General features: G+C 61.3%; 53 protein-coding genes, 2 pseudogenes and 1 other annotated feature (1 of these 56 cut by a window edge). Of the genes and pseudogenes, 30 read left to right on the forward strand and 25 right to left on the reverse strand.

The window, feature by feature from the left end; translation table 11 throughout:
• Nucleotides 1–67 precede the first annotated feature (67 nt).
• Both Q9295_RS16245 and acnA read right to left on the reverse strand, forming a co-directional pair.
• The gene (locus Q9295_RS16245; protein ID WP_306681641.1) at nt 68–1,429 is read right to left on the reverse strand and encodes a dihydroorotase; all 1,362 of its coding nucleotides are present in this window, start codon (nt 1,427–1,429) and stop codon (nt 68–70) included.
• Nucleotides 1,426–4,080: an aconitate hydratase AcnA gene (acnA, locus tag Q9295_RS16250; protein ID WP_306681642.1), complete on the reverse strand. Its 2,655-nt coding sequence runs from the start codon at nt 4,078–4,080 to the stop codon at nt 1,426–1,428. The genes Q9295_RS16245 and acnA overlap by 4 nt, the downstream gene beginning before the upstream one ends.
• 231 nt (nt 4,081–4,311) lie before the next feature.
• Between acnA and Q9295_RS16255 the strand changes: the two genes are divergently transcribed.
• The 8 genes and pseudogenes from Q9295_RS16255 to Q9295_RS18010 all read left to right on the forward strand — a co-directional run.
• Nucleotides 4,312–5,235, forward strand: a complete 924-nt coding sequence (locus tag Q9295_RS16255; RefSeq protein WP_306681643.1) for an isocitrate lyase/PEP mutase family protein — start codon at nt 4,312–4,314, stop codon at nt 5,233–5,235.
• The gene (locus Q9295_RS16260) at nt 5,225–6,625 is read left to right on the forward strand and encodes a diaminopimelate decarboxylase family protein (RefSeq protein ID WP_306681644.1); all 1,401 of its coding nucleotides are present in this window, start codon (nt 5,225–5,227) and stop codon (nt 6,623–6,625) included. Before Q9295_RS16255 ends, Q9295_RS16260 begins: the two co-directional genes overlap by 11 nt.
• A complete protein-coding gene (locus Q9295_RS16265) occupies nt 6,622–8,019 on the forward strand; it encodes a diaminopimelate decarboxylase family protein (RefSeq protein WP_306681645.1) in 1,398 nt (465 codons plus the stop codon). The genes Q9295_RS16260 and Q9295_RS16265 overlap by 4 nt, the downstream gene beginning before the upstream one ends.
• 10 nt (nt 8,020–8,029) lie before the next feature.
• Nucleotides 8,030–8,236 (forward strand): hypothetical protein, encoded by a 207-nt coding sequence (locus Q9295_RS16270; protein ID WP_306681646.1) that lies wholly within the window; start codon nt 8,030–8,032, stop codon nt 8,234–8,236.
• Between the two features lie 25 nt (nt 8,237–8,261).
• Entirely contained in the window at nt 8,262–9,338 is a 1,077-nt protein-coding gene (locus Q9295_RS16275; RefSeq protein ID WP_306681647.1) for a class I SAM-dependent methyltransferase, read from the forward strand.
• Complete coding sequence (locus tag Q9295_RS16280) at nt 9,338–10,174, forward strand: alpha/beta hydrolase (protein WP_306681648.1); 837 nt, start codon at nt 9,338–9,340, stop codon at nt 10,172–10,174. Before Q9295_RS16275 ends, Q9295_RS16280 begins: the two co-directional genes overlap by 1 nt.
• 85 nt (nt 10,175–10,259) lie before the next feature.
• A complete protein-coding gene (locus Q9295_RS16285) occupies nt 10,260–10,928 on the forward strand; it encodes a GntR family transcriptional regulator (RefSeq protein ID WP_306681649.1) in 669 nt (222 codons plus the stop codon).
• A 111-nt stretch (nt 10,929–11,039) separates the two neighbouring features.
• Nucleotides 11,040–11,183 (forward strand): annotated as a pseudogene (locus Q9295_RS18010) (IS6 family transposase); the annotation flags it as partial.
• A 173-nt stretch (nt 11,184–11,356) separates the two neighbouring features.
• Here the strand turns inward: Q9295_RS18010 and Q9295_RS16295 are convergent.
• The 3 genes and pseudogenes from Q9295_RS16295 to Q9295_RS16305 all read right to left on the reverse strand — a co-directional run bounded on the left by Q9295_RS16295 (nt 11,357) and on the right by Q9295_RS16305 (nt 14,448).
• Nucleotides 11,357–11,686, reverse strand: a complete 330-nt coding sequence (locus Q9295_RS16295; RefSeq protein ID WP_306681650.1) for a hypothetical protein — start codon at nt 11,684–11,686, stop codon at nt 11,357–11,359.
• Between the two features lie 48 nt (nt 11,687–11,734).
• Nucleotides 11,735–13,077: pseudogene (locus Q9295_RS16300) on the reverse strand (IS3 family transposase).
• Nucleotides 12,603–12,758: a sequence feature (AL1L pseudoknot), on the reverse strand. Its footprint overlaps the pseudogene before it by 156 nt.
• Nucleotides 13,078–13,527: 450 nt before the next feature.
• Complete coding sequence (locus Q9295_RS16305; RefSeq protein ID WP_306681651.1) at nt 13,528–14,448, reverse strand: LysR family transcriptional regulator; 921 nt, start codon at nt 14,446–14,448, stop codon at nt 13,528–13,530.
• Nucleotides 14,449–14,529: 81 nt separating this feature from the next.
• Between Q9295_RS16305 and Q9295_RS16310 the strand changes: the two genes are divergently transcribed.
• The 6 genes from Q9295_RS16310 to Q9295_RS16335 all read left to right on the forward strand — a co-directional run bounded on the left by Q9295_RS16310 (nt 14,530) and on the right by Q9295_RS16335 (nt 20,820).
• On the forward strand, nt 14,530–15,318 hold the full coding sequence (locus tag Q9295_RS16310) for an alpha/beta hydrolase (protein WP_306681652.1): 789 nt from the start codon (nt 14,530–14,532) through the stop codon (nt 15,316–15,318).
• Nucleotides 15,318–16,922, forward strand: coding sequence for an ABC transporter substrate-binding protein (locus Q9295_RS16315; protein ID WP_306681653.1), 1,605 nt, complete (start codon nt 15,318–15,320; stop codon nt 16,920–16,922). The genes Q9295_RS16310 and Q9295_RS16315 overlap by 1 nt, the downstream gene beginning before the upstream one ends.
• A 64-nt stretch (nt 16,923–16,986) precedes the next feature.
• Entirely contained in the window at nt 16,987–17,961 is a 975-nt protein-coding gene (locus tag Q9295_RS16320; protein ID WP_306681654.1) for an ABC transporter permease, read from the forward strand.
• Nucleotides 17,958–18,869 carry an ABC transporter permease gene (locus tag Q9295_RS16325; protein ID WP_306681655.1) on the forward strand — a complete coding sequence of 304 codons (912 nt, stop codon included), beginning with the start codon at nt 17,958–17,960 and terminating at the stop codon, nt 18,867–18,869. The genes Q9295_RS16320 and Q9295_RS16325 overlap by 4 nt, the downstream gene beginning before the upstream one ends.
• Complete coding sequence (locus Q9295_RS16330; protein WP_306681657.1) at nt 18,869–19,840, forward strand: ABC transporter ATP-binding protein; 972 nt, start codon at nt 18,869–18,871, stop codon at nt 19,838–19,840. The genes Q9295_RS16325 and Q9295_RS16330 overlap by 1 nt, the downstream gene beginning before the upstream one ends.
• Nucleotides 19,837–20,820, forward strand: a complete 984-nt coding sequence (locus Q9295_RS16335; RefSeq protein ID WP_306681658.1) for an ABC transporter ATP-binding protein — start codon at nt 19,837–19,839, stop codon at nt 20,818–20,820. The genes Q9295_RS16330 and Q9295_RS16335 overlap by 4 nt, the downstream gene beginning before the upstream one ends.
• 283 nt (nt 20,821–21,103) lie before the next feature.
• Here Q9295_RS16335 and Q9295_RS16340 read toward each other — a convergent pair whose 3' ends face one another.
• On the reverse strand, nt 21,104–21,403 hold the full coding sequence (locus tag Q9295_RS16340) for an EF-hand domain-containing protein (protein WP_306681659.1): 300 nt from the start codon (nt 21,401–21,403) through the stop codon (nt 21,104–21,106).
• Nucleotides 21,404–22,073: 670 nt separating this feature from the next.
• On the opposite strand from Q9295_RS16340, the gene Q9295_RS16345 reads away from it, so the two are divergent.
• From Q9295_RS16345 to Q9295_RS16360, 4 genes are all read left to right on the forward strand, one after another.
• Entirely contained in the window at nt 22,074–22,910 is an 837-nt protein-coding gene (locus Q9295_RS16345; protein WP_306681660.1) for a shikimate dehydrogenase family protein, read from the forward strand.
• 6 nt (nt 22,911–22,916) lie between these two features.
• The gene (locus Q9295_RS16350) at nt 22,917–23,732 is read left to right on the forward strand and encodes a shikimate dehydrogenase family protein (protein WP_306681661.1); all 816 of its coding nucleotides are present in this window, start codon (nt 22,917–22,919) and stop codon (nt 23,730–23,732) included.
• A gap of 161 nt (nt 23,733–23,893) precedes the next feature.
• Nucleotides 23,894–24,706 (forward strand): ThuA domain-containing protein, encoded by an 813-nt coding sequence (locus Q9295_RS16355; protein ID WP_306681662.1) that lies wholly within the window; start codon nt 23,894–23,896, stop codon nt 24,704–24,706.
• A complete protein-coding gene (locus Q9295_RS16360; protein WP_306681663.1) occupies nt 24,699–25,340 on the forward strand; it encodes a glutathione S-transferase family protein in 642 nt (213 codons plus the stop codon). Before Q9295_RS16355 ends, Q9295_RS16360 begins: the two co-directional genes overlap by 8 nt.
• A 189-nt stretch (nt 25,341–25,529) precedes the next feature.
• Here the strand turns inward: Q9295_RS16360 and Q9295_RS16365 are convergent, their stop codons facing one another.
• Together Q9295_RS16365 and Q9295_RS16370 are read right to left on the reverse strand one after the other, a co-directional pair.
• On the reverse strand, nt 25,530–25,901 hold the full coding sequence (locus Q9295_RS16365; protein ID WP_306681664.1) for a EutQ-related cupin domain-containing protein: 372 nt from the start codon (nt 25,899–25,901) through the stop codon (nt 25,530–25,532).
• Between the two features lie 52 nt (nt 25,902–25,953).
• Entirely contained in the window at nt 25,954–28,044 is a 2,091-nt protein-coding gene (locus Q9295_RS16370; RefSeq protein WP_306681665.1) for an oxidoreductase, read from the reverse strand.
• A 283-nt stretch (nt 28,045–28,327) separates the two neighbouring features.
• Between Q9295_RS16370 and Q9295_RS16375 the strand changes: the two genes are divergently transcribed.
• Nucleotides 28,328–29,305, forward strand: a complete 978-nt coding sequence (locus tag Q9295_RS16375; RefSeq protein ID WP_306681666.1) for a GlxA family transcriptional regulator — start codon at nt 28,328–28,330, stop codon at nt 29,303–29,305.
• 16 nt (nt 29,306–29,321) lie between these two features.
• Here Q9295_RS16375 and Q9295_RS16380 read toward each other — a convergent pair whose 3' ends face one another.
• Nucleotides 29,322–29,930, reverse strand: a complete 609-nt coding sequence (locus tag Q9295_RS16380; protein ID WP_306681667.1) for a DsbA family protein — start codon at nt 29,928–29,930, stop codon at nt 29,322–29,324.
• A 260-nt stretch (nt 29,931–30,190) separates the two neighbouring features.
• Between Q9295_RS16380 and Q9295_RS16385 the strand changes: the two genes are divergently transcribed.
• Genes Q9295_RS16385 through Q9295_RS16400 form a run of 4 tightly spaced genes read left to right on the forward strand, consistent with a single transcriptional unit; the run spans nt 30,191 to nt 32,271 of the window.
• Nucleotides 30,191–31,072, forward strand: a complete 882-nt coding sequence (locus Q9295_RS16385) for an MBL fold metallo-hydrolase (RefSeq protein ID WP_306681668.1) — start codon at nt 30,191–30,193, stop codon at nt 31,070–31,072.
• Nucleotides 31,073–31,076: 4 nt separating this feature from the next.
• Entirely contained in the window at nt 31,077–31,430 is a 354-nt protein-coding gene (locus tag Q9295_RS16390; RefSeq protein WP_306681669.1) for an ArsR/SmtB family transcription factor, read from the forward strand.
• Nucleotides 31,423–31,851 (forward strand): YeeE/YedE family protein, encoded by a 429-nt coding sequence (locus Q9295_RS16395; protein ID WP_306681670.1) that lies wholly within the window; start codon nt 31,423–31,425, stop codon nt 31,849–31,851. The genes Q9295_RS16390 and Q9295_RS16395 overlap by 8 nt, the downstream gene beginning before the upstream one ends.
• A gap of 3 nt (nt 31,852–31,854) precedes the next feature.
• Nucleotides 31,855–32,271: a DUF6691 family protein gene (locus tag Q9295_RS16400; RefSeq protein WP_306681671.1), complete on the forward strand. Its 417-nt coding sequence runs from the start codon at nt 31,855–31,857 to the stop codon at nt 32,269–32,271.
• A gap of 114 nt (nt 32,272–32,385) precedes the next feature.
• Here the strand turns inward: Q9295_RS16400 and Q9295_RS16405 are convergent, their stop codons facing one another.
• The 6 genes from Q9295_RS16405 to Q9295_RS16430 all read right to left on the reverse strand — a co-directional run bounded on the left by Q9295_RS16405 (nt 32,386) and on the right by Q9295_RS16430 (nt 38,698).
• On the reverse strand, nt 32,386–33,705 hold the full coding sequence (locus tag Q9295_RS16405) for an McrC family protein (protein WP_306681672.1): 1,320 nt from the start codon (nt 33,703–33,705) through the stop codon (nt 32,386–32,388).
• Nucleotides 33,702–35,891, reverse strand: a complete 2,190-nt coding sequence (locus Q9295_RS16410) for a DUF8426 domain-containing protein (RefSeq protein WP_306681673.1) — start codon at nt 35,889–35,891, stop codon at nt 33,702–33,704. Before Q9295_RS16410 ends, Q9295_RS16405 begins: the two co-directional genes overlap by 4 nt.
• Nucleotides 35,892–36,245: 354 nt before the next feature.
• Nucleotides 36,246–36,803, reverse strand: coding sequence for a fasciclin domain-containing protein (locus tag Q9295_RS16415; protein WP_306681674.1), 558 nt, complete (start codon nt 36,801–36,803; stop codon nt 36,246–36,248).
• Between the two features lie 136 nt (nt 36,804–36,939).
• Complete coding sequence (locus Q9295_RS16420) at nt 36,940–37,647, reverse strand: anti-sigma factor (protein WP_306681675.1); 708 nt, start codon at nt 37,645–37,647, stop codon at nt 36,940–36,942.
• Nucleotides 37,644–38,198: a sigma-70 family RNA polymerase sigma factor gene (locus Q9295_RS16425; protein WP_306681676.1), complete on the reverse strand. Its 555-nt coding sequence runs from the start codon at nt 38,196–38,198 to the stop codon at nt 37,644–37,646. The genes Q9295_RS16420 and Q9295_RS16425 overlap by 4 nt, the downstream gene beginning before the upstream one ends.
• A 71-nt stretch (nt 38,199–38,269) precedes the next feature.
• On the reverse strand, nt 38,270–38,698 hold the full coding sequence (locus Q9295_RS16430) for a MerR family transcriptional regulator (protein ID WP_306681677.1): 429 nt from the start codon (nt 38,696–38,698) through the stop codon (nt 38,270–38,272).
• 93 nt (nt 38,699–38,791) lie between these two features.
• On the opposite strand from Q9295_RS16430, the gene Q9295_RS16435 reads away from it, so the two are divergent.
• Nucleotides 38,792–41,044, forward strand: a complete 2,253-nt coding sequence (locus tag Q9295_RS16435) for a heavy metal translocating P-type ATPase (RefSeq protein ID WP_306681678.1) — start codon at nt 38,792–38,794, stop codon at nt 41,042–41,044.
• A gap of 75 nt (nt 41,045–41,119) precedes the next feature.
• On the opposite strand, the gene Q9295_RS16440 is transcribed toward Q9295_RS16435, so the two are convergent.
• The 5 genes from Q9295_RS16440 to Q9295_RS16460 form a co-directional block, all read right to left on the reverse strand.
• Entirely contained in the window at nt 41,120–41,851 is a 732-nt protein-coding gene (locus Q9295_RS16440) for a sulfate/molybdate ABC transporter ATP-binding protein (RefSeq protein ID WP_306681679.1), read from the reverse strand.
• A 10-nt stretch (nt 41,852–41,861) separates the two neighbouring features.
• Entirely contained in the window at nt 41,862–42,731 is an 870-nt protein-coding gene (gene cysW / locus Q9295_RS16445; RefSeq protein ID WP_373457476.1) for a sulfate ABC transporter permease subunit CysW, read from the reverse strand.
• Complete coding sequence (cysT, locus tag Q9295_RS16450; RefSeq protein WP_306681680.1) at nt 42,724–43,575, reverse strand: sulfate ABC transporter permease subunit CysT; 852 nt, start codon at nt 43,573–43,575, stop codon at nt 42,724–42,726. The genes cysW and cysT overlap by 8 nt, the downstream gene beginning before the upstream one ends.
• A gap of 76 nt (nt 43,576–43,651) precedes the next feature.
• Nucleotides 43,652–44,866 carry a sulfate ABC transporter substrate-binding protein gene (locus Q9295_RS16455; RefSeq protein WP_306681681.1) on the reverse strand — a complete coding sequence of 405 codons (1,215 nt, stop codon included), beginning with the start codon at nt 44,864–44,866 and terminating at the stop codon, nt 43,652–43,654.
• 188 nt (nt 44,867–45,054) lie between these two features.
• On the reverse strand, nt 45,055–45,519 hold the full coding sequence (locus Q9295_RS16460) for an RrF2 family transcriptional regulator (RefSeq protein ID WP_306681682.1): 465 nt from the start codon (nt 45,517–45,519) through the stop codon (nt 45,055–45,057).
• Between the two features lie 152 nt (nt 45,520–45,671).
• On the opposite strand from Q9295_RS16460, the gene Q9295_RS16465 reads away from it, so the two are divergent.
• On the forward strand, nt 45,672–46,145 hold the full coding sequence (locus Q9295_RS16465) for an Lrp/AsnC family transcriptional regulator (RefSeq protein WP_306681683.1): 474 nt from the start codon (nt 45,672–45,674) through the stop codon (nt 46,143–46,145).
• Nucleotides 46,146–46,320: 175 nt separating this feature from the next.
• Nucleotides 46,321–46,476 (forward strand): hypothetical protein, encoded by a 156-nt coding sequence (locus Q9295_RS16470; RefSeq protein ID WP_306681684.1) that lies wholly within the window; start codon nt 46,321–46,323, stop codon nt 46,474–46,476.
• 81 nt (nt 46,477–46,557) lie between these two features.
• Here Q9295_RS16470 and Q9295_RS16475 read toward each other — a convergent pair whose 3' ends face one another.
• The 3 genes from Q9295_RS16475 to Q9295_RS16485 are packed head-to-tail and all read right to left on the reverse strand — an operon-like array spanning nt 46,558 to nt 48,753.
• On the reverse strand, nt 46,558–47,397 hold the full coding sequence (locus tag Q9295_RS16475) for an energy transducer TonB (RefSeq protein WP_306681685.1): 840 nt from the start codon (nt 47,395–47,397) through the stop codon (nt 46,558–46,560).
• Entirely contained in the window at nt 47,394–47,804 is a 411-nt protein-coding gene (exbD, locus tag Q9295_RS16480) for a TonB system transport protein ExbD (RefSeq protein WP_306681686.1), read from the reverse strand. Before exbD ends, Q9295_RS16475 begins: the two co-directional genes overlap by 4 nt.
• A gap of 1 nt (nt 47,805) precedes the next feature.
• Complete coding sequence (locus Q9295_RS16485; RefSeq protein WP_306681687.1) at nt 47,806–48,753, reverse strand: MotA/TolQ/ExbB proton channel family protein; 948 nt, start codon at nt 48,751–48,753, stop codon at nt 47,806–47,808.
• A 372-nt stretch (nt 48,754–49,125) separates the two neighbouring features.
• On the opposite strand from Q9295_RS16485, the gene Q9295_RS16490 reads away from it, so the two are divergent.
• From Q9295_RS16490 to Q9295_RS16505, 4 genes are read left to right on the forward strand one after another with little or no spacing between them, the layout of a single operon-like run.
• Nucleotides 49,126–50,163, forward strand: a complete 1,038-nt coding sequence (locus Q9295_RS16490; RefSeq protein WP_306681688.1) for a hemin-degrading factor — start codon at nt 49,126–49,128, stop codon at nt 50,161–50,163.
• A complete protein-coding gene (locus Q9295_RS16495) occupies nt 50,160–51,014 on the forward strand; it encodes a heme/hemin ABC transporter substrate-binding protein (protein WP_306681689.1) in 855 nt (284 codons plus the stop codon). The genes Q9295_RS16490 and Q9295_RS16495 overlap by 4 nt, the downstream gene beginning before the upstream one ends.
• Before the next feature lie 4 nt (nt 51,015–51,018).
• Nucleotides 51,019–52,083, forward strand: coding sequence for a FecCD family ABC transporter permease (locus Q9295_RS16500; RefSeq protein WP_306681690.1), 1,065 nt, complete (start codon nt 51,019–51,021; stop codon nt 52,081–52,083).
• Nucleotides 52,084–52,863 (forward strand): heme ABC transporter ATP-binding protein, encoded by a 780-nt coding sequence (locus Q9295_RS16505; protein ID WP_306681691.1) that lies wholly within the window; start codon nt 52,084–52,086, stop codon nt 52,861–52,863. It begins immediately after the preceding gene.
• Nucleotides 52,864–52,893: 30 nt separating this feature from the next.
• Here Q9295_RS16505 and Q9295_RS16510 read toward each other — a convergent pair whose 3' ends face one another.
• Together Q9295_RS16510 and metG are read right to left on the reverse strand one after the other, a co-directional pair.
• Entirely contained in the window at nt 52,894–53,043 is a 150-nt protein-coding gene (locus Q9295_RS16510; RefSeq protein WP_306681692.1) for a hypothetical protein, read from the reverse strand.
• 286 nt (nt 53,044–53,329) lie between these two features.
• On the reverse strand, nt 53,330–55,006 hold the 3' portion of the coding sequence (gene metG, locus Q9295_RS16515) for a methionine--tRNA ligase (protein ID WP_306681693.1). The gene runs 42 nt beyond the window's last position; the window shows 1,677 of its 1,719 coding nt (coding positions 43–1,719); the start codon falls outside the window, past its right edge; it ends in the stop codon at nt 53,330–53,332.

The raw sequence follows: 55,006 nt of genomic DNA on the forward strand, positions 1-55,006 counted from the left end.
TCTGTCAGTCTCCTCGCGGAGCCTGAATCACGCCGCGAGTGGATAATCAATGGGTCCTGACCCTAGATCAGCTGCGGTGCAGATATTGGCCCGAGGGGCTGGTGTAGGCGTCATCCAGAAGCTGGCCGTCTACGGCGATAGTGCGGCCGCGCAAGATGGTGCGGCAGGGCGCGCTTTGCATCGTAAGACCTTGATAAGGCGTGTAATCCGAATGCGAAAGCTGGGTTTCATGGTCGATGGTGATCTGGCGGTCAGGGTCGACCACGACCAGATCGGCATCCATGCCAACGGCGATATCGCCCTTGTTGGGGATCGAATAAAGCCGGGCCACATTTGCGCTGGTTGCAGCAGCAATCAGCTCAATCGGCAGGCTGCGCTTATGGACGCCTTCGTGCAACAGCACCGGCAAAAGCGTGCCAATGCCGGGGAAGCCAGCGGTCGCGGTCCAGATGCTGTCGCCTTTGGTTGCCACTTTGCGCGGCACATGGTCCGAGCCGATCGTGGTGATCAGCCCCTCGGCTACGCCTTCCCAAAGCGCCTCGACATCGGCTTGCTGGCGCAAGGGCGGGTTCACCTTGCCCAAGATGCCGCAACCGGCATCGCGGGTCAGCGAGAGGTAATGGCTGCAAGTCTCGATATGGACCGCCGGGCCGCCGCGCTTGCGCATCCGGCGCACGATCTCAAGGCTTTCGGCGCTGGACATATGGACGATGTTCACCGGGCAGCCGGTCTTTTCGCCGAAATACATCACACGGAAGACGTTCTCAGCCTCAAGGAAGCCGGGGCTTTGCTCGTCCCAAACCGCCAGATCATCGCGGCCCGCCTCTTTCAAGCGGGTGCGGAAATGCGGGATCACCTCGACATTCTCGCAATGCACGCCCACCACGCCGCCTCGGATCTTGGCCGTGGTCTCCATCGCGGCGTAAAGCAGCCCGTCATCAACCTCGGTGAAGCCCTTGGCCTGACCGGCTTTGCCCTTATACATCAGGTAAACCTTGACCGACGTTACGCCATGGGTCTGGGCGCAGACGGCAAGGCTTTGCAGTTGTTGGTGGCTGGTGATGCCGAAATGGAAGCCAAAGTCGATCAGGGACTGCGCCTGTCCGCGCTCTTTCCAAGGGCCGGTCGATTTCGTCAGATCATCCGAGCGGTGAAACGTCATCATCCCCGTCACGCCACCCAAAGCGGCCGAGCGGGATTCGGTCTGGAAATCGGTTTCGTTTGAGCCAAAACCGATGTGGGTATGGGGATCAATTAGCCCCGGCAGCACCCATTTGTCGCGGCAATCCACCACCTCACGCGCGGCAGGCTCTGCGCTTTGGCTGTAAATGCCGACGATCTTGCCCTTGCTGACCCCGATCGAGCCCTTGCGAAGGCCGCGGCCGGGAAAGACGATCTCGCCATCTTTCAACAGAAGATCCAAGGTCATGCTTGTGCATCCTTTTGCGCGGCAGGCGCTGCATCGCCCACGAAGTCATTCAAAACAGCGCGCAAAAGCCCGCCATTGCTGAGCAGCTGCCGCTCACTTTCGGTGGAGGCATCCAGCGTCACGGTGAAAGCGACCTCACCAGCCTGCACTTGCAAGGGCGCGCCGCGCGCGATGGCATTGCGGATGCCGGTGATGGTGATCGGCTCTTGCCCCGTAAGGCCAAGCTGGCGCCAGCCCTCGCCGGGCTGGAAGCGCAGGGGCAAAATGCCCAAAGAGACAAGGTTCGAGCGGTGGATACGCTCAAAACTTTCGGCGATGACCGCCTGCACGCCCAAAAGGACAGAGCCTTTGGCCGCCCAATCGCGGCTGGAGCCGGTGCCGTATTCCTTGCCGCCAAGGACGACCAGGGGCAGGCCGCGGTGACGGTAGACCTCGGCCGCAGCGTGGACCGTCATCATCTCCATCTCCGGCAGAAGCCGGGTCACGCCGCCTTCAACCTCGGGGACGAGGAGGTTCTTGATCCGCAGATTGGCGAAGGTCGCGCGGGCCATCACCTCATGGTTGCAGCGCCGCGCCACATAGGTGTTGAAGGCCTGCCGCTCGATCCCCAGTGATTGCAGGTAAAGCCCTGCCGCGCTGTCCATCGGGATCTCGCCACCGGGCGAGATATGGTCGGTGGTGAGAGAGTCACCATAGGCGCCCAAAACCCGCGCGCCCGCGATCTCATCCGAACGATCGCCCGCGCCTGCGGCCTTATCGAAGAAGGGCGAGGGCAAGAGATAGCTCGAACTTGCATCCCAGGCAAAGCGCGGCCCGACCGGCGCTTGCAAGGATTGCCAAAGCTGGCTGCCCACGGTTTGCACCGGATTCGGGCTGGGCTGGGGTTTGGCCGCCGCCGCAACCAGCGCAGCCACAGTGTCATCGGCGGGCCAGAGATCGGCCAGCATCACCGGTTGCCCCTTGGCGTTCAGGCCAAGCGGTTCGGTTTCAAGGTCAATGTCGATCCGTCCTGCCAAGGCGAAAGCGATCACCAGAGGCGGCGACATGATGTAATTGGCGCGGATCTGGCGGTGGATCCGACCTTCGAAGTTGCGATTGCCTGAGAGCGCGGCCGCCGCCACAAGCTCGCCCTGGTCAATCGTCTCGGCCATCGCGGGCACCAGCGGGCCAGATTTGCCGCCGCAGGTGGTGCAGCCATAACCGATGACGTGAAAGCCGATCTCGGCCAGCGCAGAAAGCAGGCCAAGTTCGTCCAGATAGCGCGCGACATTGCGCGAACCGGGCGCCAGCGACGTTTTCACATGGGCCGGAACCTGAAGGCCCAGTTCGGTGGCGCGTTTGGCAATAAGGCCGGCGGCGATCATCACCGACGGGTTCGAGGTATTGGTGCAGGCCGTGATGGCGGCAATGGCCAAGGCGCCATGGGTAAGCCCTGATTGCGCTGCGGGTTTGGCCGCGAAACCGCCCTCGGTTTTGGAAAGCTCCAAGCGGCGACGGAAATCCTGCGCCACTTGCGGCAAAGCCAGCCGGTCCTGCGGGCGGGCCGGGCCAGCGACGCTGCGTTTGACCTCACTCAGGTCAATCTCAATGACCCGCGAATAGCTGGGCTCGGGGGTGCTTGTTTCGCGCAAAAGGCCATTGGCGCGGCAATAGTCTTCGACAAAGCGCGCATGTTCGGGCGAACGGGTCGCGTTGAGGTAGGTCAGCGTCTGCGCATCGACCGGGAAGAAGCCAGCGGTCGCCCCATATTCGGGCGCCATATTGGCCAGTGTCGCACGCTCCGGGACGGAAAGACTGCTGACGCCTTCGCCGATATATTCCACGATCGCCGCAATCACGCCTTCGGCGCGCAGCCTTTGGGTCGCCGTAAGTGCGAGATCGGTGGTGGTGACGCCCGGTCCAAGCCGGCCATTCAGCCGCAGGCCAACGACCTCCGGCATCGGATAGACATGCGGATAGCCCAGCATGGCGGCCTCGGCATCCAAGCCGCCAACGCCCCAGCCCAAAACGCCCAAGGCATTGACCATCGGGGTATGCGAGTCGCCACCCAAGACGAACTCGGGATGTGCCGTTTTCGTATGCTCTGGACCTGAAACCGCAATCACCGTGGCAATCTTCTCAAGATTGAGCTGGTGAATGATGCCTGAGCCCGGCGGATGCACGGTGATATTGTCAAAGGCCTGCTCGGCCCATTTCAAAAAGCGATACCGCTCATCATTGCGGTGAAATTCGACGGCAAGGTTCAAAGCTTCCGCATCTTTGGAACCGAAATGGTCGACCTGAAGCGAATGGTCGACGATCACGTCGACCGGGACGCGGGGCTCAACCGTGAGCGGATCGCCACCAGCCGTGTCGACGGCGTCGCGCAAAGTGGCAATCCCCTGCAAGACTGGGATGCCGCTGGAATCGGGCAAGATCACCCGGGTGACATGCAGCGGAATGCCGCGCCCTTTGTTTTGCCGCCAGTTCAGCGCGCTTTGCAGGTCATCCTCTGTCGCGCCGCCCGAGGCCTGATGGCGCAGCAGGTTTTCCACCATGGTGCGGATGGCATAGGGCAGCGAGGCTAGGTCGACGCCCCGCGCTGCCGCCTCTTGGTGAAGGCGGTGCAGGGCGACACTTGTGCCGGACAGGTGCAAATCTTGATGCGCCACGGTGAACTCCATTCTGCGGCTGACTATATGGATGGCGAGATTGTGGTCAACAGTTTTTGGCGTATTATCTGCAATTATCGTGACAATTCCCGTAAATCTGTCTGCAAGTTGAAAAGTTTTAGGGCTTTTGTTTGAAAGTGTTGACACTAATGGGCGTGCAAATTAAGGGAGGGCATCAAGTGGGTGCCTATGGGGGTGCCTGAGGCCGACCATGCAAAGACTGGAACGGGTATGACCAAGATGACCGCCGCCCTGCGGCAGCTGATTAAGACATCGGATTTCCTTGTCTCGCCCGGCGTGTATGATGGCTATAGCGCGCGGCTGGCTGAGGCAGCGGGTTTTGCCTCTGCCTGCACGTCTGGCGCTGCGATCGCCAACTCTCTGCTGGGCGTTGAGGATCTTGGCTTCATGGGGCTGAGCGAGAATGTTGCGCATTGCCGCAATCTGGCGCGGGCGATCTCGATCCCGCTTACGGCCGATGCGGACAATGGCTATGGCAACCCGGTCAATGTGCATTTCACCGTGCAACGCTTTGAAGAGGCGGGTGTTGCGGGGGTGAACTTGGAAGACCAAGTCAGTCCCAAGCGCTGCGGTCATATGCCCGGCAAGAACGTCGTGTCCTGTGATGAGATGGTTAAGAAAGTCGAGGCAGCCTGCCTTGCGCGCCGCGACGATGATTTTGTGATCATTGCGCGCACCGATTCTTTGGCTTTGGAGGGGATCGAGGGTGCGGTTGCGCGGGTGAAAGCTTATGTCGCCGCCGGCGCCGATATGATCTTCCCCGATGCGGTGAAGTCGCGCGAGCAGATCGCCCGTATCGTTGAAGCCGCTGGCGATGTGCCTGTTACGGTGAATATGGGCTTTGGCATTCGGTCCCGCCCGACCACGCCGCTTTTCAGCATTCCCGAGCTGAAATCTCTGGGGGTGAAACGTGTCAGTCTGCCGCGTATGTTGCCTGCGGCCTCGATCAAGGCGATGACCTTGGTGTTGAAAGAGATGAAGACCGTGATCGAAACCGGTGTGCCGGTTGATCGGCCCGATCTCTTGGCCAGCATCGAGGATATTTGGAGCCTGATGGGCTTTGATGAGGCGCAAGAGTTGGAGCGCAAGCTCTTAACCACGGCCGAACGGTCAGAACGCTATGGTGAGCAGTAAGATGGATCAGATCGGCCAGACACAGCTTTCGGAAATTCGGATTCCGAGTGATGTCTTGGAGGTCGATCCCGAGGGCCATCTGCGGATCGACGGGCATCGCGCCAGCGATCTTGTCGCGCAATTCGGCTCGCCGCTATATGTGACGGTCGAAAGCACGCTGCGGCAAAATTGCCATAGCATCCTTGCGGCCTTCAACGCCCATTGGCCTGCCGGGGTTGAGGTCTTCTACGCGATCAAGACCAATAACACCTTGGCGATTAGGCATATTCTTAGCCAGGAGCAGATCGGCGGCGAATGCTTTGGGCTGAATGAATACCGCGCCACGCTGGAGAACGGCGTGCCGGGGGACCGGATCATTCTGAACGGCTCGGACAAATCGCGCGATGAGATCGCGCTGGCTTTGTCCCATGGCTCGGTGATCAACATCGACCATGAAGACGAAATTGCCGTCATTGCAGGGCTCAGCTCGGCGGCGCATCCCGCGCGGGTGAACCTGCGCATCAAGCTGCATTCCGAGGCCTTCGACCAGTTCGACAGCGCGTTTTTCAAATCCGCCGATAAGATCAGTGACGCTCTTGCAGCCTCAAAATGGGGCGCCTCCTTGCCCGAGGCGCTGCGCTTGGTGCAGCTGATCTTGGCCGAGCCGAGGCTGAAGCTGATCGGGCTTTCAAGCCATGTTGGCCGCTTCTCGAACCTGCCCGAGGCGGCGGCTGTGGGAGCGGCGGAGCTGGCGAAAGTGGCCATTGCGCTGCAAGCCGAGACCGGATTCTGGCCCGAGGTTTTGGATCTTGGCGGCGGCTGGCCGCGTCAGCGCGAACCGGAATCGCGCCAATCGGCGATGAACCCGCATGCGATCGGGGATTACGCCGCCGCCGTCGCGCAGGCGCTGACGCAGGCCCTTGGGGGGCGCCCGCTGCCAAAGCTTTGGCTGGAGCCGGGGCGCTATCTTGTTGGCAATGCGGTGCTTTTGCTGGGGCGCGTGGGGGCCGTACGCAAGGATCTTGGCCGGGTGTGGACCCATATGGATGCCAGCACCAACCATCTGATGCGCATTGAGACCAGCCGCAGTTGGTATCACGTTTTGCCCGCTGATCGGATGCACGCGCCTTATGAGGCGACCACCGATATCGTCGGCCCGACCTGCATCCCTTCGCTTCTGGCGGGCGGCCGCCCGATGCCCGACCTCAAGCGCGGCGATGTGGTCGCCTTTCTGGATGCGGGCATGTATGCCGAGGTTATCTCTAACCAATTCAACGGGATGCCGCGCCCGGCCAATGTCTTGGTCGCAGCGGGGCGGGCCGATCTTATCCGTCGCCGCGAGACCTATGCCGATATTTTCGGCACCCATCTTGTGCCCGACCATATTGATGTGACCGCGACGAAACCATGACACGCGCAGCCGAAACTGGTGCTGATCTTCTCAATCGGCTGAGCATCTTCAGCGACCGCTTGACGGTGGATGCAGCGGGGCAATTGGCCATCGCGGGCTACAGCGCCAGCGACCTTGTCGCGCAATATGGCTCTCCGCTGGTCGTCTCGGTCGAAGAGACGTTTGAAGCGAATTACGCCCGCATCCTGACCGCCTTTTCGCAATGGTGGCGGGGAGAGGTGCGTGTGCTTTACTCTTTGAAGTGCAACAACAATCTGGCCATCCGCGCGCTGCTGTCGCTCTTGGGTGCAGGGGGGGATTGCTTTGGCGATGCCGAGCTGCGTGCAACGCTTGAGACTGGGACCGATAGGGCTCAGGTTGCGCTGAATGGCAGCGACAAGACCGCGCAGCAAATCGCCGTTGCAATGGCCGCCGGGGTCACGATCAACATCGACGGCAGTGATGAGCTTGGTTTCATCGAAGAGATTCACCGCCAAACCGGGCTGGTGGCCAAGACCAACCTGCGCCTGAAGGTTCTGCCCGAAGAGCTGAACCACGTTATGCGGGGCTCGGGCCTGAAACACGGGGCGGGAGTTGAATCGGTGCGCAGGGCGAAATGGGGCTTTACCGAGCCTGCCGCCCTGCCGATCCTGCGCGATCTTCTTGCTTCGCCCGCCACGGATGTCACCGGGTTTTCCTGCCACATCGGCCATCTCTCCACCGATCCTTTGGCCTTTGCCGCGATCGCCGGGGCGTTTGGCGTCTTGGTGACCCGGCTGAGCCTTGCCACAGAGTTCCTGCCCAAGGTCTTGGACATTGGCGGCGGCTGGTCGCGCGAACGTGAGCCTGAGCAACGCGGCGATGATGTCGTCCTGACCCCGATCGAGGGCCAGGTCGAGGCCGCCGTCTCGGCACTGGAAGCGGCGATTGCGCCCTTGAACGTGACGCCCGCGCTTTGGGTCGAGCCGGGGCGCTATATCGTTGGCAATGCGCAGGTGCTGCTGGCCTCGGTCGGCGCGGTCAAAGAGGATGCGGGCCTGCGCTGGGTGCATCTCGACGCCAGCACCAACAATCTGCAACGGATCGAGACCGGCGGCTTCCGGCATGATCTTTTGCCCGCCAACCGGATGCTCGATCCGATGGATCAGCTCAGCCAGATCGTTGGCGGCACCTGCTTCCGCTCGGTCATCGGGGCGGATCGCGCCCTGCCATCTCTTTCACGCGGCGATCTGGTCGCTGTGCTGGACGCTGGCATGTATGCCGAGGTTTTCGCCAATCAATTCAACGGTGTGCCGCGCCCCGCTGGCGTGCTTTTGTGCAAGGACGGCAGCGTTGAACTGATCCGCAAGGCCGAGACCTATCAGGATATTTTCGGGCAGCACATCTTGCCGGCCCGCTTTGCCCCATCCCTCTAGGAGAAGACGCATGTCCAACATCCCGCAAACCTTCTTTGCAGACCCCGTGACCGAGCGGCTGTTCCAATCCGTCGTTGCCTTGGCGGCCGAGGTGAATGTGTTGCGCGACCGCGTGGCGCGGCTAGAGGCGGGTGCAGAGGCTGCGCCGCAAGCCAATGCCGCCGCGGATGCCGATGCCTTTGTGCAGCATGTTTTTGGCGGCCTTGTCCAAGCCTAAGCCCTGATCAAGAGCGGAGCCTCTTATGACTAATCCGAATTTCGCCCGTCTGCGTCTTGATGCCGAGACGCAATCCTACCAAGCCTTCATCGGTGCCTTCCGCAAGCTTTGGGCGGGTCCGCTCTATCGCTCTATGCGCGATGAGGCGGCTGCACTGCCGAACCAAGAGCCAGAGAATTTTGCGGCTTTTGAGGCGGAGTTGCACCAGCAGCCCAAGCACCAGTTCTTCGGCTGGCTTGAGCACAATCTTCAAAAGATGAAATACGAGGGTCGTTGGGGCGTGGTCCCGGCGGCGAATGCGCAGCGCGATGAGATCGAGGCGCTGATGGCTGCCCCCGTCGGTGGCAATCGCCTGACTGAAGATCCGGCCCTGCAATTGCCTGACTATTATGAAGAAAACGACTTCCATAACCACCCCGGTGGGTTGCGTGAAGACCCGCTGGCGGCGGTGATCTACCGCGAAAGCGCAAGCGCTGCGGGCGGCGTTGTCGGCAAAGCCGATCTGCATGCGCGCTATGTGCAGGCCCTTTTGGGCGACGCGAAAGTGAAGCGGGTGATCGACATTGGGTGCGGCTTTGGGCGCAGCACCTTCTGCTTCACCAACGCGCTCCCCGAAGCCACGGCGGTGGGTGTGGACCTTTCGGGATCTTGCGTGCGTCTTTCTGCGCATCTGGCCGAAGGCCGCCCGGATGAGAACCGGGTGCATTTCGTGCAGGCCGATGGCGTGAAAGTGCCCTTTGCCGATGCAAGCTTTGACCTCTTCACCTCGACCATGCTTTTGCATGAGATGCCGGCCGATGCGATCCGTGAGCTGATCGCAGAAGCCTTCCGCGTGCTCGAGCCGGGTGGCATCAGCTCGCACCTTGATTTCTTGCCGCCGCCGATCAACTTCCTGCGCGCGCTTTATCTTGGCCATTCGGATCGCAACGCTGAACCCTTCATGCGCGAACTGGCCGAGATGGATATGGTGGCCGAGCATGAGAAGGTCGGCTTCACCGATGTCGAGATCATCCCCTTTGCCGAAGATGATCAAGGTCTTGGCGAGAAGTGGCGCCTGCCTTGGACCATCATCCGCGCCCGCAAACCCGCGGAGGCAAAGTGATGGCAACCCCGACCATCCGTCGCGGCTTTGTCGATGTTCCCGGCGGTCAGGTGCATTACCGCACCGCCGGCGAACAGACCGGCATCCCACTGATCTTGATGCATCCCTCGCCCGGTTCGGGGCTGATGCTAAAGCCGCTTTTGCAGGCAATGGGCGCTAAACGCTGGACGATTGCGCTGGACACGCGCGGCAATGGCGATTCCTCGCCGCTGTCGGGCACGCCTGAAATCGCCGATTTCGCCAATGCCACATGGCAGGCGATTGACGCGCTTGGCATCGAAGAATGCTGCCTGCTGGGCACCCATACCGGTGCCTCGATCGCGACCGAGGCCTCGATCCAGCAGCCCGCCCGCGTGCGGCGGCTGATCATCGACAATATGGGTCTGTGGGACAGCACGCAGCGCCAGAACCATATCGATCATAACTCTCCCACCATCAAACCCGACATGATGGGCAGTCAGTTCAATTGGGCTTGGCACTATTGCCGCGACCAATATCTCTTCGCGCCTTGGTATCAGCGCAAAGAGGCCAACCGCCGCCATATCGACATGCCCGAGCCCGAGGTTCTGCATGAATTTGTGGTCGAGGTGCTGAAAGCGCTTGAGACCTATAACATGTCTTACTCGGCCGCGGCGCGGTTCGCGAAGCGCGACCGCTTGCCTCTTGTCAGCGTTAACACCATGGTGTCTTCCAGCGAACGCGATCCATTGAAGCGGTATCTCGATGAGTTGCACAGTTTGGTGCCCGGTTCGGTCAAGGCGATTGTGGGCGATCTGGAAACGGTCGATGGCGCCCTTGCTGCGGCTGAAATTTACGAAGCGTTTATTTCGCGTTAATCGATAGCGGTTGCGGCGGCCAAAGTTGTAAAAGCAGGGCCGCCGTAGCACCACAGTCGGCAGTCTATAGAAACAGGCGAATGCATTGAGCAGCACAGAGATCGCGCAGGCGGACGAAAATTCATCGGTGCCGCGCAGTGATACGCGGGGCGATGAGGTCTTTGATAAGATCCTTAACATGATCTTGACCTGCGAGTTGCCGCCCGGCGCCTTCGTCAATGAGTCCACCCTTGCCACCGCTTTCGGCGTCAGCCGTGGCCCCGTGCGTGAGGCGATCCGGCGGCTGCAAGGTATTCAGCTGGTCACACGCGAACCTTACGTTCGCGCGCGCGTCGTCACCTTGACCCGCCGCGGCGTGGTCGAGCTGTTCGAAACCCGCGAGGCCTTGGAGGGCTTTTCATGCCGTTTGGCCGCCCAGAACATGACCGATGTGAAAATCCTTGCGCTGGAGCAGGATGTCGAACGGGCCCGCCAGCCCGACGCAGCGCCGTTCGATTTCCATGAGCGGATCGTGCGCGAAGGCGGCAATCAGCGGATCATCAGTATCCTTTGCGGCGACCTTTACCATTTGCTGCGGATCTATCGTCGCATGTCGGGTGCCGTGCCCGAACGTAAGGAAGTGGCCTCGCACGAGCATTGGCAAATCATCCGAGCGCTGAAGATCCGCGAGGCTGAGCTGGCGGAATCCCTTATGCGGTCTCACATCCGCCGCGCCAGCGAGCAAATTCTCAGCAGCGGCAGCTTTGAAGACTAATCGAGACGCCGGGTATTGTCAGAGGAACCGCTTGAACGGGGCGGCGCGGGGTATAAGCCATCGCCGAATGACCAGACCTCTTCCTTTCGCTCTTTCAACACCAGTCGTGAGATCATTTGCCTAGCGGCGATGGTCTGGATTCGGTTTCCGCTTTTGGTGCGAAACGTCGACGATGTGCTGCATGATCGTGGGATCGAGGTCAGCCACGAAATGGTGCGGTTCTGGTGGAACAGGTTTGGCGCGAAGTTTGCCGCTTAACCGCCGGCATTGGTAGGGCAATCGGAGACTGGTTTCTATTCATCTAACAACGCCATCTAGTATCGAAACCATGCAAGACTGACGTGTGCGCGGCAAATTCCAGACAGTGCATAGGGTCGGCGTCTGAAAGGGTGCTTCGTTTGTTTGTGTTGTTATAGCGCGCTGAGCTCTCAGGCTCCGAATCTAGTGGCGCGATGGATCAGCACAATGGCCGTTCGGTGAAGGCCCAATCCTGCCCCCGCAACCAAAGAATCCGACCTCCACCCAATCGAACCCCCGAGCTTTGCCGGGGGTCTTTTGTTATCCGCATTCATCAGATGCAAAATCCCTGCCAAATCACCAATAAGTTCAATGTCATGCTTCGCAGGCGTGGTCGGATCAGGGATCATGCGGATCTCATCGATCAGGCTGCGCAGGATGTTCGAGGCTTCAAACCGCAGGCCCTCGTCATAAAGGGCGGTCGACAGCAGTTCGACCTCTTCGCTGTAGCGTGCCGCCATGCTGGGATGTGAACCGCGCCGGGTTTGCCGGAGGCTGATTGACGTTAGTTACGCGGCCATGGCTTCAGTTTCCAGAGGTGCATAGAAGTTGGCCTCGGCTTCTGCGGGCGGGATGTTCCCTATGGGCTCGAGAAGACGGCGGTTGTTGAACCAGTCCACCCATTCGAGCGTCGCGTATTCCACGGCTTCCAAGCTGCGCCATGGGCCACGGCGGTGGATGACCTCAGCCTTGAACAGGCCATTGATCGTCTCGGCCAAGGCGTTGTCGTAACTGTCGCCGACGCTGCCAACCGAGGGTTCGATACCAGCCTCCGCCAAGCGCTCAGTGTAGCGAATAGACAGGTATTGCGAGCCCCTGTCGCTGTGGTGGTGAGCCATTGTGGCGCCATTGGTTCAAGCCCAATGGCGAACGCCCCATGCCCTTTCCCGGGCGGCGATCATGCACCGCCTGTTCCAGGGCATCCAGAACGAACCCCGCATGCGCCGAACTGCTGACGCGCCAGCCAACGATCTTGCGAGCATAGGCATCGATGACAAAGGCGACATAGACGAAACCCTTCCAGGTGGCGACATAGGTGAAATCCGACACCCACAGCATGTTCGGGGCCGGAACGCGGAACTGGCGGTTCACCTTGTCCAGTGGACGGGGGGCTTTCTTGTCCGGGACCGTCGTCCTGTGCGGCTTGCCGCGGATAATGCCCTGAATACCCATGCTCTTCATCAGCCGTGCCATCGTGCATCGCGCGACATCGAAGCCCTCACGGCCAAGCTGTCGCCAGACCTTCCGGACGCCGTAGACCCGCCAGTTCTCTTCGAAGACCCGAAGGATCTCGGGGCGCAGAGCCTCGTCCCGGCGCGCCCGATCCGACAGCCGCGCCGGATCGGCCCGCTTGGCCAGATGTTCATAATAGGTGGACAGGGCAATCGGCAGCACGCTGCAAATCGGCTCGACCCCGTGCGCATCCCGATGCGCGTCGATAAAACCCACCATCACTTCGACCGGCGGTCGAGCCGCTACAGGCAGTGCTCGAAGCAGTGCCGCTCTGCCTTTCGCACCATCGCAAAATATGCGTTCGCCAGTGGGCTTGAACCAGTGGCGCCTGCACTGGCTCACCCTTGCGAAGGATCTCATTCGCCTGGCGCAGCTCGCGGTTCTCGCGTTCCAGCGCCTTCATCTTCTCGGCCATCTCGCTGGAGACGCCCGGACGCTTGCCGCTATCAACCTCGGCCTTCTTGACCCAATCGTTCAAGGTCTGCGGCGCGCACCCGATCTTCGCCGAAATCGACATGACCGCCTGCCACCGCGATCCATGCTGACCCTCATTGTCCAGGACCAACCGCACCGCGCGTTCACGCACTTCCGGAGAAAACTTGTTCGTTGCCTTGCTCATGATGCTCCACCTTACTCAGGAGTTGGAGCCTCCGACAAACCCGGCGCGGTTTAGGTCACTCTTAACTTCGACAGCCCAGTTTTCCAAAATAGCCACCTGCGGCAGGCGGATACCGAGATTGAAGCCGAGTTGCGCCGAGTTAAGAAAGAGCTAGCGCGCGCAATTTAGGAGCGCGACATCCTAAAAAAGTCTGTTCTTCGGTGAACCAGTTTCGCTTCATCTCTGGTTCTCTCATGTAGGCCAGAGTCTAAATCAAACTGGATTAGCTCCGAGGGGGCAGCGTCACGGGCAAGAACTCATTATTTCTGCTCGGACATCCCGCGGTGGTCGTGGCGCTCCTATGACGAATTTGCCCTGAAGGCCATCCTTCTAAGTCAACGAAAAAGGACGCAGCATTAAGGCGTGGAATCAAACATATAAGCGACCCTCAGCTCTTGCGACGGCAAGGCTTCAACGTATCGGTGTCACGGCCTGCGAAAACGCATTTTGCGCCTCGGCGGTGTCGCGGACGGCTTTCATGAACAATCGCAATGTGGCCGTGGGGGCGATCTTGCGGGGCATCAAGAATTGCGCGTCATAGCGGAACTCAGGCTCAAAAGGCACCGGCACCAAAGGCACCGGTAGATAGCCGATGATGGGAAAGGTGCTCATGAGCGCGACGCCTTTGAAGTGATGCGCCAGCCAAAGCGCCGCTTCGCCCGAAGACGCCTCCAGCATCTCGCGGGGGGTGGCGCCTTCGCTTAAGAGCTGACGCTCGATAAAGGCGCGTGAGCCGTGGCGCCGCGTCAGCAAGACCAGTTTTTCATCAATCAGATCGGCAGGATACGCCACTGCCTTTTGCGCAAGCTTGGTGCTGGGCGAGGCAAAGCAGTACAGCCGCGCGCGGCGAAAATTTATGCTGACGAGGTTCGGACTGCGCTGCTGGGTGTCGGTGATACCGATATCCAGATCTTCTTCATTCAGCGCGTCCAAGATCACCGGGGTCGAGCGGATCTCAAGCCGGATTTGGCACTCCGGCATCAGGCTGGCAAAGCGGCCAAGCGCCTCGGGGATAAACCCATGGGCGAAAAATGGCGGCGCGCCGACCCGGAGCACGGATGGCCCAAGGTTGGGGGGCACTGCCGGTCCGTTTGCCGCCGACAACACGGCATTTGCTTGTTGTAAAACGCCCTGAGCGGCAGCGGTCGGCAACAGATTGCGGCCCACCCGGTCAAAGAGCAACTTGCCGGTTTTGCGCTCAAACGACGCCAGCATCCGCGAAGCGGCAGGCTGGCTTAACCCAAGCCGATCCGCGGCGGCGGTCACGGTGCCCAGCTCCATCACCTGTTGGAACAGCCACAGCTCTCGCAGGGTCCAGTCAGGATATTCCATGCGAGCGCCTCCGTTATTCATGCACTTTATGCATGATTATAAGATTTGATGATGTAACAAAAGCATGAAAAACGCAGGGCCATGTCTGATGTCCACACTCCTCCCCCCCTGATCGCGCTCTGGCCCGGAGCAGAGGTCGTTTTTGACCGCGCCTGGCTGTCGCTGCCCGATGGGCGCGCGGGCGAGTTGTCGGATCTTGCGCTGGATCCTGCGGCGCTTGCTGATCTGCCATTGGTGATTTTCCAGACCGGATCGACCGACCGCGGGCAGGATAAGGCGGTGGCGCAGTGGTTTAATGGGCTGGGGCTGGCCTTTCTGGCGCCGCGCAGCCATCTGGTGCCAAACCGGATCAGCTATCAGTCGCCCGCGCCGATGGAGGTCTATCAGCGGGTGCATGACCTGCGCCGCAAAGAGATCGATTATTGCCTTTATCGGCTTCAAAAGGCGGGATTGTTCGACCTTGATCGCCTTGCGGTGATTGGGCTGTCTGAAGGGGCGGTGGCTGCGGCAACTTGGCGCCCCCAGCGTAATTGCCCCCGCGTTATCCTCGCCTGGTCGATGGAAGATAGTTACTTCGGCCGCGACATGACATTCCCGCACGACATCAACTGTCCGATCCTGAACGTGATCGGCGCCAAGGACCCATTCTTTGGCGCGCAGGGATCCTTGGCCAGTACCGACCAGGTGATCGGACATGGGGCCGAGGTCTTGGCTGATTACCCCAATACCAAGGTCATCCTTTACCCCAATTGCGGACACCGCGTGGCCGATGATCCGCAATGCGAAGCTGATGTCGTGAATTTTGTTGTTCAGCACTTGGCTCCAGCAGGGCTGTGCCGCCCCAAGAACCCCCAACAAAGGACTGCGTGATGAAGAAACTTTCGACTGCTGCCTTGCTCGCCGTCGCGTTGAGCGCCTCGCCGCTTGCGGCCGACACCCTTCGCGTCGGCCTCGCCGCCGGGCCAAGCTCGCTGGACCCGCATTTCCACAACATCGCGACCAACAACGCGATGATGCGCAACGTCTTTGACCGTCTGGTCCATATGGACGCGAATATGCGTCTGGTCCCGGCGCTGGCGGAAAGCTGGACCCCGATCGACGAGACCACCTGGGAAATCAAACTGCGCGCCGGCGTGACGTTCCACGATGGCACCGATTTTGAGGCCAGCGACGTGATCTACTCGGTCGAGCGCATCCCGAGCGTGCCGAATTCGCCCTCGGCCTTCACCAAATTCGTCAAGTCCATCGAAGCCATCGAAGTCGTCGATGATCTGACTTTGCGCATCAAAACCTCCGGCCCGGTGCCGCTGCTGGCCAGCGATCTGGCGCAATTCTCGATCGTGTCGAAACAATCGGCGGAAGCCTATCTGGCAGCCAACCCCTCGGCTGCCGCCTCGATCACCGAGATCGACAGCGCCGCCTTCAACTCGGGCGCGCTGGCGATTGGCACCGGCCCGTTTAGCGTGACCAAATGGGCCCCGGAAGAGACCCTGCATCTGGCGCGCAACGACGCTTATTGGGGCGACAAGCCGCATTTTGAGGCCGCTGAACTGCGTCCGATCCAGAACGATGCTGCCCGCCTTGCGGCGCTGCAATCGGGGGATGTCGATCTGATCGACGCGCTGCCAACCTCGGACGCGGGCAAGATCCGCGAAGACGCCAAATTCACCGTCTTCGAGAAGCCCTCGAACCTCGCGATCTATCTCCACATGGATACCGAGCGCGACGACACCCCCTTCGTCACTGCCAATGACGGTTCCAAGATCCAGAACCCGCTGAAGGATGTTCGCGTCCGTGAAGCGCTTTCGCTCGCGATCAACCGCGAAGGCATTGCCCGCGCGATCATGGATGGCGCGGCCAAACCCGCAGGCCAGCTCTTGGATGTCGGTTTTGCCGGTGCCTCTGAGAACCTGCCCGCGCCCGCCTATGACGCGAACCGCGCCAAGGAACTGCTGACCGAAGCTGGCTTCCCCGAGGGCTTCAAGATTACGCTGCAAACCTCGAACGACCGCTATGTCAACGACGAGAAGGTCGCCCTTGCCATCGCGCAGAATCTGACCCGCATCGGCATCACCACTGCAGTGCAGGCCGAGACCAAAGCCACCTATTTCGGCAATGCCTCGAAACAGGCCTATTCCTTCATGCTCTTGGGCTGGGGGTCCTCGACCGGCGAGCAGGGCTCGTCGCTGGAAGCGCTGCTCCACAGCTATGACGAGGAAAATGCTTCGGGTTCAGCCAATCGCGGTCGCTTCTCGGACGCCAAGTTCGACGGCATGATCACCGAGGCGATGCAGACGCTGGATGAAGCCGAGCGCAACGCCAAGGCGGCTGCAGCGGCGGAATACGGCATCGGCGAGCAGCACGGCCTGATCCCGATCCATTTCCAAAACAACCTCTGGGCTGCGCGCAAAGGCATCACCTTCGAACCGCGTGCTGACGCCTACACCATCATCGACACCGCCGCGGCTGAATAAGCTCGCCTTATCCCGACCAACAGGGGGGCCAAAAGGCCCCCCTGAACACAGAGAGCCCCTAGCCATGCTGCAGTTTTTGGTAAGACGCCTGTTGCAAGCCGTCGGCGTGCTTGCGGTGATGTCACTGCTCGTCTTCGTCGGCGTTTTTGCCATCGGCAACCCCGTAGATGTTATGATCGACCCCGCCGCCAGCGAGGCAGAACGCCAAGCGGCCATCGTGGCGCTCGGCCTCGATCAGCCGATGTGGCGCCAATATCTGACCTTCGTGGGCAATGCGCTTCAGGGCGATATGGGCAAGAGCTTTGTCTATAACCAATCCGCGTCTGAGTTGATCTTGTCGCGTCTGCCCGCGACCTTTGAACTTGCCGTCATGGCCATGCTGATCGCGGTGGCGATTGGTCTGCCGATGGGGCTTTGGGCCGGGCTGAAACCCGGATCCTGGGCCGACCGTCTTTTGATGACGATCTCGATCTTCATGTTCTCGCTGCCGACCTTTTGGGTGGGGCTGCTGCTTATCATGGGCTTTGCGGTGACGCTTGGCTGGCTGCCCTCAGGCGGGCGCGGCGAGACGCGCGAGCTTTTCGGCGTGCCCTTCGCCTTCCTGACCTGGGATGGTTTCCAGCATCTGCTGCTGCCCGCCTTCAACCTCGCGCTCTTCAAGCTGGCGCTGGTGCTGCGCATGGTGCGCGGCGGCGTGCGCGAACAGATGACCTCGGATTATGTGGCCTTTGCCCGCGCCAAGGGCGTGTCCGAGACCCGGATCGTGTTCAAACATGTGCTGCGCAACATCATGCTGCCAGTGATCACCGTGATGGGGCTTGAGTTCGGCAATATCCTCGCCTTCGCGGTGGTGACCGAGTCAATCTACGCTTGGCCGGGCATGGGCAAGCTGTTGATCAACGCGATCACCGTGCTCGATCGTCCTGTGATCGTGGCTTACCTGATGATCACCGTCTTCATCTTCATCGTGATCAACCTGATCGTCGATCTGACCTACACGCTGCTTGATCCGCGCGTGCGGACCGGAGGCGCGAAATGAGCGGAAATATTCCCGTGACGAAGCCCCCCTTCAGCCAGACCCCGATGGGAGAGCTGGTGAGCGACTTCACCGCCAACCCCTTTGCGGTTCTGGGCTTCTTTGGCCTTTTGGCGGTGATCATCTGCGCGATCTTCGCCCCCTATATCGCGCCGCAAAACCCCTATGATCTGATGACCCTCGACTTCATGGACGGCAACCTGCCGCCCGGATCAACGGGGGGCATGGGGCAGGTCTTCATGCTCGGCACCGATGATCAGGGCCGTGATGTCTGGTCCTCGATCCTCTACGGGTTGCGCACTTCGCTGGCGGTGGGCGCGGCTTCGGCCTTCATCGCCTTTGGCATCGGCTGTATCGTTGGCTTGATCGCGGCCTATGCGGGCGGTCTCACAGACACGCTCATCATGCGTTTGGTGGAACTCCAGCTGTCCTTCCCCGCGATCCTCATCGCCATGATCCTTGTTGCGGTGCTGGGGCAGGGGACGGACAAGATCATCCTCGCGCTGGTGGCGGTGCAATGGGCCTATTACGCCCGCACCATCCGTGGCCTCGCGCTGGTCGAAAAGGGCCGCGAATATATCGAGGCCACGCATGTGCTGGGCTTCAGCCACTTCCGCATCGTGCTGCGGCACCTGCTGCCGAACTGCATCCCGCCGCTGATCGTGATCGTGACCATGCAGGTGGCCTCGGCCATTGCGCTGGAAGCCACGCTTTCCTTCCTCGGCATCGGCCTGCCGCTCACCGAGCCCTCGCTCGGCCAACAGATCGCCAATGGCTACGGCTATATGCAGGCGGGCCGCTATTGGCTGAGCATCTTCCCCGGGGTGGCGCTTCTCTTCACCATCGTCTCGCTGAACTTGGTGGGTGACCATCTGCGCGACATCCTCAACCCCAAGACCCGGAGGCAGTGATGTTGCTGGAAATCAAGAACCTTGAAGTGGTCTTTCCGATGCGGCAGGGCGATCTGCGCGTGTTGCACGGGATCGATCTTGCAGTTGAGAAGGGCGAGATCCTTGGACTTGTCGGCGAAAGCGGCTCGGGCAAATCGGTGCTTTCAAAGGCGGTGATGGGGCTTTTGGCCAAACCGGGGCGCGCCTCGGGCGGTGAGATCCTGTTCCAAGGCCAAGACCTTCTCAAAGCCGATGCGAAGGCGCTGCGGTCTTTGCGCGGCAACCGGATCGCGATGATCTTCCAAGATCCGATGGCGACGCTGAATCCGGTGCTGCGCATCGATGCGCAGATGCTGGAGGCCGTGCAAGGCCACCGCAAGATGCCGAGCGCCGAGGCGCGCCGTCTCTGCATCGAGGCCCTGCGCAAGGTGGGCATCCCCGCGCCGGAAGAGCGCTTCCTCAACTATCCCCACCAGCTTTCGGGTGGTATGCGCCAGCGGATCGCCATTGCGACGGCGCTTTTGAATGACCCCGATCTGATCCTCGCCGATGAGGCGACGACCGCTTTGGACGTGACCATTCAGGCGCAGATCCTCTCGGAAATGAAGGCGCTTTGCCGCGAAAGCGGGACGGCGCTGGTCTGGGTGACCCATGATCTGGCGGTGGTGTCGGGCATCGCAGACCGCATTGCGGTGATGTATGCGGGCCGGATCGTCGAATGCGGCCCAACCCAAGAGGTGCTGTCGCGCCCCAAACACCCCTATACCCAAGGGCTGTTGGATTCGGTGCCTTCGGCCGCCCAGCGAGGTCAAGATCTGCGTCAAATCCCCGGACTGATGCCATCCCCCTCGGCCTTGCCGCCGGGTTGCGCCTTTAACCCGCGCTGTCTCCGCGCAAAAGAGGCCTGCCGCAGCAACCAGCCGGTGATGACGCAGACCCCGACCGGCGCATTCGCCTGCTTTAACCCGTTGTCCGAAGGAGACCGCGCATGACCGCCCCCCTTCTTTCTGTTCGCAACCTGGGGCGCAAATTCGTGCAGAAACCCTCGGCGGTGGCGGTCGCGGCGTCGCTTCTGACCACCGGCAAGCGCCCGGTGCAAAAGGCCGTGCGCGCGGTCAACGACATCAGCTTTGATCTGGGCCCGGGCGAGGCGCTTGGCTTGGTGGGTGAATCTGGTTGCGGCAAATCGACGGTGGCCCGCCTGATCACCGGGCTGATCACGCCCGACCAAGGGGCGATCACCTATAAAGGGGAAACCCTTGCCGCGATGGCGCGCAAAGATCGGCTTAAAATCCAGATGGTGTTCCAAGATCCGCTGGGTTCTCTGGATCCTCGCATGCGGCTTGGCGATCAAATTGCCGAAGGGGTGCGGGTGCATAACATCGTACCGGCGGCTGAACTGAAGGACTATCTTGCGGGCATCTTCGCCGATTGCGGCATTGACCCGGTGCTGGCGCAGCGCTATCCGCACCAAGTCTCGGGCGGGCAGCGGCAACGCTTTGGCATCGCCCGGGCCTTGGCGATGAAGCCCGATCTGGTGATCTGCGATGAACCGGTGGCGGCACTCGACGTCTCGATCCAAGCCCAAGTGATCAACCTCTTGGCACGGCTGCGGCGCGAACGGGGGCTGTCCTACATCTTCATCAGCCATGACCTGAACGTGGTGCGCCACCTCTGTGACCGGGTGGCGGTGATGTATCTGGGCAAGCTCATCGAGATCGGTGACGCCGCCGAAGTGCTCAGCGATCCGCGCCACCCCTATACAAGCGCGCTTGGCGACGCCGCCCCGCGCGTCACGCTGGATGCGCAGGAGTTCCGCGCGATCAAGGGCGAGATCCCCTCGCCGCTGAACCCGCCCAAGGGTTGTTTCTTCAATCCGCGCTGCAGCCTCGCGACGGATCTCTGTCGCAGCGAAGCGCCAGAGCTGCGCGATCTGGGCGCGCGCAAAGTGGCCTGTCACACCCCGCTCTAACATGACACTACTCAAACGCCCGCCGCTCCGGCGGGCGTTTGAGTCTGCGACGACTTTGGACTATGGGTGGCGAGCCCTTAAGGCAAGCGGGGCACTCGCAAAGCTGCGCTGGGCAAAAGGATCAGCAAACCGTTCGGGCGGATTGCTTGCCCGACGAAGGTTCTGCAAACCGCCCGATGGATTTGTCGATGGGGGCGGGGCGAACCCGCCGCAGCCCTTAGCTAAATGACGACAAGGGGTTAACTGTCGAAGGCATAACCGGCCTCCCGCCCCGTATTGGTGTTTACTGCGCGGCTTTGGCGGCGGCGTCACGGGCGGCTTTGGCCGCGGCTTGCTCTTCTGCGTCCAGTTTGCCGTCTCCATTGGCGTCAACTTTTCTAAAGTTCGCCTCAATGACCTCCGGCTGCGCCTTTGCCAAACGCTCTCCAAAGTCAGCGTGGCGCAGTTCGCCAGCTTCCATCCACTCTTGCAGGCTCACATTGCCATCTAGGTCCGTGTCGAATGGGTGGTTCTCGCTCTGAGCGAAGCTGGGCGAGGCGGAAGCGAGGCCAGCGGTCAGGGCAATCGTGTAGGCTAGGCGCATTGCGGTACTCTATAGATAACGATGAGACATTGTTTGGTCGCCTGTCCCGCCCCGACGCAGACTGGCTTTGCAGCCGAAAAGGCGATCGAAAAAGGGGCAGAAAGTGCAGCTCTGAGGGAAAACAACTTAGAGCTGTGCAGGCGCTCTCAATGCAGTCACGCGCTGTTTGCAAAGGCCGCTGGGAGAGGGATGCCAGTCGGCTTCTGCGCGGTTCTGTCCTCTGTCGCGCGGAGGAAGCAGCCAGATCGAATATAAAGCTGATCCGCCTGTTCATCGCCATTTGACGGGTAAGCCTGCTTCGCCATTCCATCTGGCCGTCAGGGCAGGGGGGGGGCCATCGAGGCGGAAGCGCGCTTCGATCCTGCAGTTGCCGCAGCCACTGAGCGGGCCCTCGGTATTCGAAATTTCAAATATTAAAATTTAATTTCATTTTGCTTGACCAGCCACTGCGCCGCCAGAATAGTGGTGCAGAACGTGCAGGGCGTTCGTCCAAGTCAAAGCATGTCTGCGGGGGGGGGGCATTTCATCGGGATGGTCGGACCTCTAGATCTCGTGAACTTTTTTAACGGCCAAAGTTCAGTTCCTATACCCCGGCGCGGCGGTTCATCTGCACGAGCATCCAGACTATGCCGCTCTAAAGTTAGAAAAAAATTGGAAGATTGACTTTGATATGACCACCTTACCCCCCCCTCACGCGAAGCGCGACCTCACGGGCAAAACCTCTCTGATGCTGATGCTTGCCGATCCGGTTGCGCATATTCGTGGCTCGGCTCTGATCAATGATCGGTTTGCGGCATTGGGCCATGATGCGGTCATCGCACCATTACATGTCACGCCGTCAGACTTGCCGGCTTTGGTCGCAGCAGTCCGGCTGATGCAGAACGTGGCGGGCTTGGGGGTTACGATCCCGCATAAGATCTCGGTGATGCCGCATCTCGATGCCGTGACCGAGGCCGCGCAGCGGGTCGGTGCGGTGAATTTCGTGCGCCGCGATCCGGATGGGCGGCTGATTGGCACCAATACCGATGGTGCCGGGTTTGTGGCAGGGCTGAACGCTGCTGGCATCGCCATAAGCAATCAAACCGCGGTTATGGCCGGGGCAGGTGGCGTGGCGCGGGCCATCGCGTTTTCACTGGCCGAAGCCGGCCTGCGCGAGTTGCGCATCTTGAACCGCGATTATGACAAAGCAAGCGCGCTGGCCCAAGCGGTCCACGCCGCCTTCCCGACCTGTGCGGCAAGTGCCATCAAATCCGAGGATAGCCCGCAAACCCCTGATTTGGCGATCAATGCCACCTCGCTCGGGATGGCCGAAGGGGACGCGCTGCCGATGCCAATCAGCTGGCTTGCGGCGAAAACCGCGGCGGTTGAGGTCGTGGTGAACCCGGCCCAAACCGCCTTTTTGATCGCAGCCGAAGCGCTTGGCTGCCGCACGCTTGAGGGCGCCGCCATGCTGCGGCCCCAGCCCGATCTGGTGGCCGAATTCTTCGGCCTGCCGCTCTCATCCTAACCTCTAATGAAGAAAGTCATCGCTGTGCAAATCACCGGAGAAACGGATCTTTTCTACATCGTCGGCTCGCCAGTGCGGCATTTCCGCTCGCCCGGCCTGTTCACCGCGCAATTTGCCGCGAAGGGCCGCGATGCGGTTGCCGCGCCCTTGCATGTCTTGCCGCAAGACCTGCCGGCGGCATTGGAATTTGTGCGCCGGACCGACAATATCAAAGGCCTGTGCATGACCATCCCGCATAAGATCGCGGCGGCGGCTCTGGTCGATCAGCGCACCCCGGCTGCCGAGCGGACCGGCTCGGTCAACTTCATCCGGCGCGAATCCGACGGCACTTTGACCGGCCATAACATCGATGGCGAAGGCTTTATGCGCGGCTTGGTGGGCACAGGCTTTGACCCCGCAGGGGCCAAGGTCATTCAGATCGGCTCGGGTGGGGTGGGGCGTGCCATTGCCTTCTCCTTGGCGGCTGCTGGCATTGCCAGCCTGACCCTCATCAACCGCAATGTGGAAAAAGCCGCCACGCTTGCGGCCGAGGTTGAGGCCGCGACCGGCGTGCCTTGCCGCGCCTTGGCAGCGGATGAGGCGGCCCCGCTGGCCGAAGCCGATCTGGTGGTGAATGCGACATCCTTGGGCATGGGCGGGGAGGGCGGATCGCCGCTGGCCTTGGCCGGATTGCGGTCCAGTGCCACCGTCGCCGATGTGGTGATCTCGGCCACCGACACGCCCTTCACGGCTGAAGCGCGCGCGCTTGGCTGCCGCGTGATGCAAGGCGGCGCCATGCTCGCCCCACAGATCGAGCTTTGCGAAGAGTTCCTCTACGGCTGAAGCCATCACTTTCGTCGTCACGGACTGTCGCAAGTCAAGCTCCGTGACGGCCCATCAAGCCAAAGGCGCGCGGGGGGGCGAAGCGCGCCTGCGCGCCATTTTGTCCGGCATGCCCCGATACTGAGCGGCCGCCGACACGCAAGCTGAGGGAGGAGAATGCATTGGGATTTTTGAACTATAAGGTGCGGCCGCGGATTTTGGTGGTGGGCAATGGTCACAGCTATGACCGCACCGCCTTCATGGCGATGTTTGAAAGCTTTACCGGCATGGAATGCTTTTTGGTCGAACATCCTTTGGCCGAGCAAGTCCTGAACCCGCAAAGTCTGGCCGATGTCGATGCGGTCGTGCTTTACGACATGCCCGGTGGCGATCCTTGGGCCGGCGATGGCTATCAGGTTGAACCCTCGGCCGCTTTGAAAGCCGGCTTGCCCGCCATGCTAGAGGCTGGGATTCCCATCGTCGCCCTGCATCACGCGATCGCCGCTTGGACGACCTGGCCCGAATATGCCGAGGCTTTGGGCGGGGCCTTGTTCCATTTCCCCGGCAAGCTGCGCGGCAAAGAGGTGCCGGATGGTGGCACCCGCGCCGGGCTTGCCATGACCATCACCGCCGAAGATGCCTCCCATCCGCTTTTCAAAGGGTTGCCCCCCAGCTTCACCCTGACCGACGAGGCCTATTTGATGGAGGTCTTTGAAGACAGCGTGGATGTGGTGGCCCGCAGCGATGTCGAATATTCCTGCCGCAACCTCTATTCGCTGAAACTTGCCATGACAGGCGAGCGGCGCTCCAATCGCGGCTGGGAGCGGCCCGATGGCAGCAATGCTGTGGTTTGGACCAAGCGCTCCGGGCGCTCGGCCTTGGCCTATATCCAGCCGGGCCATGACGATGCGGCCTATGCGAACCCGCATTATCGCCAGCTTGTGCGCAATGCGATTGAATGGGTGATCTCGGAAAGTGATCGCAGCAATGGCTGATATGGAGCTGCTGATCTCGGTGGGGCCGAACCCACGGGCCGTGCGCTTTTTCATGGCGGAGAACGGCCTGACGCTTCCCGAGCGGGTGATTGACCTGCCGGGAGGTGAGAACCGACGGGCGGAATTTCTGGCGATCAATCCGGCGGGCCAATTGCCGGTGCTGCTTTTGGCTGACGGCTCTGCAATCGCTGAGGCGCCGGTGATCTGCAACTATCTGGCCGAGCATTTCGGCACCCCGGCTTTGACGGGGGACACCCCGCGCGCGCGCGCCGAAATCCAGATGTGGCTGCGCCGGGTTGAGCAGCATTACACCTCGGTGCTGACGGCAGCCTTCCGCTACGGGCCCGGATTGGCGGTGTTTTCAAACCGGGTCCGCTGCCTTCCCGAGGCAGCCGAGGGGATGGCGGCGCTGGTGAAAGATGGTGAAGCATGGCTGAATGCTCAGCTGGCGGAACGTGAATGGTTGGCCAATGACCGCCTCACGCTCGTCGATATAGTGTTGTTTTGCTTCGTAGATTTCGCCGAGAAACGCGCCGGATTGCCCTTGGACAGCTCAAACATCCACCTTGCCAAATGGAAAGAGCGCGTCGCTGCGCGACCTGGCGCAACTTTAACCGAGGCTTTGCCGCGCTAGCTTTGGCGCGCGGGTTGATGTGGATTTAGGCGGATCGCTGAGTGGGGCCGGGTCGAGATCGACCCGGCCCCTTACTCGAACCTGCGTTAACCTCTACGCCATTTGTCGCTTGATCGGAGATGATCAAAGCCCTTTGCGTCTTGGCCCAACACTCTGCGACAGCGCCGCCTGTGATCGACCGTGCGCCGCTCAGGCTGGCGGGTTACTTGCCCAACCCGCAGGGGTGATTGCGAAAAAGGCCGTGGCCAAGCCTTTGCTCCGATAGATCAGCTCGGTGCCCGCAGGCAGCCAGATCGTATCGCCCGGCTCCAGTCGATGCGTGACATCGCCTACCACCACTTCGAACAGATCTTCGCAGGCATGACAGAACAGGATCTCGTCATACCAAACCGTGAAGGGCAGCTCGGAATCGCGGAAATAGACGACGCCGCCAGACATGCTGGCCCCCGTTAGGTCATTGAACAATTCATTCGGAGAACAGCCGCGCGGGCTGAAGGGTTTTGCATCGAGATCAGCAAGTTTGTACAGGCTCGGGCTCAGCGTAGGCGTGGTATCGGTCATTCTTTTTCCTTGGAAAGTTTGGCGGCCCTTCGGGGCCGCCCATGCAGTGAGATCAGTGGAAATCTTCCATCGCGTCGAGATCCTCGAGCGAATGGACCACAAGCCGCTCGCGGCGGAAGCCGACGCCTTCGCGTTTCGGCATGTCAAACTCGCGGGCGAATTTATGGCCCGAGTAGACGGCCTCGGCCATGGTGCCCGGCGACCAAGCATCGCCAACCTGCGTGACACCGACCTTGCCCGCCAAGACCTCGGCGCGTTGCGAGATGGCATCAAACAAGGCCGAGCCGGGTTTGCGCATCCCAACCACGACCACCGCATCCGCCGCAACATCCTGCGCCGCATGGGTGTGCAATTGGGTCAATTGTGCCTGCCCTGCGGTGATCGAGGTCACGATGTGATGGGTGACCATCTTCACCCCCAGATCGCTCAGGCGGCGATAAACCATTGATTTCTCGCCGGTAAAGCGCAGCATATTCGACACATCGCTGTCAGATGTGACCAAAGTCACCTCTGCGCCGGCCAGCTTCAGCGCCTCGGCGATGACGCCGCCCATGATGTAGGATTCTTCATCATAGACGATGACATTGCCGGTGATCGAAACCCCCGCCATCACATCATCGGGCGTATAGACCCGCGCATCAGCGGTCCGAGGAATGGCGGTGCGGTTGAAGCGGCCAATGCCGTCATCCATCCATTTGGCCCCATCGGCGACGACGATATGGTCGAAGTCATGGCCTTCAAGATCCTCGGCCGAGACGGGATTGCCCAGATAAGTGGTCACATTCGGCAGCTTGTGCAGCTGGCCAATCCGGTAATCCGCAACCCGGCGATAAGAGGACAGGCCCGGCAGGCGCGACTCGCGCAACGACCGCCCGCCAAGCTCTTTGTCGCCTTCAAACAAGGTGACCTCATAGCCACGCTTGCCCAAGGTCACCGCGGTTTCAAGCCCCGAAGGCCCGCCGCCGATCACAAGGAACTTCTTCTCCGAGCGTTTGCGCGGGAATTTCTCCGGGTGCCAGCCGCGCCGCCATTCTTCGCCCACGGTTGGGTTCTGCGTGCAGCGGATCGGGCCGCCAGCATTCTTGGTCATCAGGCAAATGTTGCAGCCCACACATTCGCGGATATCCTCGATCCGGTTCTCGCGGATCTTATTGGGCAGGAAGGGATCGGCGATCGAAGGCCGCGCCGCACCGATCATGTCGAGATGGCCTTTGCGGATCAGCGACACCATCCGGTCGGGCGAGGTGTAGCGGCCAACCCCCACCACAGGCTTGGTCGTCACCTGTTTCACAAAGGCAGTGAAGGGCTCTTGGAAGCCTTCATCGGTGAAGCGCGCCGTCATCATGTCAAAATCGCAATCGTTGACATTGACGTCCCAAAGGTCGGGCATCTCGCCCAAGGTCTCGACCACGCGGCGGCCGTCATCGGTGCAGGTGAAGCCATCTGCCCCGACCAACTCATCGGTGCCAAAGCGGATGGCAACGGCGCAATCGTCGCCAACCTCTTGCTTGGTGTCCTCCAGCAGTTCGCGCAAGAAGCGGACACGGTTGACGAATTCCCCGCCGTATTCGTCGCGGCGCATCTGGTTCATCTTGGGCGACAAGAGATCATAGGCCAGACCGATGGCATGGCTGGCGTAGACATAGATGATGTCAAAGCCGATATCGCGGGCGCGCCGGGCGGCTGCACGGTGGTAATCACGGATCTCTTTAAGATCCTCACGCGTGGCTTGGCGCACCATCGAGGGCAAATTGTTCACAAAGCGCGGCATCGCCGAGATCGGACGCTCGCGGCTCATCCGGTTGTGCGAAACGCTGCCGCCATGACCCAGTTCCACCCCGGCCAGCGCTTTTTGCCGATGCACCGCATCGACCATCAGCCGCATCCCCGGCAAGTCGCTGTCATCCCAGATATTCTCGATCGAGAAGGGATACGAATCTGCGGTCGGGTGAACCATGCAGATTTCGGTATTGATCACCCCCCAACCACCCTCGGCCTTCACCTCGCGGAATTTGGCGGTGGATTGCGGCATGGTGGTGCCCATGCCGGTGCAATGGGGCACTTGATAAAAGCGGTTCGGCGCGACTTTCGGGCCGATCTGCACCGGCTCAAACAGGATTTTATAGCGATCATCGGTCTGCATCGACATCTCCGGCATAGGCTGTGCTGCGGGAAAAGATTGGGACGGTCGGCTTCCAAAAATCGGGGCCCTCGCGTCCAACCCTGTGCCGCAGGCGTGGCTGACGGATGGTTGATAGCAGTCCAAAATCGCGGCAATATTTCCAGAATCGTCAAAAATATTTCCGTAATGGTAGAGAATGCTGTGCAGTTTGGCAGGTCTGCTTTACGGGGGGCAGGAAAGCGGCGCGTCTCTGATCCCGCGCCACCGACCTTGATTTAGGATTTCGTGGCTGGGACATGAGAAGATGATCCGCGTTGCTTTGGTGAATATTGGTGAAATCTCGCTCTACACCGCCTTGCTGGTGATCGAGCCATTTCGCGCGGCAAACCGGTTAAGCGACAGGGATGCCTACAGCATCAGCCTGCTGTCCTCGGATCATCCGGTTCAGGTGACGATCCCCGGATTTTCCATCCCGACCTTGCCGATCCGCGAGGCGCAGGGCCAGTTTGATGTGATCCTTGTGCTGTCGTGCTATGAATGCCCGCCTCAGCAATGGCGGCCGGCACTCGCTTGGGTCAAAGCCCAGGAAAGACACGGGGCGCTGATTGGCGCGCTGGACAATGCGGTGATGTATTTTGCCATCTCGGGGCTGCTCGATGGCTACCGCGTGGCGGCGCATTGGGCCTTGCACAGCGTTCTTGAGGAGAAGTTCGCCGCGATCACCTTGGTCGACAAGCGGTTCGAGATTGACCGAAAGCGCGCAACCTCGCCCGGCCATATGGCGGCCGTCGACCTGTCGCTTGAGGTCATCGAGCAGATGTCTGGCGGGGCACTGACGCGTGCGGTGCGCAATGACATCATCTATCCCGAACGGCCCGAGCAAACCCAATCGCAGGTGCAAGACATCTACGCGCGCAATCCTTACATGAGCCAAGGCCTGCGCAAGGTCATCGAGGCCATGAAGCAGAATATCTGTCCGCCCTTAGCCCTGTCAGAGATTGCGGACCTTGCCGAGATGGAACCACGCGCCATGCAGCGCGCTTTCCTGCGGATGTTCGGCCAATCGCCCAAGCAGTATTACACCACCCTAAGGCTGCAGCAGGCGCGGGGCATGCTGCAGTTCAGCGACATGAATGTGCATGACATCGCCTCGGCCGTCGGCTTCAGCAGCTATGCAGGCTTTTTCAAATCGTTCCGGTCACGATTTGGCAGCTCTCCCACCGATTGCCGCAAAGACTTTCAAGAGGGCCAGTCCCTACCAAATGGCCGCAGAGTCTATTGAGCGCACCGCAAAGTCCTTAGCCGCGCGCAATCGCGATAAGCTGCTGCAACTCGGCAAGGCTTTGGCGGCCAAACCGGCCATCATTGCCCGCGATGAACGTCGGCGTCCCGCTGAGCCCCATGTGATCGCCAAGATCCATCGACTGCCAGATATGGCCCGAGACATCGTCGCTGTTCATGTCGCGCTTCAGCTGCGCGGTATCAAGCCCCAGATCGCCCGCGATCCGAAGCGCCGCATCTATGTTCAGTCCGCGCTTGGCCGACAGCAGGCCGTGATGCATCTGCCAGTATTTCTTCTGCTTCAGGCTGGCCAGTGACACCCGCGCCAGCTCTTCCGAGCTGGGCCGCAGCACCGGCCATTCGCGCAGCACGATCCGTAGGTTTTTATCCCCAGCGATCAGCTTTTGCAAAAGTGGCGGCACCTCGCGGCAAATCGGACAATTGTAATCAAAGAACTCGGTCAGAGTGACATCGCCCTTGGGATTGCCCAAGACGGGCGAGAAGGGTTGCCGTTCAATGGCTTCACGCAGCTCGGCTGGCATCTCGTTGTCATTGGCAAGGACCGGAGTGGCCGCAACAAGGCCTGCCGCACTGGCGGTCAGCAGAAGGTTACGTCTTGTCAGCATCTTTCGGCCCCCAAATCGCCTGTCATTCCCAAAACCCGCGCCCCGCTCCGCGCGTGGCGGGATTTGTCTTTATCGCTTGTTAAGGGTTTGTCGTCTCAGACAGGAAAAAGCCAGAGTGGACAGGTCACGACGGCGTGTGAAAGCGGGGCAGGGCCTCGTAAGGACAGCTGCGTTCTTATTATTGCAAATTAATGCAATCGTACTATTTAAGGCATCGTGCGGCGCAGCTAAAGCGCAATAGGCGGCAGAAAGAGTAAGCAATGATCCAGACACCCGAAGTGACAGGCTTTTACGACCCCCGTACCTTCTCGGTGCAATATGTGGTCGCCGATCCGGACAGCAAGCTCTGCGCGATCATTGATCCGGTGTTGGATTTTGACGAAAAGTCCGGTCAGACCGACACGATGAACGCCGATAAGATCCTGCAATTCGTGGCTGAAAAAGGCTATCGGGTTCAATGGGTTCTCGACACCCACCCCCATGCTGACCACTTCTCGGCGGCCTCTTACTTGAAGGCAAAAACCGGCGCGCCTATCGCCATTGGTGAAAAGGTGCGCGAGGTGCAAAAGCTGTGGAAGGGCTTTTACAACTGGCCCGACTTCCCCGAAGACGGCCGCCAATGGGACAAGCTTTTCGCCGATGGTGAGCGTTTCAAGCTGGGCAATATCGACGCCCGCGTCATGCTTTCGCCGGGCCATACGCTGGCCTCGGTGACCTATGTGATCGGAGATGCGGCTTTCGTGCATGATACGTTGTTCATGCCCGACAGCGGCACCGCGCGGGCCGATTTCCCTGGCGGCTCGGCCAAGGCGCTTTGGGACAGCATTCAGGCGATCCTTGCTTTGCCCGACGCCACGCGGCTTTTCACCGGCCATGATTACCAGCCGGGCGGACGCGAGCCTTTGTGGGAAAGCACCGTGGCCGAGCAGAGGGCCAAGAACAGCCATATCTCGGTCCATCTGACCGAAGCGGCCTATATCGCCGCCCGCGAGGCCCGCGATGCGACCCTGCCAATGCCGAAACTGATCCTGCATGCTTTGCAGATCAACACCAATGCTGGCCGCCTGCCAGAGCCGGAAGCCAATGGGCGGCGCTATCTGAAAATCCCGCTCGATCTTCTCAGCGCGCCTTGGGGGAGCTGACGCCATGACCACCGCCATCGACAGCCTGCTGCCTGAAACGCAGCCCCTGCAAGCCCGCGCCGCCGAGGCGACACGCTTTCTTAAGCTCTTGGCCAATCAAGACCGCTTGATGGTGGTCTGTGCGCTTGTCACCGGTGAGCGTTCGGTCCGCGATTTGGAAGACAGTCTTGGCATCCGCCAGCCCGGCCTTAGCCAGCAGATCGCTGGTCTGCGCGAGGCGGGGATCATCCAAGGCCGCAAGGCTGGCAAACACATCTTCTACCACTTGGCCGATCCCAAAGCGGCCGAGGTTGTCGCAACGCTGTATCGGCTGTTCTGCGCGCCCGGGGCGGCAGAGAAAGAGGGTTCAAATGACTGAATTCACACCCATCTTGTCTTTGGCAGGGGGCGCGATGATCGGGCTTTCTGCGGTTTTGCTCATGGCTTTGCATGGCCGCATCGCCGGGATCAGCGGCATGCTGCAAGGCCTCTTGCCGCCCTTCGCCAAGGATTGGGGATGGCGCGCGGCCTTCCTTGTCGGCGCGATCTTCGCCCCGGTGCTGATCTTGGTCATGACCGGCTGGCGCCCCGCATTTGACGCTTCGACCCCAACGCTTTGGCTGGTGATCGGCGGTTTGATCGTTGGCGCGGGCGTGCAACTGGCCTCGGGCTGCACCTCGGGTCACGGGATTTGCGGGATGTCGCGGCTTTCGGCGCGCTCCATCGTTGCAACGCTCAGCTTCATGATCTCCACCGCGGTCACCGTCTATGTGATCCGCCACATCATCGGAGGCTTCTAAGCCATGCGCGTCTTTTCCGCTTTGCTGATCGGCCTCATCTTCGGGGCAGGCATCGCTGTCTCGGGCATGATTAACCCGGCCAAGATCTTCAATTTCTTCGATATTGCCGGCACATGGGATCCGTCCTTGGCCTTCGTGATGGGGGGCGCGCTGGTCGTCACCTTCATCGGCTACCGCTTGGTCTGGCGCCGGCAACGCCCGGTCTTCGACAGCCAATTCCACCTGCCGACCCGCAAGGATCTTGACCCTGCGCTGATCGGCGGCGCGGCGCTTTTCGGCATTGGCTGGGGCATCGCGGGCTTTTGCCCCGGTGGTGCGATCCCCGCCCTAGGCTTGGGCGAGGCTCAGGCCTTCATCTTCGTGGCCGCCATGCTGGCCGGTCTTTGGGGCATGCGCCTTTTGCGCAGCTTGAAAGGCTAAGCCTATGTCGCTGGATCTGAAATTCTGTCTCGCGCGAAGGCCATCCGGCTTTGGAGGCGCAATCGGCAATAAACCTCTGGGGCGCAGGATAAAGAGTTCCGCAACATCAATCACTTAGTCGCGCGCCGCTAAGGCTTTTGGCGCCTCACTCAGTGCGGCACTGACCAACTGTTTCAGCGCCTCCTTTTGCGCACGCGCTGGGCCGGTAAGATCCAGCGTGGCCAGCGAAAGCCGCTCTGCCGCATCCTGCCTTGCGATGGCAAAATGCTGGCAAAGCGGCTCGGCTGGCAGATCGGCGTGATGGGGGTAAAGCAGCATCACGTTTTGGCAGTTGTAAAGCTGCGCATAGGCCATCAGCTGATAGACATCAGACTGCGCAACGCCTTGCTTAGGGTCATTAATCCGCGGCACGATCCGCTTCCATTTCGTATCGATGACCATTACGACACGGTCGTCTTGCCAGACAAGAATATCCGGCTTGGTGCGAAACCGCCCGTTGTCTCCTTCATAAAGGCAGTCGCGTTGACCAGTTTGCGCGCGGACCCGCAGCCCCGAGCCTGCCAGCGCTTGGGACAACAGCCGCGCAACAAACTTCTCAAAAAGCACATTCATTTCAAAGAGAAGCGCATGACCTTCGACCGCGCCGCCGCTGGTTTGCTGATGGCGCTCTATCAGGAACAGCCGCGCCAGCGCCAAAAGATCGCGCCAGCGCTGGTTTGAGCGGTCAAGGGTGATCTGCTCCCACCGCAAAGCCTTTGGCGCCACCTGCGCGACATCGGCATAGACAAAGCCCAACTCGCGCAGGCTGCGCTGGTTGTCCGGTGCCTGTGCCAGCCGGGTCAGCTTGGCGATCGTGGCGCGCATCACTTGGTTCAATGCGATATCGGGTGAAAGCGCGTCAAACCGACAGGCAAGCCGTTGCGGCGACACCGCAAGCACCGAGAATTGCCGGGTGACATCAAGCCGTCCCCGCAGCGTGGTAAGGTCTTCTTCTTGCTCAATATAGTGGCGCGGCATGCCGATCCGGACCGCATCGGTCAGCTTGTTGCAAAAGAGCCGGATCATCAGCTCAAGCACTGTGTCGCGCTGCCAAGCAAGCGACGTCATGGCTCCCGTATCAATGGGCAGCTCGTGCACCGTGCTTAGCATATGGATCAGCCGCTGGCGCAGGCGCGCCTCGCTCACGGGCCCTTCGCCGGCGCCTTCAATCTTGGGCAGAATTTCCAATTGGCAGTCCGAGGTCGCCAAAACCCCAACCACACCGCGCGCGCGCAGCCCTTTGCGTCCGTGCTCAAGCACCCCCTCACCACTTTTGCCCGCAAAGCGTGAGCCGCGCGCCAGCGCCGCCAGCCTGTCGGCTTGGCCCTGCGGCAAGCTCTCGTTGTCCAAGCCGTAATCGATGCGCTGCCATTCGCGGATGGTGCGGCGGATCATGGGGCCAGAAGTCTTTCGTAGTCAAAGCCTTCGTCTTCGCCGCGCAGCGCCCATCGGTACCGCAAAGCCGCGTCGCTCTCTTCAAACCCCGGAGGCGCTTTCAGCCGCTCGCGCGTCAAAAAGCCCCCTTTGATTGGTCCCTCATGTGGTTCCAGATCGCCCAGAACGGCCGCGCTCTTCGCCCAATCCTCAAAGAAATACTCGGCCAGCAGCGGGATCACCTTGTGGCGCATCACCGCATCCACGTCCCTGCGCGAGGTGCAGCTGGTGAAATAGGCATGCCCGATCTGGTGCTCGCGGTCGTAAAGATATTCGATCCGCGCGTTCATCCTTTCCAGCAAAAGCGGCAGGTTAAGCCCGGTCTCCGCAGCGGCCTGCGCCAGCACCGAAGGCTTTGGCATCATCTCCCGAAAGCTGAACCGCCGCCGCAACGCCGTATCGAGAAGCGCGATCGAGCGGTCAGCCGTGTTCATCGTGCCAAGGATGTGCAGATTGGACGGCACCCCGAAATGATCCCCCGAATAGGGCAGTTGCAGCGTCAAGGCATTGGCTTGTCCAAGCCGCTTGTCAGGCTCAAGCAAAGTGATCAACTCGCCGAAAACCTTGGAAATATTGGCCCGGTTGATCTCATCAATGATCAGCACAAAGGCCTGAGGGTCGGTCTTTGCTTCGGGAAGGGAGCTGTTGAGATAGCGCTCAAGCGCCGTGACGTTAAGGCCGTCTTGGCGCAGGCGGTAGATTGTGGGCTGGATGAAGTTGGTATGGTAGATCTCATGCACGGGCACGCCGTCAAGGTTCAGCCACAGCCAGCGCACCTTACGCCTATGGCTAAATCTGCCGTCAGGACGCGGGACATATTCGTAATCGCCAATGACCTCACCAATGGCCCGGATCAGGGAGTTTCCTTTTGAGACTACGATAATATCGTTAATGCTCAGGCGGTTGCGGAAGGTGTCGGTGTGCAGAACTTGGCCCGATTGCGACGTTACTGGCCCTTCCAGTTTGCCCTCGCTCTGGCAGGTCTCAAGGATGGCGGCTGCGCTGGAATATTTGTCTGCCGACCAGTCGATGTCTTCCCAGTCAAGATATGTGTAGCCGTCCTTGATCGCCGCGTCGAAAACATCGGAATCCACCGTGCCATGTGCGCGGCCAATCGACATTTTGAACACCTGCCGACCGGCAAGCGAGACCGCATTTTCTCCATGCACCGGCCCGCGATTGTCCTGTGCGCGCTTGGCGATGCGGCGGAAAATGCCGGGCTTGGTTTCAAGCCGGAACCCGGTGCCTTCAGCCCCATCCCCCGCGTCGGTCGTCGGCTGGCGGCCTTCGATGAACTCTTCGTAGGAGAGTGACTGATGGAAGGTGACGAACGCGATCCGCTCTTCGCTCACCAACCGCTGATAGGCGGCCATAACAGCCGCACGATCCTCAGGCACTGGCTCACCGCAGAGCCGCAAAGCCTCGGCAGCCGTCGCATAGGTCTTGCCGGTGCCGGGGGGGCCATAAAGGATCAAGTTTACGGGCAAGGGCGATGTGTTGCCCGTCGCGGGCCCCCTTTGCTCGGTGATCGAGGCTTCTAAAGCGGGCGGGCTGACACCATCGCTGCGCAGATCAAAGCGAAACACCGTGGCCGAGCTTTGATCCGCGCCCTTTTGCTCGGGCGCTGGCACTTGTGCCAATTCTTGAAACTTCGGGCCTGCCAAGGCTTGGCAAATATTCGGCCAAGCTTGGTTCAAACCAAGCGCATCGTTCACATCGCGGACCAAAACCTCGGTGTGACTGTGACCGGCCTCGCGGCCTGTCTCGATATATTGCTCTAAAACATATTGGCGTATGCGGTCGGCGTCCTTGCCCGAGACGGGCGGCTCGCCGGCCAGGAAGCGGCCATATTGCGCAAGCCAGCTGCCCCAGTTGGACAGCCGGTTCAGCGGTTTGGTCGACTCCGGCATCAAAATCCGGTAATCCTGCCCACCTTGGCGCGCATTCTGGCGCATCGCCTTTAGACGGTCGCGCAGGCTGGCAAAGCGGTCGGCCTGCCAAGCGGCGTCAAGATCCTGATAGGGCATCCCAAGCTCCGCAAGGTTGCGCTCGATCACCCGCATGGCTTGGCTTCGGGTGGTGCGGCCTGCCTCGGTCTGCGCGGCGCCTTGGCCCAGCCAAATCTTATACGCTTCAAGCTTGCTCATACTGCGGCCCGACCCTGCCTGATGCCCTTGCGCGGTGCCGCAAGGGGTGTGCTTTTGCGCACCACACTATCGTCGATTTCGCGTCTGTGAAGCCGCATTGCCACGGCCCGTGGCGGAAGAGCTTGTTGGATTGCCTCTAAGGCGAAGCCGCGGTGGCGTCGACGGCGGCAGGTATGAAGGACATCGCCCTGTCTGCGGCGATGTAAAAGGGGCGGGGCAGGGGGACCTGCCGCGCCCAATTCCGACGAGAGCCTGCCCTTGCGCCAGCGTCAGGGCAGAAGGGCGCCGAGAGCGCGGCAAGGGCCGGCCCCTTCAACCAGTGCTAAGGCGCAGATGCGTGGCCTTTGAAAAGGCTTAGCTTTTCGGCAGCAGCACCTTGTCGATCACATGGATGACGCCGTTCGACTGCATCACATCGGCGATGGTGACGGTGGCAACGCCGCCGGTCTCATCGGTCAAAGTCACCATGCCATCCTTGGCCTCAGCGGTGAGTTTGCAGCCGCCAAGGGTCTCAATCACATGTGCGCCGCCATCATCGGCCACCATCTTTTGCACATCGGCCGCCAAGGCCTTCGTCCCCACCACATGGCAGGTCAGCACCTTGGTCAAAGCCTCTTTGCTTTCGGGCTTCAGCAGAGTCTCGACCGTGCCTGCTGGCAAAGCGTCAAAGGCAGCGTTGGTCGGCGCGAAAACGGTGAACGGGCCTTCGCCTTGCAGCGTCTCCACCAGACCGGCGGCTTTCACAGCGGCAACCAAAGTGGTGTGGTCGGCGGAATTGACGGCATTTTCGACGATGTTTTTATCGGCGAACATCGCCGCACCACCCACTTTGGGATTGTCTTGTGCCAAAGCGGAACCCGCGGCGGTCAGAGCGAAACAGCCAGCGAAAAGAGCCTTCGTGATCGTGTTCATAGCGTTCCTCCAAGTGATGGTCTCCTCATGCTTGAGGGACGCTAGAAGGAACGGAGCCAGTTTCGGAAAAGTTGCGGTTGCCGAAAGCGATCGTAAGGAAAATTAATAAGTTTTTGATAATAAATGTATTTTTCACTCAAACTTCTTGCAGATCACCCAAGGCCACAACTGGGCCGCTCGGCTGATCGGTTGGAGAGCCGCCCAAAGGCTCAAGGCTGATCGCCAGATGCGATTGACTGGTCAGCATCGGGCGCAGACGGTCGTCCATCGCCATACGCGCGGTCGCACCGGTCGGGATCACGCCCAACGACACCGGCGCGTCATCGCCTTGCAGCACCCAAAGCTGGAAGACCTGCCCCTCAGGCACCGCCCCCGCCAGATGCGCCAAGCGCACCATGCCGGTGCTGGCGTCATAGACGGCCATGTAATGCACCTCGCTCGCCTCGGCGGAAAGTGAGGCCATCACGGTCGAGGGGGCCTGCGGTAAGGGGCGCTGCAAGGGCAAGACCAGCGCCAGCACCAAAGCGGCAGTGGCCCCCGCTGCCAGCCCGCGCCACAGCGCCAGATTGGCCCAGAAGCCAGCCTTCTGCGGCCCAGCCACCCCGAACAAATGGCGATCCAGCGCCGCTTTGACATTGGGCGGCAGATCTTGCGGCAGATAGCCCTCGGCCATCGGCGCAAACCGCTCTTCCCAAGCCAAGACCGCCTTGGCAAAAGCCGGATCAATCTCGAGCCGACGGGCCAAAGCCGCCAGTTCGCTGCCCGGCAGAAGCCCCAGCGCATATTCCGCCGCCAACAGATCGTCTTCGCCCTCTTGTGCGGGGCCCGGCTCGGTCATGCTCATCGCTCCAGACACTCCTTCAGCCGCATCAACCCGCGCCGCAACCAACTGCGGATGGTGTTGAGCGGGACGGCATGGCGGGCGGCCAGCTCAGCATAGCTGTCGCCCTGCATATAGGCCGAGCGCAAGGCACTGGCCCGGTCGGCCTCCAGCTCACCCAAACAGCCCTCAAGCTGGCGGTTTTGATCCGCCGCAACCGCCATGGCCTCGGGGCCGGGCGCGGGGTCGCGGATCTCCAATGCCGCATCATCCAAGCCCCCCGCCGCCTCGCGCCGCGCCCGCAGCCGATCGATGGCATGGTGGCGCGCCACCGCGATCAGCCAAGTCATTGGGCTTTGCCCGGTGACGGCAAAGCGATCTGCCTTCAGCCAAATCTTGACATAGACCTCTTGCACCGCCTCTTCCGCCTCGGCCCTGTTTTGCAAGACACGCAAACAGGTGCCAAAAAGTTTCGCCGAGGTGGCGGCATAAAGCGCATCAAAGGCTTTGCGGTCGCGCAAGGCGACCCGCAGGATGAGGGCGCCGATCTCTTCAGGAGCAGTGTCGAACGGCATGGACCCTCCGCAAAGCGCGTGGCGGTAAGATGCAACGCCGCGGCGGGCGGCGCAAGCGCTGGGCTGTAGCGCTAGCCTGCGTCCGCTGGGTGATCATGGCTGCAAAGCGCGTGATTTCCCAGCGTCTCAATCACCCGGCAATCCGAGATTGCGCCATGCGCGCCTTGCGCCACCATGCGCTGCAACTCCGCCCGCAGAGCCGTCAGCCGCGAAATCCGCGCATTCACCGCCTGTAATTGCCGTTTGGCGATCCCATCCGCCGCCGCACAAGGCTGTGAGGGGTCATCCGAAAGGCTCAAAAGCTCGCGGATCGCCTCCAAGGGAAAGCCCAATTCGCGGGCGTGGCGGATGAAAGCCAGCCTTTCCTGCTCGGATTTGCCGTAAAGCCGCTGGTTGCCCGCGCTACGTCCGGGCTCGGGCAATAGGCCGATTTGCTCGTAATACCGGATGGTTGGCACCTTAACCCCGGTCGCCGCACTTAGCTTGCCGATGGGAAGCATGATGAAACCTCTTGCAGCTCTAGTTGCTAGAGCAATTAGGGTCTGATTCGATGAAAACAAGGGTCGGGCCGGATTGGGTCCGGAAGTGTTGCGATGCGTGAAACGATTTCCGAAGGGCAGCCGGGCGATCTGGCCCCGCAGATGCAGCGCCATGAATGGCATGTGACGGGCATGGATTGTGCCTCCTGCACGGTGAAAGTCACCCGCGCGGTTCAGCGCTTGCCGGGTGTCACCGGCGTGAACGTGGCGCTGATGGCCGAGCGTCTCTCGGCCGATCTTGCCCCCGGCAGCGCGCCGGAGGCGGTCGAGGCGGTGGTGCGCCAATTGGGCTATCAGATCACGCCAAGGGCCAAGGCAGCCGAAGCGCTGGGCGACCACAAAGACCACGCGCATAACCACGGCGGCAGCCATGCGCCGCATGGGGCAGGGCATAGCCACAGCCATGATGACCCCGCCGATCGTGGCAAAAGCTGGTATCAAACCGCCAAGGGACGGCTGGTGATCGTCACCTTCCTCCTCCTCGCAACCGCTTGGGGGATCGAGCTTTTCACCCCCTTCGAACATGGCGCTTGGGCCTTTATCGCCGCTTGCGTGATCGGCGTCGCCCCAGTGGCGCGCCGCGCTTGGGCCGCGTTGCGGATGGGCCAGCCCTTCACCATCGAAAGCCTGATGACCATCGCCGCCATCGGTGCTTTGTTCATTGGTGCTGCGGAAGAAGCCGCCCTTGTCGTCTTCCTCTTCGCGGTGGGCGAGGTCTTGGAAGGCGTTGCCGCCAACAAGGCTCGCGACGGCATCCGCGCCTTGGCCGCTTTGGTCCCGAAAACTGCTCTTTTGGAAGAGAACGGGCAAACCGTTGAGATCCCTGCAGAAACCCTGCAAATCGGCCAGATCGTTTTGGTCCGTCCCGGCGACCGTCTGCCCGCGGATGGTGAGATCGTCGAGGGAACCTCTGGCATTGATGAAAGCCCGGTGACCGGCGAAAGCGTGCCGGTGACCAAGGGGCCGGGCGATCCGGTCTTTGCCGGATCCATCAATGCCGAGGCCGCTTTGCGCCTCCGCGTCACCAAAACCGCCGCCGATAACACCATCTCCCGCATCATCCGCTTGGTCGAAGAGGCCGAAGAGGCCCGCGCGCCGACCGAGCGGTTTATCGACCGTTTCAGCCGCTGGTATATGCCCGCAATCACGGGCCTTGCGGCGCTCGTGATCCTGATCCCGCCGCTCTTTTTCGGCCAAGATTGGGGCACTTGGACCTATCGTGGCCTCGCCCTTTTGCTGATCGGCTGCCCCTGCGCCTTGGTGATCTCGGTCCCGGCCTCCATCGCTTCGGCGCTTTCGGCAGGCGCAAAGCGCGGGCTCTTGATGAAGGGCGGTGCTGTGATCGAGGCGGCGGCGCGCATCCAGCAGGTCGCCTTTGATAAGACCGGCACGCTGACGCTAGGCCGCCCGGTGGTGATCGATATTATCCCCGCTGAAGGCATTGATCGCACAGAACTTCTTGCTGTAGCGGGTGGGGTGGAGACTGGCTCCAGTCACCCGCTTGCCCAAGCGATCCTGCGCGCTTTGCTCACCGAAGGCGTCACCGCGCATCCCGCCCGCGACGCCCGCGCGCTGCCCGGTAAGGGTGCCGAGGCCGTAGTCTCAGGGGGGACCGCTTGGGTCACCTCACCCAGCCATGCAGCCACCAAGGGCGGCATCAGGCCCGAGATGAAGACCCTCGCCGCAAGGCTTGAAGGCGAGGGCAAAACCGTCGTCGCGGTCTTTCGAAAGGACCAGCCCTTGGGCCTTCTGGCGATGCGCGACCAACCCCGCGCCGATGCGGCCGCCGCTATGGCACAGCTGCAAAGGCTGGGCGTCACCGCCACCATGCTCACCGGCGACAATCCTCGCACGGCCGATGCGATCGCCAGCAGCCTTGGCATGGAGTTCCGCGCCCAGATGCTGCCCGAAGATAAGCTTGAGGCGATCCGGGCGATGCAGGCCAAAGGTGGCGTGATGATGATCGGCGATGGCATCAACGACGCCCCGGCGCTGAAACAGGCCGGAGTGGGGGTGGCAATGGGCTCGGGCACCGATGTGGCGCTGGAAACCGCCGATGCGGCGATCCTGCGCGACCGGGTGGCGGATGTGCCAACGTTGATCCGCCTTGCCCGCGCCACCATGGGCAATATCCGCCAAAACGTGACGCTCGCTTTGGGCCTGAAAGCGGTGTTTTTGGTGACTTCGGTCTTCGGCATCACCGGGCTTTGGATCGCCATTCTGGCCGATACCGGGGCCACGGTGCTGGTGACGCTGAACGCCTTGCGGCTCTTGCGCTATAACCCAGAGGAGCAGACGCAATCGTAACGATGTAGAATTATGTAAAGTAAAGGCCCCCATCCGAACGATGGGGGCCTTTGAAATGTGCGAAATCTGCAAGCCCTAAGCCGAGATAAACTCACGCACGAAGTCGCTCGCAGGCCGCGCGCGGATATCGGCAGGCTTGCCGATCTGCTCAATCCGCCCGCCGGTTTGCGAGCCAGACATCACCACCACCAGATCGGCCAGCTCCATCGCCTCGTCTTGGTCGTGCGTGACAAAGACCGTGGTCAGCCCGGTCTCATCATGGATATCGCGCAGGCCCTGCCGCAGCTCTTTGCGCACCTTGGCATCCAAAGCGCCAAAGGGCTCATCGAGCAAAAGCATCCTTGGCTCAATCGCCAGCGCCCGCGCCAAAGCCACCCTTTGCCGCTGCCCGCCCGAAAGCTGCGTCGGATAACGAGGGCCGATCTCGGGCAGTTGGATCAGCTCCAAAAGCTTTTGCACCCGCCGCGCGATCTCGGCTTTCGGCGGACGGCTCGCCCGTGGCCGCGCCTTCAAGCCGTAAGCGATGTTTTCAAACACCGTCATATGCCGGAAAAGCGCGTAAGACTGGAACACGAACCCCGCCCGCCGCTCTTGCACCGTCAGCCCGGTCGCATCCACCCCATCAAAGCGCACCCGGCCCGAGGTTGGAAACTCCAAACCGCCAAGGATCCGCAGCAAGGTGGTTTTCCCCGAGCCCGAAGGCCCCAGCAAAGCCACCAAAGCCCCAGAAGGGATCGAGAGGGACACCGGCGCCAAAGCCGCAGTGGTGCCAAATTGTTTCGAGATTTCATCGATTTCGATATGCATGGGTGTTCTCCTAATGCCGGCGCGCGCTGGCAAGCTGATCGGCATGGCGGATCTCAAGGGCGGTTTTCAGAAGCAGGGTGACAAGGGCCAGAAGGGTCAGCACAGCGGCCATGCTGAAGGCCGCGACCGAGAGATATTCGTTGTAGCTCATCTCAATCGTGATCGGCATGGTCGCGGTCTGGCCGCGAATTTTGCCGGAAACCACGGCGACGGCGCCAAATTCCCCCATCGCGCGGGCGTTGCACAGAAGCACGCCATAGAGGAGAGCCCAGCGGATATTCGGCAAAGTCACCGTCCAAAAGGTGCGCCAACCGCTGGCCCCCAAAGTCAAAGCCGCCTCTTCCTCGGCGCGGCCTTGCTCGACCATCACCGGGATCAGTTCGCGCGCGACGAAGGGGAAGGTCACAAACATCGTGGCCAAAGCGATGCCCGGAAGCGCGAAGACGATCGGATAGCCATTGGCCACCAGCCAGCCGCCCGCCCAGGAATTTGCGCCAAACATCAAGACGATGCAAAGACCCGCCACCACGGGTGAGACCGAGAAGGGCAGGTCGATCAAGGTGATCAAAAACGCCTTTCCCCGGAAATCGAACTTGGTGATGAACCAAGCCGCCGCGATGCCAAAGGCGGCGTTCAGCGGCACCGAGATCGCGGCAATCATCAAGGTCAGCTTGATTGCAGCCAAAGCGTCCCGGTTGCCAAGGCTTTTGATCGCCGCCCACCAGCCCTTGGATAAAGCCTCGGCAAAGACCACCAACAAAGGCGCGAACACCAAGATCCCAAGGCCGATCACGGCAACCCCGATCATCGTCCAACGGGCAGCGGGGCTTTCTTCGGTGGCCGAGCGGAAGCGGCCTTCATAGGGGGTGATATCAGACATGACCAATCCTCCTGCGGCTCCAAACCCCGATCAGGTTGATCACCAAAAGCATCGCAAAGCTGATCAAAAGCATCGCAATCCCAATGGCCGAGGCCTCGTTATATTTGAATTCTTCCAACTGGATAACGATCAGCAGCGGCGCGATTTCGGTCACCAGTGGGATATTGCCGGCAATGAAAATGACCGAGCCATATTCACCCACCGCCCGCGCCAGCGACAAGGCAAAGCCAGTCAAGGCGGCGGGCATCAGCATCGGCAGGATCACCCGGCGGATCGTGTGCAGCCGACTGGCCCCCAAAGTGGCCGAGGCTTCTTCAACCTCGCGCTCGATCTCTTCGACCACGGGCTGCACGGTGCGGGTGACGAAGGGCAGGCCGACAAAGACCAGCGCCAGGAAAATGCCCCATTGGCTATAGGCGATCTTCCAGCCGATCTCTTTCGCCAAAGCGCCAAACACCCCGTTCGGCGCATAAAGCGCGGTCAAGGCAATGCCCGCCACCGCCGTCGGCAAGGCAAAGGGCAGATCCACCGCCGCATCCAACAGCCGCCGCCCCGGAAAGCGGTAGCGCACCAGAACCCAAGCCAGAAGCACGCCAAAGATCAGATTGAAAAGCGCCGCCAAAAGCGACAGCCGGAACGACAGATACAGCGCCCGCCACACCCGCTCGCGGTTCACCGTCTCCCAGATCCCCGCCAGACCAAAGCTGGCGCCTTTCAGCAAAAGCGCGCCAATCGGCAGCAGGACGATGATCGAAATCATCGTCAGCGTGATCCCCATCGAAAGGCCCAAGCCGGGCATCGGTGATCGGTGGATTAAGGGGCGGCGGGTCACAGTTCGGTGCATCGGCGTCTCATTTCACGGGGGAAGGGGGCGGCGAAAAAGGGGCCGGTGGCGTAACCCACACCGGCCCCGAACGTGCTTATTTCGCGATATAGATCTGGTCGAAGATGCCACCATCGCCGAAATGCTCGGGCTGCACTTTCGCCCAGCCGCCGAAATGCGAGATATCCACCAGTTCCAGATCGGGGAAGCGCGCCACATCATCGGGATTGGCCGCCGACGTGTCCCAACCGCGATAAAAGTTTTTATAAACAATGGCCTGACCTTCCGGGGTGTAAAGGAAGGTCAGATAGGCCTCCGCGACTTTGCGCTGCTCTTCGGTCTTGATATTGGCCTCGACGATCGCAATCGGCGGCTCGGCCAGCACGGAGACCGAAGGCACCACGATGTCGAACTGATCCTCGCCAAGCTCTTGCAGCGCCAGATAAGCCTCATTCTCCCAAGCCAGAAGCACATCGCCGGTGCCGCGCTGGGCGAAAGTGTTGGTCGAGCCGCGCGCCCCGGAATCCAAGACCGGCACATGCTCAAACAGCTCTTTCACAAAGGCCTGCGGGTCTTGGCCGTTCTTTTCCGCCCAAGCCCAAGCCGCCAGATAGTTCCAACGCGCCCCGCCCGAGGTTTTGGGATTGGGCGTGATCACTTCAACCCCGTCAGCGACCAAATCACCCCAATCTTTCAGACCCTTAGGGTTACCCTCGCGCACCAGAAACACGATGGTCGAGGTATAGGGGCTGGAATTATGCGGCAATTTCGACTGCCAATCCTCCGGCAATTTGCCCGCTTCGGCGATCCTGTCGATGTCCGAGGCCAAGGCCAGCGTCACCACATGCGCCTCAAGCCCGTCGATCACCGCCCGCGCTTGGCTGCCCGAGCCGCCGTGGCTGGTCTCAATCTCAACCGCCGGATTGCCTTGCGCTTCCCACCAGGCGGCAAAGCTTTCATTCACCTCGCGGTAAAGCTCCCGCGTCGGATCGTAGCTCACGTTCAGCAGGGTCTGAGCGCCCGAAGGTGCGGCGCTAAACGCCAGCAATGCCAAGGCAATAGCGCTTGCAGCGCCCTTCAGCCCCGCCACCGGCCAGCCGGTCCAGCGGCGCGCGCCATCGGCGATGGTCAACCGCCCGTCGCCATGTTGCGCCACAATCGCGCCCTGCGCCAAGACGGTCCCGGCCAGTTTAATCGTCGCCATGTTACTCTCCCTATCTGCCGGCGCGGCAGCTGCATCAGCGGCGCGCGGCGTGAAGTTCCAGAAGGACTGAAGCCCGGGGACGGTCAGCAAAAGCGGCAATGCTGTCACCCTGATCTCCTTGGTCAAACCTGCCCCGGCGGTCAGTGTTCCGGGTCTGGCTTAATAACGACAGGAGTGGTCGAGTATTGCAACGGAATATTGACGCCTAATTTAATCGTGATTTTAGAAGGAAATTCTCAGCGCGACTCCAACGGATCGCGGCGGGATCTTCGCCAAATTATAAGGCTGTCAGGGGCTTACGCCTGTTCCGGCGCGCCCAGAACCTGATCGGCAATGCTGCCTTGCCGCATCATATCTTCCAAAGTCAGCGACTCGATGATCAGAAGATAGGACCAGAACACCTCGGCAAAGACCTTGCGGATGCGGCAGCTGGCCTCATCGGTGCAATCCTCGCAGCGTTGATAGGCGCGGCGCGACAGGCAGGGCAGGGGGGCAATCGGCCCGTCAATCGTGCGCAGAAGCTCCGAGATCGACACATCCGCCGGCCGCTTGATCATGCTATAGCCGCCCGAACGTCCGCGGGTCGAGGCGATCACGCCAGCATTGCGCACTTCCAGCAAAATATGCTCCAAAAACCGCTTGGGCGTGCCCGAGCGTCTGGCAATCTCTTCGATTGTCAGCGCCTGAGGTTGGGCTTTGCCCGCCTCATCGGCCAGTGCCAGCAGCGCCTTCAGCGCATATTTCATCTTCTGCGTGATCATATCCCAGCGTTACGATGAGCATAGACGAGAATCAATGTCGGCTTTGCGGGTTTAGCGGCTTTCTGATTATACACGATAGAGGCGCTAGACATTTGCTGGTTTGTCTGCATTCTAACGTCACCCGCCCTTAGTGCCGGAAAGGAAGCAGCCCAATGACCGCTCTGGACCTCATCGACCGCAAGATCGTGGCCGAGCTGATGGAAGACGCCACCCAGCCGATCGCGCGCATCGCCGACCGCGCCGGGCTGTCGCAGACCCCGGCATGGAAGCGCATCCAAAAGCTTGAAACCACCGGGGTCATCACCCGCCGCGTGGCTTTGGCCGATCCCGCCAAGCTCGGCTTTGGCCTTACCGTCTTTGTCGGCATCGAGGCGCCCGACCATTCCGCCGAATGGCGTGAGGCGTTTCTGGCGGCGGTGGAATCGATCCCCGAGATCATGGAATCTTGGCGGATGGCGGGCGAGATGGACTATCTTTTGCGCGTCGCGGTGCCGGATATGGCGGCCTATGACGGGCTTTATAAGCGGCTCACCGATGCGGTGGCGATCAAGAATGTCACCAGCCATTTCGCGATGGAGCGGATGAAGTTCACAACCGCTTACCCCGTAGACGTCAAAAACCGCTAAGAAAACCTGCCGAGCGGAGAATAATTTTTCCCAGAGCGGCAAAATTCGCACAAGATTAATCACGAGTATCTTGCTAGATTAACTGTGACGAGTCGACGACGGCCTTGGTTTCCGGATCGATCTGCCCCGATCCCCTTAGGCCCCGCCGGCGCTGCCCGTCATGTAGGAGCCAAAGATGAACCGTCTTTTCCGTCAACCTGATCGCGGCCCGCTCGGCTATGCCGCGCTGGCGATCTTCGTTTTGGCCTATCTCTTTGCTGTCGCGCTGATCGTGGCGCCGGGCCAGATCCTGCCCAAGCCCTCGGCTGCCGTCTACGAAACCGCTGAATAAGACCACCACCAGATAAGGCCTGCGCCGCCCCTTTTCCCGTAGGGAAGGGGCGGCGCGGCGCGTTTCGGCAGCGATGTCGGCTCAGCTGCCGATCTGGAAGGAATAGCTCACCGTGGCGCCGCTTGGCGTCGGACCAAAGGGCCCCGACTTGCGCACCGCATCCAGTGCTGCACCATCAAGCTTGCTGTCGCCAGAGCTTTGCAAAATCTGCACCGAGGCCAACCCACCATTTGCCGCAATGGTCAGCCCGACCAGTGCCGTGCCACGGCCCTTGATCCGGCGGGTTTTCTTCTGAATCTTCTTAAAGACCGAGGTCTGATAGGCCTTGGGCGAGACATTCGAGCCGCCCTGCGCCTTGCCCGCCTTGGCGCCGGTGGCCGCGGCTTTGGCATCGGCCTGAACGCTGTCTTTCTCGGTTTTCTCGGCCTTTTTCGGCGCTTCCGCGACCTCTCTGGGCTTCTCGGCCTTCTTCTTCGGCTTGGGCTCAGGTTTCGGTTCGGGCCTTTTCTCAGCCTTCTTCACCGGCTCAACCGGCTTTTCTTCCACCTTTTCTGGCTCCACCGGCTCTTCGGGGGGCGGCGGCAAAGCCAGATCGGCAACGGCGGGCGTTTCGATCTTTGGCAAGCTCAAGGGCGTGTGGAAGGGCTTTTCTGGCGGCAGTTCCTCGGCAATCTCAGGCGGCGGTGCCTCATCGGGCAAAGCCGCCTGCTGGTTGACCTCATCCATCACCTCGGGGGCTTCTTCCGCCACAGCTGCCACCGTCGGTGCGCTTGATGGCAGCATCGACAGGTCCAGCATCATCGGCGCATCCGTCACCCGGCTTTGCTGCACCATTGCCAGTGCCGCAGCACCCGACAGCAAAGCCGCCGAGGAGGCACCCGCCAAAAGCCAACCGATAAACCGCGAAGGAGCCGCACTCATTGCGCGCCCTCCAATCCAACCAAGGCCACCTTCAGATAGCCCGCGGCGCGCAAGGCGTCCAAAACCCCCATCAATGCGCCGTAATCGATGCTGCGATCGGCGCGCAGGAAGACCGGCGTGTCGCGCTTGCCGCCGGTTTCTGCATCCAGAGCTGCGGCCAAAGCGGCTGTATCCAGCGCGGTTTCATGCAGCATCAGGCTGCGATCCGCGGTGAAGGTCAGCCACAAAGGCTCATCGGGGCGGTCGGTGCTGGGCGCGGTTGAACCGGGCAGATCCACGGCGATATCCACCGTCGACAAAGGCGCTGCCACCATGAAAACAATCAGCAAAACTAGGATAACGTCGATGAAAGGCGTGACGTTGATCTCGCTCAGCTCGCTCTCGCCTTCGTCCAGCTTGACCGCCATCTTAGGCCTCCATCCGCGCATCCAGCGCCTGGCTGAAGCGGCGCAGCACCTCGGCGGTGCCATCGGCCAGCTTGTGGCGATAGGCGGTGATCCGGCGCTGGCAGCGGTTGTACAAGAGCACGGCCGGGATCGCGGCAACAAGGCCAATGCCGGTGGCCAAAAGCGCCTCGGCAATGCCCGGTGCCACCACCGAAAGGCTGGTGGTCTTGGTGGCGGCAATCGCCAAGAAGCTGTTCATGATGCCGAAAACCGTGCCGAACAGCCCGACAAACGGCGCGACCGACCCGATCGAGGCCAAAAGCCCAGTGCTGCCGCGCAGCTCTTGCACCGCACCCGCCTCAATCCGTTCCAGCGACAGATCCAGACGTCCGCGGGCCGAGGCGCGCAGATCCGCGGTCAAAGGCTTCGGCAGTTCGGCCAGCTCCGCCGCCGCCGCCCGGATGCTCAGCGCCAAGGGGCCATTGCCTTCGGTCAAGGCAAGCCCCTCGCTGGCGCGCAAAGCCGCATGGGTCTTGGCCAGACGCGCAAAGGCCAGTTGGAACTCAACCATTTTAAACAGGAAAATCGTCAGCACCGCGAAGATCGAGGCCGCAAGCAGCGCCATCACCGCCTGCACCACCGGATGCGCCATCAACACAAGGCTCATCAAATCGGTCTCAACATGCGGCGCGGCAGGTTGCGGATCGCTCACCGGCAAAGCAGGGGCGGCGGCCGGTGCAGCCTCTTGTGCTGCGGCAGCCTCAGCCTCAGTCTCTGGTGCGACCGGCGCCTCGGTCGCGGGCAGAGCCACGCTCGGCGTCTCAGTGGCAGGGGCAGCCAGCTCCGGCGCGCTCGTGGACACTTCTGGCGTTGCAGCCTCTTGCGCCCAAGCGCCCCCGGACAAGGCCATTAACCCAACCAGACCGGCAGTTGCAGTCAAGCGCAGCTTCGCGGGGGTGATCTTCAACATCTCTTGCCTCAAGCCGGGGCCAATCTCCGGCATTTACCGCCAAATTTCGGCGCCTGCGCCGAATGTTTCCGGCAGGTCCGCGCCAAAATGCGGCCAGTTTTCCATCTCCCAGCGCCTGCTCTCAAAGCAGAGGAGGCAACCACTGGAACGCTCGCAGGGCTTCTACCTTTCGCGTGCGCCGGGCTTATGGGCTAGGGCTGGCCGTAGAAGATTCTGACTTGAACTGTCAGGAGTGCGCTTCTAGAAATGCCTACTGTAATTGTCAAGTATCTGAGCCCCCGCAAGGGGCCCTTAGAATAAGGCAAATTCCGCCCGCGCCCCAGCCGCCGCCAGTGACGCGCGTATCCAAATGGACCACTGGAAGGACATGTCATGGCCAAACTGGCCCCTGAGCAGATTCGCGCCGCCCGTTCCGAGAATATGAAAGCCCGCGCCCGGGATTTCGCTATGGTGCAAGGCATCACCGAGGCGGATCTGGTCGCGGCCTATGTCGGCCAGACCGCCACCGCGATCGTCGCCGACCCAGACCGGCTGTTGCCTTGGGTGGGCAAGCTTGGCGATGTCATGGCACTGACCCGCAACGCGCATTGCGTGCATGAACGGCGCGGCACTTACCTTGATTACCGCACCGGCGCCTTTGCTGCGATGGTGCTTGGGCCCGAGATTGATCTGCGGGTCTTCGGCAAGCATTGGGTGCATGCCTATGCGGTGGAAGAGCCGGGCGAGAATGGCCCGCGCCGCAGCCTGCAAGTCTTTGATGCCGCAGGCGATGCTGTGCATAAAGTTTGGCTGAATGCCGAGTCTGACCACGGGCCTTGGGCCGATCTCCTCGCCAATATGCGCCTGCCCGAGCAGTCCGACAGGCTCACGCTCACGGAACCCAAACCAGCTGATCCCGCCAAGGGTGAGCCCGACCAAGCCGCCGGGCTGCGCCAGGCTTGGGACGCGATGACCGACACCCATCAATTCATCGGCATGACCCGCGATCAAGGCGTCAACCGCCTCGGCGCCTACCGGATTGCCGGCGCGCCCTATGCCGAACGGCTTGACCCGAAATCCGTGACGCTGACCCTTGAACGCGCCGCCGAGGGCCAGATCCCGGTGATGATCTTCGTTGGCAATATGGGCTGCATCCAGATCCACGGCGGTCCGATCGAAAAGGTTATGCCGATGGGGCCTTGGATCAACGTCATGGATCCGCGCTTCAACCTGCACCTGCGCACCGACCGTCTGGCCGAGGTTTACCGCGTCTGGAAACCCACCCGCACCGGCGATGTCTTCAGCGTCGAAGGTTTTGCCGCGGATGGAGAACTGATCTTGCAGATCTTCGGTTACCGCAAAGACACGCCCGCCGAGCCGTGGAATGCCCTCGTCGCAGAGCTGCCCGCACTGGAAGAGGTGCAAGCATGATGCGCTTTCCCAAACCCGCGCTTATGGCGCTTGCTCTTGCCAATCTTGGTCTTCCGGCGCTTGCCGAAAGCCAAGAGCGGCTGATCGCGCTTGGCGGCTCGGTCACGGAAATCGTTGTGCTTTTGGGCGAGGAAGGCCGCCTTGTGGCGCGCGATTCCACCTCGACCTATCCGCCCAGCGTCGAGGCGCTGCCCGATGTGGGCTATATCCGCGCGCTCTCGCCGGAAAATGTGTTGGCGCTTAACCCCGCCCTGATCATCGCCGATGGCGACGCCGGTCCGCCCGCCGCCGTCGAGGTGCTGCAATCCGCCGGTATCCCCTTTGCGGTGATGCCGGTGACGCATGACGCCGATGGCATCCCTGCCAAAATCACCGCTGTGGGGCAGGCTCTCGGCAAGCCCGAGGAAGGCGCCACTTTGGCCGCTTCGGTCTCCGCCGGTCTTGAGGCCGCGAAGATCCGCGCCGCCGCAGTGCCGGTCAAAAAGAAAGTCCTTTTCCTGCTGTCGATGAACGGCGGCAAGCTGATGGCTGGGGGAGAGGGGTCTTCCGCCGAAGGTATCATTGAGCTCGCAGGCGGAGAAAACGCCGCAGTCGGTTTCCAAGGCTATAAGCCCATCACCGACGAGGCGATCATCGCCGCGGCCCCCGATGTCATCTTGATGATGGACCGCGAGGGCGATCTTGCCGCGGCCGATGCCGAGGTTGTCGCCCATCCTGCTTTGGGCGAGACCCCGGCGGGCAAAACCGGCGCGATCATCCGGATGGACGGGCTTCTCCTTCTGGGCTTCGGCCCGCGCACGCCCGAAGCCGCCGAACAACTTTATCAAGCGCTCTATGGGGTTAAAGGGTAACCAGATGACTGCGCTTGCCTCCTCACGCGCCCGGCCGGGCCTGCGGCCTGTGCCTTACGGGCTGACCGCAGGGCTGATCCTGCTGGTGCTTGCCGCATCGATCCTGTCGCTCACCTCTGGCGCGGCGGGCCTTGGGCTTGGCACCTTGCTCAAAGCCCCCTTCAGTGCCGAGGGGCTCACGCTGCGCGATAAGGTGGTCCTCTATGACATCCGCCTGCCGCGTCTGGTGATGGGGCTTGCGGTGGGGGCAGCGCTCGCCGTTTCGGGCGTGCTGTTGCAGGGGCTGTTCCGCAATCCGCTGGCCGATCCGGGCATCGTTGGCATCGGGGCAGGGGCCGGTCTTGGTGCGGTGATGGCGATCGTTCTGGGCAGCTTCCTGCCGCTGTGGATGGCCGATCTCATCGGTGCGCATCTGGTGCCCTTTGCGGCCTTCTTCGGCGGTTGGGCCGCGACGTTGCTCCTTTACCGCGCCGCCACCGCCGGGGGGCGCACCGATGTTGCGACCATGCTCTTGGCGGGCATTGCGCTGGGCGCTTTGGCGGGGGCGGTCACCGGGGTGATGGTCTATATGGCCGATGACAAACAGCTGCGCGATCTGACCTTCTGGGGCATGGGCTCGCTTGCGGGCGCCACTTGGGGCAGGCTCGCCGCCGCTTTGCCGCTGATCCTTTTGGTGCTTTTGATCGCGCCGGGTTTGGCACGCGGCCTTAACGCGCTGGCCTTGGGCGAGGCGCAGGCCGCGCATCTGGGCCACAACGTGCAAAGCGTGAAGCGCCGTGCGATTTTCGGCGCCGCCGCCGCGACGGGGGCCGCTGTAGCGGTCTCGGGTGGCATCGGCTTTGTCGGCATCGTGGTGCCGCACCTGTTGCGCCTTGCGATGGGCCCCGATCACCGGCTTCTCCTGCCGCATTCCGCACTGCTTGGCGCTGGGCTCTTGGTGCTGGCCGATCTTGCCTCTCGCTCGATCGTCGCCCCGGCCGAGCTGCCCATCGGCATTCTCACCGCGCTCTTCGGCGCCCCCTTCTTCCTTTGGATCCTTCTGCGCCAGAAGGGCGCGCTTCGTGGTTAAATGCTTGAAATAACGGACATCTACGCCAGCCTTGCCAAGCGTGAGGTGCTGCATGGCATCAGCCTGACCGCGAAAGCCGGTCAGGTTTTGGCCATTTGCGGCCCCAATGGCGCCGGCAAAAGCACGCTTCTCAAAGCCGCTTTGGGCGAGATCCCCGCCCGCGGTGACGTCAAGCTCAACGGCCAATCCACCGCCAAGGCCAAAGCCTCGGATCTCGCCCGCCAGCGCGCCGTTCTGCCGCAAGACACCCAAGTCGCCTTCGCCTTCACCGTGGCCGAGATCGTTGCGATGGGCCAAGAGGCCGGAGATTTCGCCGCCGAGCCGGGGCTGATCGAGGCCGCTCTGGCCGCGGTTGGTCTGGCCAATCATGCCACGCGCCCTTTCCAAACCCTTTCAGGCGGCGAGCGGCAGCGCAGCCATCTCGCCCGCGCTTTGGCGCAGGTCTGGCAACCCATCGGCCCGCAAGGTCCGCGTTGGCTCTTCTTGGATGAGCCGGTCGCCAGCCTTGATCTTGGCCATCAGCTGCAAGTCATGCGGCTGGCCCGTGCCTATGCCGATCAGGGCGGCGGCGTTGTCGCCGTGATGCATGACCTGAACCTTTCGGCCATGTTCGCCGACCGCATGGCCTTCATCATCGACGGCCGTCTCGCCGCCGAAGGCACCCCGGCCGAGGTGCTGACTGCCCCGCTTCTTGAGCGGGCCTATGGCTGCAAGGTGGCGATGAACACCGCCCCGCAAAGCGGGCCGTGGTTCCTCCCACAAGCCTGCGATCAGGCATAAAGCGCCCCTGAGCAGGGGGCGCTTTATGCCTTAGTCTATGGCCTGCAGCGCCCCTGGGGGCGGCGCATGCAACAGCTCTTTCGGAGTTAAGATCAGCCCCACCATCGCGACATAAGCGATGATAAAGAGCACGGCGGCAGCAATGGCATATGAGCGCCGGGGCGGCGATGTTGCAGACATCTCGGGGCTCCGTTCTGGGCAACTAGGGAAAGATCACAGGTCCGAACCCTCTCAACATATCACGGAGACTGTTCCGAAGTCCGCTGTTCTTCAGGTTGTATCTAGGATCATTATCTCCTGTTTCTGGGCATGGGCGGAAAAACTTCCCACTGCTGGGCGCGCAAAGCTGTACAAATGAACAATAGGACAAGGCGCTTTGCGGTGATTCTTAGGCAAAGCAAAGGCCGGTTCACTTTCGCGAACCGGCCTTACCATTGTCTTAACGCTGAAGCTTGAAAGCGCAGGCTCAGTCGCGCTTGCCGGCAAAGCGCTGCTGCCATTCCGCGCGCTCTTCATCAGTGATCTTGCGGAACAAATTCTCAGGCACTTCAAAGGCATGGCCTGCCGGCAGCGCCGACATCGCCGCCGCCACATCATCGGGCCAAGACCAATCGTCCGAGCCCATCGCCTTCATCATCACGGCTGCTGCATCCGGGATGAAGGGCTGCGACAGCACCGCGTAGACCCGGATCAGGTTCAACGACAGCCGGATCATCGTCTGAGCCGCCTCGGGGTCGGTCTTCACCACCGACCAAGGCGCCGCCGATTGCAGATATTCGTTGCCGATCACCCAGATGCCGCGCAACTCAGTCGCCGCTTTGCGGACCTCCATCGCCTCCATGCAGGCCGCATAATCGGCAATCCGCGTGCGCAGATCCTCGATCAGCCGCAGCTCTTGCTCGCCATACATGCCGCCCGCCGGAACCTCGGTGCCAAATTTCGAAGCGCAGAACTTCGTCACCCGGCTGACAAGGTTGCCCAAGACATCCGCCAGATCCTTATTCACCGACACTTGGAAATTCTCCCAAGTGAACTCGGAATCCGAGCTTTCGGGCGCATGGGACAAGAGCCACCAGCGCCAGTAATCGGCCGGAAGGATCGACAAAGCCTGATCCATGAACACGCCGCGCCCGCGCGAGGTTGAGAATTGGCCACCATCATAGTTCAGGTAATTGAACGACTTAAGGTAATCGACCAGCTTCCACGGCTCGCCCGAGCCCAAGATCGTCACCGGGAAAGACAGGGTGTGGAAGGGCACGTTATCCTTGCCCATGAACTGGTAATAGGTGACGTCATCGGCGCCCTTATCGGTGCGCCACCACCGCTCCCATTCCGCATCGGGCTTGCCATTGGCATCGGCCCATTCCGCGGTCCCGGCGATATATTCGATCGGCGCGTCGAACCAGACGTAGAAGACCTTGCCTTCCATCCCCGGCCAAGGCTCATCGCCTTTTTGCACCGGAATGCCCCAATGCAGATCGCGGGTGATGCCACGGTCTTGCAGGCCTTCGCCATCATCCAGCCATTTCAGCGCGATCGAGGTGGTCAGCACCGGCCAATCGGTTTTCGAGGTGATCCAATCGCGCAGCTGTTGGCGCATCTCGGATTGGCGCAGGTAAAGATGCTTGGTCTCGCGCACCTCCAAATTGGTCGAGCCCGAGATGGTCGAGCGCGCATCGATCAGATCGGTCGGGTCCAGCTGCTTGGTGCAATTGTCGCATTGATCGCCGCGCGCCGAGTCATAGCCGCAATTGGGGCAGGTGCCCTCAATATAGCGGTCGGGAAGGAAGCGGCCGTCATCGATCGAATAGACTTGGCTCTCCGAGACCTCTTTTATCAGGCCTTGCTCGTCCAACCGCGCCGCGAAGGCTTGGGTCAGGCGGTGGTTGCGTTGGCTGGACGAGCGGCCAAAATGGTCAAACGACAGCCGGAAGCCGCGGGCCAATTCCGCCTGCACCTCATGCATCTCAGCACAATATTCATCGACCGGCTTGCCGGCCTTTGCCGCGGCCAATTCCGCCGGAGTGCCATGCTCATCGGTGGCACAGATGAACATCACCTCATGGCCGCGCGCGCGCATATAGCGGGCGAAAAGGTCTGCCGGCAGCTGGCTGCCGACCAGATTGCCCAGATGCTTGATGCC

It is taken from the genome of Pseudogemmobacter lacusdianii (genome assembly GCF_030848395.1).
In the GTDB taxonomy this organism is placed as follows: domain Bacteria; phylum Pseudomonadota; class Alphaproteobacteria; order Rhodobacterales; family Rhodobacteraceae; genus Pseudogemmobacter; species Pseudogemmobacter lacusdianii.

Excerpts from the sequence above, each read along its gene's own strand:
- Q9295_RS16495 (WP_306681689.1), top strand. The coding sequence starts at position 50,160 with ATGATGCGCTTTCCCAAACCCGCGCTTATGGCGCTTGCTCTTGCCAAT.
- Q9295_RS16415 (WP_306681674.1), bottom strand. The coding sequence starts at position 36,803 with ATGAACACGATCACGAAGGCTCTTTTCGCTGGCTGTTTCGCTCTGACC.
- Q9295_RS16295 (WP_306681650.1), bottom strand. The coding sequence starts at position 11,686 with ATGGCGGCACGCTACAGCGAAGAGGTCGAACTGCTGTCGACCGCCCTT.
- Q9295_RS16385 (WP_306681668.1), top strand. The coding sequence starts at position 30,191 with ATGATCCAGACACCCGAAGTGACAGGCTTTTACGACCCCCGTACCTTC.
- Q9295_RS16330 (WP_306681657.1), top strand. The coding sequence starts at position 18,869 with ATGTTGCTGGAAATCAAGAACCTTGAAGTGGTCTTTCCGATGCGGCAG.
- Q9295_RS16410 (WP_306681673.1), bottom strand. The coding sequence starts at position 35,891 with ATGAGCAAGCTTGAAGCGTATAAGATTTGGCTGGGCCAAGGCGCCGCG.
- cysW (WP_373457476.1), bottom strand. The coding sequence starts at position 42,731 with ATGTCTGATATCACCCCCTATGAAGGCCGCTTCCGCTCGGCCACCGAA.
- Q9295_RS16335 (WP_306681658.1), top strand. The coding sequence starts at position 19,837 with ATGACCGCCCCCCTTCTTTCTGTTCGCAACCTGGGGCGCAAATTCGTG.
- Q9295_RS16340 (WP_306681659.1), bottom strand. The coding sequence starts at position 21,403 with ATGCGCCTAGCCTACACGATTGCCCTGACCGCTGGCCTCGCTTCCGCC.
- Q9295_RS16280 (WP_306681648.1), top strand. The coding sequence starts at position 9,338 with ATGGCAACCCCGACCATCCGTCGCGGCTTTGTCGATGTTCCCGGCGGT.
- Q9295_RS16315 (WP_306681653.1), top strand. The coding sequence starts at position 15,318 with ATGAAGAAACTTTCGACTGCTGCCTTGCTCGCCGTCGCGTTGAGCGCC.
- Q9295_RS16245 (WP_306681641.1), bottom strand. The coding sequence starts at position 1,429 with ATGACCTTGGATCTTCTGTTGAAAGATGGCGAGATCGTCTTTCCCGGC.
- Q9295_RS16350 (WP_306681661.1), top strand. The coding sequence starts at position 22,917 with ATGAAGAAAGTCATCGCTGTGCAAATCACCGGAGAAACGGATCTTTTC.
- cysT (WP_306681680.1), bottom strand. The coding sequence starts at position 43,575 with ATGCACCGAACTGTGACCCGCCGCCCCTTAATCCACCGATCACCGATG.
- Q9295_RS16265 (WP_306681645.1), top strand. The coding sequence starts at position 6,622 with ATGACACGCGCAGCCGAAACTGGTGCTGATCTTCTCAATCGGCTGAGC.
- Q9295_RS16440 (WP_306681679.1), bottom strand. The coding sequence starts at position 41,851 with ATGCATATCGAAATCGATGAAATCTCGAAACAATTTGGCACCACTGCG.
- Q9295_RS16270 (WP_306681646.1), top strand. The coding sequence starts at position 8,030 with ATGTCCAACATCCCGCAAACCTTCTTTGCAGACCCCGTGACCGAGCGG.
- Q9295_RS16405 (WP_306681672.1), bottom strand. The coding sequence starts at position 33,705 with ATGATCCGCCGCACCATCCGCGAATGGCAGCGCATCGATTACGGCTTG.
- Q9295_RS16325 (WP_306681655.1), top strand. The coding sequence starts at position 17,958 with ATGAGCGGAAATATTCCCGTGACGAAGCCCCCCTTCAGCCAGACCCCG.
- Q9295_RS16370 (WP_306681665.1), bottom strand. The coding sequence starts at position 28,044 with ATGCAGACCGATGATCGCTATAAAATCCTGTTTGAGCCGGTGCAGATC.
- exbD (WP_306681686.1), bottom strand. The coding sequence starts at position 47,804 with ATGGCGGTCAAGCTGGACGAAGGCGAGAGCGAGCTGAGCGAGATCAAC.
- Q9295_RS16375 (WP_306681666.1), top strand. The coding sequence starts at position 28,328 with ATGATCCGCGTTGCTTTGGTGAATATTGGTGAAATCTCGCTCTACACC.
- Q9295_RS16430 (WP_306681677.1), bottom strand. The coding sequence starts at position 38,698 with ATGCTTCCCATCGGCAAGCTAAGTGCGGCGACCGGGGTTAAGGTGCCA.
- Q9295_RS16390 (WP_306681669.1), top strand. The coding sequence starts at position 31,077 with ATGACCACCGCCATCGACAGCCTGCTGCCTGAAACGCAGCCCCTGCAA.
- Q9295_RS16360 (WP_306681663.1), top strand. The coding sequence starts at position 24,699 with ATGGCTGATATGGAGCTGCTGATCTCGGTGGGGCCGAACCCACGGGCC.
- Q9295_RS16420 (WP_306681675.1), bottom strand. The coding sequence starts at position 37,647 with ATGAGCATGACCGAGCCGGGCCCCGCACAAGAGGGCGAAGACGATCTG.
- Q9295_RS16505 (WP_306681691.1), top strand. The coding sequence starts at position 52,084 with ATGCTTGAAATAACGGACATCTACGCCAGCCTTGCCAAGCGTGAGGTG.
- Q9295_RS16310 (WP_306681652.1), top strand. The coding sequence starts at position 14,530 with ATGTCTGATGTCCACACTCCTCCCCCCCTGATCGCGCTCTGGCCCGGA.
- Q9295_RS16365 (WP_306681664.1), bottom strand. The coding sequence starts at position 25,901 with ATGACCGATACCACGCCTACGCTGAGCCCGAGCCTGTACAAACTTGCT.
- Q9295_RS16510 (WP_306681692.1), bottom strand. The coding sequence starts at position 53,043 with ATGTCTGCAACATCGCCGCCCCGGCGCTCATATGCCATTGCTGCCGCC.
- Q9295_RS16490 (WP_306681688.1), top strand. The coding sequence starts at position 49,126 with ATGGCCAAACTGGCCCCTGAGCAGATTCGCGCCGCCCGTTCCGAGAAT.
- Q9295_RS16465 (WP_306681683.1), top strand. The coding sequence starts at position 45,672 with ATGACCGCTCTGGACCTCATCGACCGCAAGATCGTGGCCGAGCTGATG.
- Q9295_RS16485 (WP_306681687.1), bottom strand. The coding sequence starts at position 48,753 with ATGTTGAAGATCACCCCCGCGAAGCTGCGCTTGACTGCAACTGCCGGT.
- Q9295_RS16400 (WP_306681671.1), top strand. The coding sequence starts at position 31,855 with ATGCGCGTCTTTTCCGCTTTGCTGATCGGCCTCATCTTCGGGGCAGGC.
- Q9295_RS16425 (WP_306681676.1), bottom strand. The coding sequence starts at position 38,198 with ATGCCGTTCGACACTGCTCCTGAAGAGATCGGCGCCCTCATCCTGCGG.
- Q9295_RS16255 (WP_306681643.1), top strand. The coding sequence starts at position 4,312 with ATGACCAAGATGACCGCCGCCCTGCGGCAGCTGATTAAGACATCGGAT.
- Q9295_RS16275 (WP_306681647.1), top strand. The coding sequence starts at position 8,262 with ATGACTAATCCGAATTTCGCCCGTCTGCGTCTTGATGCCGAGACGCAA.
- Q9295_RS16395 (WP_306681670.1), top strand. The coding sequence starts at position 31,423 with ATGACTGAATTCACACCCATCTTGTCTTTGGCAGGGGGCGCGATGATC.
- Q9295_RS16435 (WP_306681678.1), top strand. The coding sequence starts at position 38,792 with ATGCGTGAAACGATTTCCGAAGGGCAGCCGGGCGATCTGGCCCCGCAG.
- Q9295_RS16320 (WP_306681654.1), top strand. The coding sequence starts at position 16,987 with ATGCTGCAGTTTTTGGTAAGACGCCTGTTGCAAGCCGTCGGCGTGCTT.
- Q9295_RS16475 (WP_306681685.1), bottom strand. The coding sequence starts at position 47,397 with ATGAGTGCGGCTCCTTCGCGGTTTATCGGTTGGCTTTTGGCGGGTGCC.
- Q9295_RS16470 (WP_306681684.1), top strand. The coding sequence starts at position 46,321 with ATGAACCGTCTTTTCCGTCAACCTGATCGCGGCCCGCTCGGCTATGCC.
- Q9295_RS16345 (WP_306681660.1), top strand. The coding sequence starts at position 22,074 with ATGACCACCTTACCCCCCCCTCACGCGAAGCGCGACCTCACGGGCAAA.
- Q9295_RS16305 (WP_306681651.1), bottom strand. The coding sequence starts at position 14,448 with ATGGAATATCCTGACTGGACCCTGCGAGAGCTGTGGCTGTTCCAACAG.
- Q9295_RS16380 (WP_306681667.1), bottom strand. The coding sequence starts at position 29,930 with ATGCTGACAAGACGTAACCTTCTGCTGACCGCCAGTGCGGCAGGCCTT.
- Q9295_RS16500 (WP_306681690.1), top strand. The coding sequence starts at position 51,019 with ATGACTGCGCTTGCCTCCTCACGCGCCCGGCCGGGCCTGCGGCCTGTG.
- Q9295_RS16460 (WP_306681682.1), bottom strand. The coding sequence starts at position 45,519 with ATGATCACGCAGAAGATGAAATATGCGCTGAAGGCGCTGCTGGCACTG.